Below are 57,671 nucleotides of genomic sequence, written 5' to 3' on the forward strand. Positions count from 1 at the left end.
TTGGCCCCATGAATCAGGGAATGAGCCGTGAAGAAGCAGAGGCTGAAGCAAAAAAAGCGCTTCTTCAGGTTGGATTTAAAGAAAAAAATTTCAGTAAATCGCCTTTTGAACTTTCCGGAGGTCAGAAAAAAAGAGTTGCCATTGCAGGCGTTCTTGCCATGAATCCCAAAATCCTGATCCTGGATGAGCCTACAGCCGGACTTGATCCCAAAGGCCGGGACGAGATCCTGGATCAGATATCAGAGCTTCATAAGGCTCGTGGAATCACCATCATTCTTGTATCCCACAGCATGGAAGACGTGGCAAAATATGTAGAACGTCTGATCGTGGTAAACCGTGGACAGATTGCCTTTGACGATACTCCAAGAGAGGTGTTCAGCCATTATCAGGAGCTGGAGGCTATGGGACTGGCAGCGCCTCAGATTACCTATATTATGCATGCCCTGAAACAGAAAGGGCTGAAAGTAGATCCCAATGCGACAACTGTGGAGGAGGCGAGGGACGATATTCTCAGAGCGCTGAAAGAAGCAGGCTCTCCTCTTTTGAAGGGAGGAAATGAGAAATGATCAGAGACATTACGATTGGCCAGTATTATCCTGCGGATTCCCCTCTTCATAAACTGGATCCCAGGACAAAGCTGATGGGAACCCTTGTTTTTATTATTTCTGTGTTCCTGTTCAATACGATTCCGGGGTATGCAGTGGCAACAGTATTTCTGGCTGCTGTAATAAAAATATCAAAGGTTCCTGTAAAATTTATTTTTAAGGGGCTGAAAGCAATTTTTATTATCCTGATCATCACCATGGTGTTTAATGTATTTCTGACACCAGGTGAGGTGCTCTGGAGTTTTGGCTTCCTTAAAGCCACAAGAGAGGGAATTTCACTGGCCGGAAAGATGGCGATCCGTCTGATCTATCTGGTGATCGGTTCTTCTCTTATGACGCTGACCACGACACCAAATCAGCTTACAGATGGTCTGGAGAGAGGTCTGCGTCCTCTGAATAAGATTCATGTGCCGGTTCATGAAATTGCAATGATGATGTCCATTGCCCTTCGGTTTATTCCCATACTTCTGGAGGAAACAGACAAGATCATGAAGGCGCAGATCGCAAGAGGAGCAGATTTTGAGAATGGAAATCTGATTCAGAAGGTGAAAAATATGGTTCCCCTTCTGGTGCCACTGTTTATCTCTGCATTTCGCCGGGCCAATGATCTTGCTATGGCAATGGAAGCAAGATGCTATCACGGAGGAGACCAGAGAACTCAGATGAAACCTCTTCATTATGAAAAAAGGGATCATGTAACCTATATGATACTGGCTTTGTATCTTGCAGTTGCAATTGGATTTCGGGTGGCAGGAATATGAAAAGAGTAGGACTTGTAGTTGCCTATGACGGCACAAATTACTGCGGCTGGCAGATCCAGCCAAATGGAATCACCATTCAGGGAGTTCTCAATGATACATTGTCAGAGCTTCTGGGCGAAAAAATAGAGACAATAGGAGCAAGTCGCACAGATGCAGGAGTGCATGCCCTGGGGAATGTTGCTGTGTTCGACACAAACACAAAAATTCCCGGAGAAAAAATTTCCTATGCGCTGAATCAGAGGCTTCCGGAGGACATCCGCATACAGCTTTCCGAGGAAGTGGAACCGGATTTTCACCCAAGATACTGTGACAGTGAAAAAACTTATGAGTACAGGATTCTCAACAGGAAATTCCCCGTGCCTACAGAAAGACTTTATTCTTATTTTTATCATTATAAGCTTGATGTGGAAAAAATGAGAGAAGCTACCTCTTATCTGATTGGCCGTCATGATTTTGCCAGCTTCTGCGGTACAGGAGCCCAGGTAAAATCAACGGTCCGGACTGTGACGGGAATTGATGTATGGAGGGACGGAGATATTGTTACTATCCGTGTTTCCGGGGAAGGATTTCTGTACAATATGGTAAGAATTATTGCAGGAACTCTGATACAGGTGGGAAACGGACAGTATCCGCCGGAGAGAGTCCGCGAGATTCTTAATGCCTGCGACCGTTCTGTTTCCGGTCCGACAGCGCCGGCTCACGGACTGACTCTTATGGGAATTGAATTTTTTGATTCATAAAAATGAAAGATCATTTACACTTATATGCAATGATAGTGACAGTTCCCTTTCCGGGATAGCGCTTCATTGCATATTTTTTTGGAAAAGCTTCAATAAGATCAGGAAGCTTCATAAAGCCGTAGGTGCGGGCGTCAAAGTCCGGCTTTGCACGTTTGATATACTGACCGGCAGAGCTGACATTGACATAGCGGTCATCATCCTGATATTTATCCCAGGCAATTTTCAGAAGCTTGTGAATATCTCGCAGCTCATCGGTATTTGACTGCTCTTCAGGATCACTGCCAGCAGTTTCTTTTCGTCCGTTTGTTTTGCTTTCCGATCTGGAAGAAGAGATTTCTGAGGATTTGCTCATGTTTTCCAGGAAAAGAAATTCATCGCAGGCATTGCGAAAAGCAGAGGGAGTTTTCTTCTCGCCTACGCCCATTACATACACACCGGATTCATGGAGCCGGATAGCAAGAGGGGTGTAGTCGCTGTCGCTGGCAACGATCACAAAAGCGTCATAGATTTCTTTGTGGAGCAGATCAAGAGTGTCAATGACCAGCGCCATGTCCGTGGCGTTTTTGCCGGAAACATAGTCAAACTGCTGCTCTGCTTTGATGGCAAGTCTTTTCAGTTCATCTTCCCAGTTTTTCAGAGCTTCTTTTCTCCAGTTTCCGTAAGCTCTTTTTACAACAATACGTCCATAAGCAGAGAGTTCCTGTATTACAGTTTCCAGTTTGGAAAGCTGAGTGTTGTCTGCATCGATCAGCAGAGCGATTTTTTCAAGATTCTTCATAATGGGCTATTCTCCTGTTTAAAATTCTGTCATAAAAGCTGAAATGGATATGTCCTGAAAACAGATAGTTTTCTGTATAGATTTATATATGCAATATAGCATTTTTTCGGTTAAAAGTAAATATTTCTGGAATTTTATCATAGAATGTGTTAGAATCGAGGGAATGAAACAGGAATAGGAGATGGAAATATGATTCAGTTTTTGGCTTCGATTTTTATTAAAAACAGGCAGGATTACAGTTCTCCGGCAGTGAGACAGGCATACGGGACTCTCTGCGGTGCTGTGGGGATCGGGCTAAATATCCTGCTTTTTCTGGGAAAATGGATGGCCGGATTTTTGAGCGGTTCCATAGCCATTACTGCAGATGCATTTAACAACCTTTCTGATGCGGGCTCCTCGATCATAACCCTGATCGGTTTCCGGATCTCCGGACAGAGACCAGATCCGAAACATCCTTTCGGACACGGAAGAATGGAGTATATTTCAGGACTTCTGGTATCAGTTGCCATACTTGTTATGGGATTTGAGCTTGTAAAGTCTTCCATAGAAAAGCTGATCCATCCGGAGCCGGTAGAAAGCAGCCCTGTGATCATTGGTATTCTGGCTGTGTCCATTCTGGTAAAGGTATATATGTTTTATTATAACCGGGCCGTAGGGAAAAAAATAGAAAGCGCTGCAATGAAAGCGACTGCAATGGACAGTTTAAGCGACACCGTTTCCACAGCCCTTGTTCTGGCGGCTACGGTGATCAGCCAGTTTACAGGACTTCTTCTGGATGGATGGTTTGGTATTCTGGTGGGACTGTTTATTCTGTATACAGGGGCCTCTACCATAAAGGAAACCATGGATCTTCTTCTGGGGCAGCCGCCAAAGGAAGAATTTATTGAAGAGATCAGAGATATTGTTACTTCTCATAAACTGGTATATGGAATCCATGACCTGATCGTCCACGATTATGGCCCGGGCCGACTGATGATCTCACTTCATGCGGAAGTAGATGCAGAGGGAGATATCCAGGAAATTCATGAACAGATTGATCATATTGAGCATGAGCTCCAGGAAAAACTTCACTGCTCTGCAACGATCCACATGGATCCCATTGTTACAGATGATAAGGAAATACTGGATATGCAGGAAAAGGTGAGAACAGTTGTGAAGACAACAGACGAATCTTTCAGTATGCATGATTTCCGAATGGTAAAGGGACCTACCAATACAAATCTGATTTTTGATGTGTCTGTGCCAAGCTGCTGCCAGAAGACAGACAATGAGATTATGAATAACCTGAAAGAAAAGATAAAAGAACTGCCCGGAGGACAGTATTCTCCGGTGATTCAGATCGACCATGAGTATTATTGATGGAAAAGGAGCCACCACGAGTTAAAGCGGTGACTCCTTTGATTTTCTATCATCTGAACCGGGATACGGCAGATATGTTTTTATTTTTTCAGATTTTCTCTGTATTCTCTGGGTGACATGCCGGTATACTGTTTAAATACTTTGCTGAAATATCTGGGATTGTCGTATCCGGTTATATCGCAGATTTCAATTATTTTTTTGTCAGAGTTTATAAGAAGTTCTTTCACTTTTTCCATTCGTATTTCTGTAAGATATTCCACAAAATTATGACCGGTTTTTTCTTTAAAAAGTCTGCTCAGATAATTAGGATGTAAGTAAAACTGCTCGGCAAGGGAATTAAGGGTAATGTTTTCTGCATAATTACGGCGTATAAAAATCTGGATCTCCCGTATAACATCTTTTCCGAGAGACTGTTCGTTAAACTGATTTAAAAGGCTGATCAGCCAGTCAAGATATTTTGTCATACAGCCGGTACATCCCTGATAGTTCTGAGAAAGAAGAATACTGCTTAATACCTGATTCAGACTGGAATGAAGTTCCTTTTCCGGAAGGGAAAGATCCTTCAGACAACTGTTCAGTTCAATAAGAAAACTGATACATGCAGTCTGATACTGGGTGAGAGAAATATCCTGACTGAGGACAGATGTCAGTGATGTATTGAGAAGAGAAGGGACTTCATCTCTTGTTTCAGGATTGGTAAGCTTCTGGAAAAGCTGTGGCAGGATATCCTGAAGTGGAAGAGCATTTTTTGAAAACAGTTTTTCAATGTTCTGATAAAGAATGGTTCCCTCTTTGCTTCCGGCACGGTGATAGTGCTGAGCCCGGCAGGCTTCTTCCCATCCCTCATGAAGAGCATCCAGACCGTATTTCTGTTTGCTTGCTCCGGTTGCCCATTCTTCCAGCTCTGGGCACAGTTGTTCCAGAAGCGTGGTGAAAGAATGAAAGTCGTTCTGTGGATCCCACGGAATCAGGCAGAAGAGGGAAAACACCTCATCTTCAAGAAAAATTGCAGACGGCACAAGGGCGGAAATCTGCCCTCGCATCTGTTCTTTTTTGCAGGTGATATCTTCCTCAGAGAGTTTTCTGTCTTTCAGCATCAGAGACAGCCCGTACCAGGATTCCAGGGCGGGAAGATTAAAGCGCACAGCATCCGCTTTTGAGTAGCCTTTGGCAGCAGAAAGGAGCAGTGCTTCCATCCGGTTGCATCGTATACGGTTATCATCCTGTATGGCATCAAAATCATTTTTCAGGCGTTCCAGAAGTGCCTCAATATCTTTCAGTACCACAGGCTTTGTCAGATAATCTACGGCTCCGTTACGGATCGCTTCCTGAGCGTAGGAAAAATCAGAGTACCCGCTCAGGATCACGGATTTTACATCAGGATATTCCTGTCTGATAATACGGAGAAGCTCAAGTCCTGTTTTGCCCGGCATACGAATATCCATAAAAGCTACGTCAATATGGCTTTTTTTCATAACAGAAAGAGCCTCGTCCACACTGGAAGCAGTTGCAGCAACTTCAAATCCGTATTTTTTCCATTTTACAAACTGCGCCAGTCCGCGGCATACAATTTCTTCATCATCTACAATCAGTACCTGATAGATCATAAATATCTGTTCCTCTCATATTTCCTGCCATATTTTCCGAATGATCCCTCAGGGGCAGGAGTATTTTGATTTCTGTACCCTTTCCGGGAGAACTGGAAATGTGGATTCCGTAATCTTCCCCGTAAAAAAGGCGGATTCTCTGATGGACATTCACAAGTCCGATACTTTCATCAGAGACTTCTTCCCTGTTAAGAGACTGTTTAAGAGAAGCAAGCTCTTCCCCGGTCATACCCTTCCCGTTATCTGTTATAAGAATATACAGATTTCCATTTTCAGAAAAAGACCGGAGGCGGATAAAATAACCATGGCTCGCATCTCCGAAAGCATGGACCACTGCATTTTCCATAATAGGCTGCAGCATAAACTGTGGGATATAAACTTCATTTTCATTTACTTCTGTTTTCACAATAAGCTGTATTTTATCGCTGTGGCGGAAATTGATCACATCCATATAGATCGAAGCATGTTCGATTCCTTCTTTTAACGGAATTGTGTTTCCACCGGTTTTCATTCCAAGCCGGCAAAGACGGCTGAATTTTTCAATCATCTCTGTAACAGGACTTTCGCCATTGGTCTCATACATGGCTTCCCAGCGGATGATATCCAGAGTATTATAAAGAAAATGAGGATTGATCTGCATAAGCATGGCATCCAGCTGAGCGTTTTTCCAGCTTAGCAGAGTACGTTGCCGGCGGATTTCTGAAATATATACCTGATCAATAAGATGATTGGTGTTTTCTGCCATTTCGTTGAAACGGTTTCCAAGATCAGTGATCTCGTCATGACCGCTGTTTTCATACCGGGCAGTCCATTTTCCGCTGCCTGTTTTTTTCATTACATAATTCAGTTTTTTCAGAGGGTCGGAAATACTGAAGGTTACATAATAGGAGAGAATAAAGCAGGCGATCACTGTTCCGGCAAGCACCAGGAGACAGAGGTTACGGATATGAAACGGATGTTTCATAAGTGTATTCAGATCAGCAACATAGCAGGTGAAAAGTCCTGTTCCCGGAATCTGTTCATAGGCAAGAAGTACATTCTGTCCGTTGATCAAAGTGCGTTCAACGCTTTTTCCTTTACTCTGCATCTGCTGGTAAAGGACAGGATCATAAGGAAGAGAGGGGGCATTGATACTGGGGTTAAACCAGTGGAGGATCCCGTCTTTTCCAATGAGAAAGGTATTGCCGGTATTGTCGTCATCCATAGTGCCTTCCACAGCGTCGAAAAAAGTATCCGGATCAATATTAAAAAGCAGAACACCAAGAAATTCCCGATCATATGGTCCATAAACGGCGATGCCAAGAGTGATGATATTGGCAAAACCGTATACATTCTGTTCATTCTTATAAAAAATATCTGTCTGTTCCCGACTGTCCATCCATACAGGATATCCCCTTTTTTCCTGTGGAAGAAGATAAAATTCAGACTGATAAAAGGAATCCAGATCCCGGATAGTCCCGCCTCTCTGGAAGCCGTTTTCCTCTACCATATGGTACTGACAGTCCGGAGTGACAAACTGAATATTTACAATATATTTCTGATTCTGTCGCAGATCATAGAGCCTGTTTTCTATCAGGAATGTATTTTTTTGAAACTGCGTTTCTTCTTCCGGGGTCCGGTTCTGAGAAAGAGCAGAATTTTCTGAGACAGCATTGAGGATATGGATATCATCATAAAAATTCAGAGCAGTATTTTCGTAATCTTTCATGGTGTCCTGGATTTTCAGACCTGCATTCTGTACTAACATAGTGGTATATCGGTCAAGGTTCAGGCTGATCTCTCTGGAATACTGAAAGAATGAAAAAAACGTCAGAAAAAAAGCAGAAGTAAGCAAAAGCACCAGAAAAGAAATATTCAGTCGTTTAAAAATGCCTACTTTGCGAAGCCTGCGGATTACCAGAGCATTCCATTTATGTCTGAGGGTGCGGATAAAAGTGAACAGTTTCATACAAAACCTCCGGACGGATATATATGGATACCATACATAAAGTTTTATTTATTATAGCACAGTCAGTGAAAAAAGGCATCATATAAAGAAAGAACTGTTTTCCTGCATGGCTGAAGCAGGAAGAACAGTTCTTTACTTTATATTTTATGCCTGAAAAATAACATAAAAGGAATTCATACTATTATTTTTTATTTGCCTCATTGAACTTTTCAAGAGCTTCTGATTCACACTGTTTCTGTGCGTCTGCAAATTCTTTTTCAGGATCTGCATTAGGATCGGTGAGGATTTTCTGGACAGCACGGTCAACATAGGAACCGAAATCAGCTTTTCCATAAAATTCCAGACGGCCAACAGTTTTTGCTGCTTCCAGTACTTCTTTGTATTCTTCCGGGAACTCGTAGAAATCAGTTACGCTCATATCATCACGTGGAATAATTACCGGGCTTAAAGCGCCTTTTGTTGCAAGATTCTCAAAGTAGGAAGAGAAGTAGTCTTTTGAATTATAAAATTCAATATATTCCCATGCAGCGTCTTTTTTGGCCTGATCAGCTTTTGCGTTAATAACATAGGTGCTTCCTGCAATGGCTGTGGTCTGTTCTCCGGAAGGTCCGGCAGGAGGCAGGCAGAGACCGATATCGTCAGGATCCATTCCGTTGGAAACAGCATCTGATACCCAGTCAGACGCAAATGGCATCATGCCGATCTTGCCCATTGCAAAGTCCATGGTAAGATCTTCAAATTTCAGTGTCAGATCGCTCTGAAGGACGCCTTCGCTTTTTAACTGCTGATAATATTTAGCGGCTTCAATAACAGCCGGGTCAGTAAAGGTAAGCTCTGCGGTTCCGTCTTCATTTTCTTTTGTCAGATCACCGCCTGCCTGCCATACATAGTACTGGAAGAACCATTCTGTCCATTCAGCAGCCAGAGTTGCGTAGCCTGCAACCTGATTTTCAGGGTCATTGATTTTTTTTGCCATATCAAGAGCTTCTTCCCATGTTTTCGGAGGTTCTGTCAGACCTGCTTCCTCAAAGAGCGCTTTGTTGTAACCGAAAAGCATTGGAGAAACAGTGGAAGGAATACCGTAAATCTGTCCGTCTCTTGTGAACATATCTACATACTCTTTGGTAAAGTTTCCCCATTCATCCCAGTTATCTGTATAAGCGTTCAGAGGTTCCAGGATACCTGCCGCAATATAGGAATCCATCATGGTAAAAGAGCAGTTTACAAGATCCGGCGCGGTTCCGGAAGCAACACCCTGATAAAATTCATTTCCAGGATCGCCTTCTTTTACAACTTTGTTTAATGTGATCCAGGGATGCTCTTCCAGAAACTGTTCTTCCATGGAGAGAGACCAGTCATCCTGAGTACGGCTTGTTACCCAGATAGTAAGTTCTACCGGCTCATGTTCTTCCTCTGCTGCAGAAACAACAGTAGCACCTGCAAAAGTAGTTGCTGCCATGGAAAGGCAGAGAAGAGTTGCGAGAAGTTTTTTCTTCATCATAAATATATCCTCCTTTTTACTGACATATTCTATGCCGTTGTTTTGTCCTGTAATTAATCATAACAGATAAATTTACTTATGAAAATAGAATAAAATTAACGAAATTGCATAAAAAAGGTCACTTTTTTTAAGGTGCAGCAGGAACACGGTTCAAGACGTTAAAAAAAGTGACCTGAAAGTAAGGTTAGTATATTTCAGAAAGCATTACGTTTCTTTATACTCTAAGCTAACAGAATCATGCAGAAAAATGGAGGTACGGAAAATGAGTAAGAAAAAGAAAAGATCTCTTGCCGTAAAGCCGGGCAGCTATATGTTCCGGAAAAAAATAACGCCGTGGTGTATCCTGTTTCTTCCCATGGCATTTACTGTGTGGCTGAAATATTATCCTATTTTCAGCGCATTTTATATTTCTCTGTTTCAATATGACCCAATCAATCCTCCGGGAAAATTTGTGGGATTTGAGAATTATATGGAAATGTTTCAGATGCAGTTTTACTGGGATTCCTGGAAAAACACCTTTATTTTCCTGATGCTGCAGCTTTGCATGTGTTTCTTTATCCCGCTGATTCAGGCGCTCCTTCTGAACGAGCTGATCAAATTACAGAAATGCCTGACAACACTTTATATTCTTCCGGCTCTGATCCCTACTTCAGTAAATGTGATCATCTGGAAATGGATCTGGCATCCGGATTATGGCGTGGCAAATCAGATCGTGCAGTTTTTCGGCGGAGAGCCTCAGACTTGGCTCAGTGATCCGAATCTGGTAAAATTCTGTATTATCTTTCCGGGGGTGCTGGGAGGCGGTCTGACCGTACTGCTTTATCTGTCAGCCATACAGGGAGTCTCCACAGATATCATGGAATCGGCAGCTCTGGACGGATGTACAGGATTTAAAAAGATCATACATATTATACTTCCAAACATTTCCTTTATGATCTTTATTCAGCTTATTATGTGTGTGATCACAACTATGCAGATGCTGGATGCTCCTTATATGTATGCATCCGGAGGACCCAGCGGAGCATCTACCACACAGGGTATTTTTATTTACAATGCATTTAATCAGGATCTGAATTATGGACGCGGTTCTGCTGCATCGGTAGTTCTGCTGATCGTGATAGCGGCCCTGACTATGATGCAGATGCATTTTGAAAAGTCAGAAAACAACTAGAGGGGGCAGAGCAATGAAAAGCTTAAGAAATAAAAATAAAATCCATTATGGAAAATCAGAGCGCTGTCTTAAGATCGTGGCAGTTGTGGTATCCCTGTTGTTTGCGGCGCTGATGCTGTATCCCATGATTTTTGCCGTATCCAGCTCCATGAAGGATAACTCGCAGATTTATGAGGTGCCTCCGAAGCTTCTTCCGGGCAGCGCAAACAGTGTGTCTCTTGTGTTTGATTACTCCGGTCAGGAATTTGAAAGTGAAGAGGCCTTAAAGGATCAGATGATGCAGGACAATGTGCTTGCCATGTTCGGAACCAACTTCAAGCTTGCGGATCAGTCTATTATGGAAATTCAGGTATATGGCACAAAGGACGGAAAAACACTGTTTCATTCCAGAGCGCATCAGATGAAGCTGCAGATGGAATGTGACTATGGTATTTATAAGAGAACTGCGATCAAAAAAGAGATTCTTCTGCATGATGACCGCTATATCCGTGCATGTGAGTCTATCGGATATGAATTTGACGCAGACGGGATTGATAAAAAGGTAGAAGAAGGACTTGGAAACAATTTTACTGAACAGGTAAGCTCTGTGCTGAATGAAAAATATCAGACTGTCGGAAAACTGGTAAGTGTAGGTGATAAGACAAAGAATCTTCTGAATCTGGAAAGCTTTAAATATTATCTGGATATGCCTGCCTATATTTATCCTCAGAGCGAACGGATCGTCAAAATGGGATTTATGACTTTTGTGATCAACAGTGTGATTGTTATTGGTTTTGCAATGGTTGCCCAGGTGATCCTCTGTTCCGTATGTGCTTTTGTGATCAGCAGACAACTGTCAAAAAGAACCGGAAAATTTGTACTGATGTTTTTCCTGGGCGGAATGATGGTTCCTTTTGCAAGTATTATGCTTCCTCAGCTGATCATGTATAAGGAAATGGGAGCTTATAATAACTATGCGGCGCTTCTTCTTCCGTTCCTTTATCCGTACGGCTTTTATGTGTATCTGTACAAGGGATTTTTTGATCAGATCCCGGGAAGCTATTTTGAAGCAGCCGCGTTGGACGGAGCCGGAAGCTGGTATCTTTATTCCAGAATATGTATGCCCCTGTCCAAGCCGATTATTTCTCTTATTGCGCTGCAGACATTTATTGGAAACTGGAATGATTTTTTCTGGGCATGGCTGGTAACAGAGGATCAGAATCTGTGGACCTTAAATGTGGCTCTTTATAATATTTCCAATAATGCAGGAACCAAACAGAATGCTCTGATGGGGCTTGCTGTTGTGACCATCACACCAGTGATACTGTTGTCTATTCTGTTTTCCAGACAGCTGAAGCAGAGCATTGTGGCATCAGGAGTCAAAGGCTGACGATGGGTGTAATAATTGAAAAACAGAAGAATCCTGTTGCTGAAAACTGGAAAAAAGGGTATGATAAAATCATAGAGTCAGGAGTGTATTATGGAATTAACAGGTATGGTAACCACAAGAGAAGAATTTCTCTATCCGGACAGTCTGTGCGGCAGACTTCCGGAGGAACTGCAGATCACCATGGCTGGAAATGGCAGACCAGGGATCCAGCTGATACTTGAGACCAGTGGAAAAAAGGTGAATTTTTTCCTGAAGGGAAAGGGGTTTTGTGGAGAATGGTATGAAATGAAAGACATTCCGGTGGAATATAATACCGGAGACGGAGTTTCTCAGGGAGGCGCTATGGTGCTGGAAACACCGCCGGGAGAAAAACCGGATTATGTGACCCGTCTGGCACCTTTTCGTGTTTATGACTGTCTTTGCAGGACAGACAGCGGGGAGATTCCCGTAAAGAACCGGAAGGCCGCAGCGTATCTCTGCCTTGTGCCGGACAAGGATCTGGAGCCGGGAGAATACCACCTGAGTCTTGGGGCAGAAACAGAAGAAGGCTTCTGGGAAGGCGGTGTGTCCGTAAAGGTCTGCAGCGTGCGGATTCCAGAGGATGCGTTTCCCGTTACAAACTGGTTTTCCCTGGAGGCAATAAGCCGGTTCCATCATGTGGAAATGGGAACACCGGAGTATCTGGATATGCTGAGAGTATACATCCGCGCTATGAGGAGACTGCATCAGAAAATTTTTTATATTCAGCTGGACGAGAAATGCGTAAACATCAAAGAACTGCCTGCTTTTGACTTTGAGTACTTAACACCGGTGATTCAATGCTTTTTTGAAGAAGGAATGGAAATCATGGAGATTGGAGCGCTTCTTCACCGTGGATTTCTTCCGGACGGAAGTCCGGATATGTATACGGACAGCTTTACCTGTATGATGGATAAAAATCTGAAGTTTGATACACTGGAAGGTTATGTTCATACAGTGAAGCTGGTACAGGCGCTGGCTTCCTATCTGAAAAAGCACGGATGGGAAAAAAAGATCCTGTTCCATATCCATGATGAGCCGGATATCCATGTAAAGGATCGGGAGGCTCTGGAGGCAAGGCGCCGGCAGTATTATCTGGCTGCAGGTATCCTTCGGAAATATCTTCCTGGTGTACAGATCATAGAAGCGGTTGATACTGCGGAGTTTTATGGAGGAGTGGATATCTGGGTTCCGGGAACAGCCGGATATGAAAAAAAGAAGGCTGAGTTTGATCAGCTTATCCGTCTGGGTGAAACTGTGTGGACTTATGTCTGCTGCGGGCCGGAGGGAGAATGGCTTAATCGTTTTCTGGATTTTCATCTGATACGTGGAAGACTTCTGTTCTGGGGCTGTGCCAGAAACAGGATTTCCGGATTCCTCCACTGGGGATTTAACCAGTTTCCGGGAGGAATGGATCCATTCAAAGGAACCAGCTGTCCGAATGATACAGGAATAGGAACTGCCTTTCCCTGTGGTGATTCTTTTCTGGTGTATCCGGGAAAAGAGGGACCGGAGATCAGTATGCGTCTGGAAGCACAGCGAAGAGGAGCAGAGGATGCGGCACTTTGGGGACTGCTCCTGAAAAAAGATCCGCAGCTTCATGACCGGCTACTAGATCAGATGTTTACGAATAATCATACATACAGCAGGGATCCGGAGAAACTTGACCGGGTTTATGCACAGCTTCTGGAAAGTCTGGAAAAATACAGCTGACCGGAAGACCGGCAGAAAACAGACAGGAGAGAGCATGAGCGGCAGAAAAAAGAAACGGACATTAAAAAGAGAGATCACACTGCTGACGATGGCAACATCTTTTGGCGCGCTGGTTCTTTTTGGAACAGTGATGATCGTGATGTTTTTTGTGTTTTTTCTGGGGAATATCAGGGAGGATATGGAAAATATCCTCCAGAATACCCTTCAGAACTATCAGTCAAAAATGCAGTTTATTCAGGACGGGGCAGTGATGATCCGCCACAATTCCACACTGCAGGATTTTTTTGACGCAGACTGGACAGACCGGGCAGAAATGGAAAAACAGCTTTCCTACAGTATGGAATTATTTTCCAATCGGAATATGACAGAAGGACAGAGTCCTTTTGTGACCAGTGTGTGTCTGTTTAATAAAAAGGATGAGTATGTCAGGGAGCATTACTATCCAATGACTGTTTCGGCAGGACGAAACAAGGAGATTGGTTATCTGGAAATGATGCGCGATTTCCGCCAAACAGAAGAAAGATATCAGATGACGTCAGGGGCTGATGAGATCAACCTCTGTTTTCGTGTTTATGGAGACGGCATGGAAGAGCTGGGGATTTGTGTCCTTGGAATCGCAAAAGAGGGGATGCGGGATATTTTTGCCCAGATCGAAACATACAGTCATGGAAACTGGATTGTCAGCGACCAGCAAAAAAATATCCTGATCTCCGCAGGGGCGGAGCAGACAGCCGGAGAGCTGAACCATCTGGAACTGAATGCCGTGGGAGAAAAAAGGATCGCAGGAATCAGGACTCTTTATGCGTCTATGGGAACAGGGTTTGGTACCTGCGCGGCGGTATCTGTGGGAATGGATAATATTTATGTGATCCTGAAACCTACTATGGTTACTTTTTTTGCAGTGGTCTTTCTGGCTCTTATATTTATTGGAGCCATGATGCTGGGAATCAGTTTTCGGTTTACCAGACCATTAAAGACGCTGGCAGATAATCTGGAGGCATTTGGAAAAAAGGATCTGGATGTTCGTATGGAGGATTCTTCTATTTCCGAGATCCATGAGATCAGTGTGATCTTTAATGAAATGGCAGAAAGGATCCAGTATCTCATCGAGCAGGTCTATGAGAAACAGCTTCTTGCAGCCCGGTCGCAGACCAAGTATCTGCAGGCACAGATCAATCCTCATTTCCAGTTTAATATCCTTGCCATGTTCAGCATCCGTGCCAGACTTGCCGGAGATGAGGAGCTGTACAGAGGACTTCAGGCATTTTCCGGACTGATGCGGGGCAAAATATTCCGGGAAAAGGAAATCCGTATTCCGGTATCTCAGGAAATGGAACTGGTGGATTTTTATCTTTATCTTCAGAAAAGCCGGTTTGAAGACCAGCTTACCTATGAGATCGAATATGGAAGCGAGGATGTGAAGAATTTCAGGATTCCAAGGCTTCTTATTGAAAACCTGGTGGAAAATGCAGTGTCCCACGGGATCGAGCCAAAAAGTGGCGGGGGTATGGTTCGGATCCGTCTTTTTGAGCAGGATGACATGCTCCATATTGTAGTGGAAGACAATGGAGTAGGATATGAGGAACGCGCAGAAGACCTGGAAATCGATCTGGAAGAAGAAACGGAGCATACCCATACAGGTCTTGCCAATATGAAACGACTCCTTGAGATCCTTTATCATGACAGATATTGTATGAATATCACAGGAGAAAAGAATGTAGGAACAAGGGCAGAGATCATTCTGCCTGCAGAAAGGGGAAGCGTATATGTGGAAAGTAGCAGCAGCTGATGATGAGGCATATCTCAGAACCGCTCTGAAAAAACTGATGAACTGGGAAAAAATGGGCTGTGAACTGATCCGTGTGGTAAACAACGGCAGAGAGCTTCTTCAGTGTGTGGAAGAAGAACACCCGGATATTGTGATCACGGACATCCGTATGCCGGAGATCGACGGGCTGGAGGTATGCAGACAGCTTTATGAAAAGTACCCGGAAACCCAGACAATTATCCTGAGCGCCTATACAGACTTTGAATATGCAAGAACAGCCATCCGGTATGATGTAGCGGATTATGTACTGAAGCTTTCCGTTCTGGAAGAGCTTCCTCCTGCAGTGGAAAAGGTAACCCGGAAGCTGCAGAAACAGAAAAAAGAACTGGAGGAGGAGCTGGTAAAACTGCCGGAGAAAAAAGTGGCAGAAAGTCTTTATGACCAGGTTCAGGAATACATTGAAAAGAATTACAGCAAAAAGATCACCCTTAACGATATGGCAGAAGAGCTTCATGCAAACAGCAGTTATTTAAGCAGGCTTTATAAAAAAGAAAGCGGGCAGAATCTTTTTGATGTGATCCTGAAAAAAAGAATCGAAAAAGCCAAGGTATATATGGAAACTACGGACAGAAAGATTTATGAAATCTCTCAGTCGGTAGGGTTTGACGATACCGGATATTTTTCCAGGATCTTTAAAAGATACACGGGGGTTTCCCCCAAGGAGTATCAAAGTGGGAAGAGGGGCGTAAATGAAGAGTAAGAAAAAGCTTCTGAGAATTTCAGGGCTGGCGTTTCTTTCTGTCGTTTTTCTGGCAGGATGTGGAGAAAAAGCGCCGGAACCGGTAGAGATCACTCTGATCCACGGATGGGGGACTACCGAAGAGGATCATGTGGTCATGCGGGATATTTATCAGGATTTTGAAAAGGAAAATCCTGATGTAAAGCTGAACCAGCTTTCCATGCCCTCCGGAAGCGAAATGGTCCGTAAGGTTGAGGATATGCTTGTGGTAGGAGAAATCCCGGATCTGGTATTTCTGGGAGGATCCGGTAAAGATACGGTATATCAGTTTATGACGGAAAATGATCTTGCCCTCGATCTGATGCCATATATCAGAGAAGATCGGGAATTTGCAGGGAATCTTGCTCCTGTAAATATTGATTTCTGGACTACGGGAGAAGAACAGCTTTTTACCATATCGGATGTGCTTCTTTTAAGCGGAGGCTACTGGTATGACCGAGAGATTTTTCAGGCAGCTGGGGTAGAGGAACTTCCGGATACCTGGGAGGAATTTCTTAAGGCATGCGATCAGATCGATAGTTGGGCGAAAGCAGAACAGAACGGTGTAGAATGTCTTCAGATGTCGTCAGAGGCATACCTTTATTTTATGGATCATATTCTTGCGGCCCAGGATTTTACAAATGGAAGTGTGGCTCAGAACCATCGGCTTTATCTGGAGGAAAAGGCTGTGAAGGAAGCTCTTGATACCCTGCGGAAAATCTATCGGTATTCCAGGGCAAATGGAGATTACAGCTATCGGGATGAAACAGATGCGTTTAATGACGGAAAAACAGCTATGTACATTAACGGAATCTGGGGCGCGCCTATGATCTCAGATCAGATAGACGCTGCCTATGCGCTGATCCCTTCCGGGGAAGGAGAAAAAATATCATGCGAGTCGGCATGTCTTGGATATATCCTTGGAAAAACGGGAGATGAAAAAAAGCAGGAGGCAAGCGTCCGGTTTGTGAAATACATGCTCAGTCAGCCGGTACAGGAACGGATTTTGAAAGAAACAGAGCAGGTTCCTGCGAATCCTCATATAGATATCCGGAAATATCAAAAGAAAATGGAGCGCTTTGTACAGGCGGCAGATACGGTAAAGGAAGCCGGAATCAGGATACAGGTTCCCGACAACCTGTGGAGCACCAGGGCCAGAGACAGCTTTATGGAAGGAATCGATGAGGTTCTGAAAGGAGAGCTTTCTGATGAGGATTTTATTCGTTCTCTGAAGTAAAAATAATCCATGTTTTTGTAAAAAAGTAAAAATAATACCGGATTGCAGTCAATATCTTTCATTCAAAACAACCATAAAATGAAATAAAATAAATACAAGTTAAGCAGAAATGCACAAGACGGAAAACGAAAACTATTTCATATTATGGAGGGAAAAGAAATGAAAAAAAGAACCATCAGTATTCTTCTTGCAGGAGCAATGACAATGGCAGCGGTTATGGGATCTACTGTGACTGCATTTGCGGGAGAAGAAGACACTCTGGAGTTTTATCACGGATACTACCATGATGAGAGCGAGTGGCCGGCAGCAAAGGTAATGAGAGATATTTATGACGAGTTTGCAAAAACTCATGCAGACGGAGAAGTAAAGTTTGAGCCGATCGCTGTAGAGAACAGAGATGAGATCGTCAGTGCTGAGGTAGCAGGCGGAAACTTCCCGGATATGGTAGACTGCGGACTTCCTCTTTCACTGGCAGCCATCAGCCAGGGGCTTGTTCTTGACCTGAAACCATATATTGATGAAAACAATCTTCAGGATGCAGTAGGTCTGAACTATACACAGAATGATGTGGACGGTCATATTTATACCGTTCATGACCAGCTGGAAAGCCGCGGACTCTGGTATAACACAGAGGTATTTGAGCAGGCGGGAATTACCGCAGAAGAGGCTTTTAAGGACTGGGAAAGCTTTGGAGCAGCCATGGATAAGGTTCATGAGCTGGGCGGAGATATCTATGGATATGCCGCAGGACAGGGCTCCCGTTATATCATTAATGCAGTTCTTGCATCTACAGAAGAGGGAAGAGCGCTTCTGGAAGGCGAACTGACACCGGAAGGGATTGAATCTGAAGCGTTTGCAGAAGCTTTCAAGACAGCAGCGAAACTTGACCAGGCAAACGGATCCGATCATACTACAGAGGACGTTGGAAATCTTATGGATGACTTTAATAAAAACGGAAAAGCAGCAGTCCTCTTTAACGGCGTATGGAATGCCAGTGGAATTGATGCCGGTCTTGCAGATAAGATTGAATCTCAGATATTCCCGGGCAATGTTTCCGTTGTAACAGCCGGATCCGGTCATTCCATTTCCGCTAATTTAAGTGAGGCAGAAACAGAACTGGCGCTGGAATTCCTGGCATATATGGTAAGCCCTGAAGTACAGGCAAAGATCTTTACCGGCGTACAGGCAAATCCATGTAATACAACACTTGACCTGAAAGCACTTGCAGAAGAAAGCGGTGATCCGATCACTCAGAAACTTGCAGAAGCATGTACACAGGTAAATTCTGCAGAAACTGTAGTGACTGATCTGAACTATGTATGGGGGTCTGACGTAGGAAGCGCTATCATCAATGCACTGATGGAATCAGCAGTTGAAGGGACCGATATTGACGCACGTTTTGAGCAGTTAAAGCAGGAGCTGACAGCCCTTGTTGCATAAAGGCGGTAGTAGGAGGCGGCTTCGGCCGTCTCCTTTTTATCATCATAAAAAGTGGAGGAAACCGATTATGAAAACAAGGAATATGAGCTGGAAGAGAAAAGGCTTTATCCTGGCCTTTCTTGCTCCCACAGTAATTGCATTTGTATTATTTTATCTTTATCCTATTGTAACAGTCTTTGTGACCTCTTTCTGCAAATGGGATTATACCAATATTACCAGCCCGGAGTTTTTTGGATTTGCGGACATGTGGAATAACTACAAATATATTTTTGAGCTGTATCCGTATTTCTGGGAAGCTCTTCGGAATTCTACTATATGGGCGCTTCTGGGAGTGTTTGTGCAGATACCTGTTTCTGCTTTGATCGCTCTTGCATTTTCCCGTAAAGTAAAGGGGGTAAAATTTGCAAGAAATGTATATATCATCCCCAGCATGATTTCATCTGCAGCCATGGGTATGATCTTTCTGCAGTTGTACAGTCCGTTATACGGAGTAGTGAATCCGGTGATCCGTTTATTTAAACAGAATTTTTCCGAAAATATACTTCTTCTCAAGGGACCGGCATTTATCGCCATGACCTGTGCCTATATCTTTTTTACAGGAACCACTACACTGATGATCCTGGGAAATATTATGGCAGTACCGGAAGATGTAAGAGAGGCAGCTATGCTGGACGGAGCCAGCGGTCTGAAACAGGACTGGTATATCACCATCCCTATGATTAAGGATACTCTTCGTACCGTATCGATCCTTTCGGCAACCGCAGGCTTCCTGCTCTATAATGAAGTTTATTTCCTGACAAAGGGAGCAGCAGGAACCTACAGTATCAGCTATGTGATCCGTGAGCTTGCCATTACAAGCACAAGAACACAGTTTGGCCGTGCAAATGCCGTGGCTGTGATTCAGATCCTTGCAGGTATGCTGATCATTGTGTTTGTAAATCTTTTATACAGCCAGCTTTTTAAAGGAAAAAGAATCCGAAGAAACGGAGGTCAGTCATGAGCAGAAAAACAAAATCTCAAACACAGATCCGTACCATGTCCCGGGGAACAAAGATTTTTACCTATATCTGTCTGGTATGGGCAGTTCTGGTGGCTCTGATGCCTCTGGTATGGCTGTTCATCTCCAGTCTGAAAAAAGATCCTCTGGCAAGACCCGGGTTCCAGCTTCCGGATTCCATCTGTCTGGACGGATATATTTCGACCTTCCGTGATCTCCATGTTATGAGATATTTTGGAAACAGTATGATTATTGCCGGTGTGTCTGTAGTCATCAGTATCCTGATGATCTCTATGTCCGCCTATGTAGTGGCAAGAATGGAATTTAAAGGGAAAAAGCTGGTAAACCTGATGCTGTATTCCACCATGTTCATTCCTGCTACAGCCCTTACCTATCCGGTTTATAATCTGGTAAATAAAATGCATATTTATAATACCAGAGGAGCTCTGATCTTTATTTATGCATGCAGCGGGCTGGCAGTCAGCTTTTTTGTCATCAAAAATTATTATGCAAACATACCCCATGAGCTTGAGGAGGCAGCTAGGATCGACGGCTGCGGCTATGCCATGACTTGGTGGAAGGTGATCTTTCCTATTGCAAGACCCGGAATCATGACTGCGGGAGTTCTGGCGTTTCTGAATAACTGGAATGAGTATTACTGGGCTTCTCTGGTGATCGTTGACAGAGAAAAGCTGACGGTTCCGGCGCTTTTGTCCACGTTTACCACATCCTTCCGTACCAATTACAACGGTCTGTTTTCGGCGATGGTGATTATTATCCTGCCGCCTGTGATTCTGTACTGTGTGTTCAGTAAATTCTTTGTGGAAGCTCTTTCCGGTGGTGCGGTAAAAGGTTAAAAAGGAGGAAAAAACATGAAAGTAATAACGGCAGTTTTGATCGGAGCAGGTCTGCGGGGTGGCTGGGTGTATGCCGCCTATGCTCAGAGTCATCCGGAAGATCTGAAGATCGTTGCAGTAGCAGAACCGGATGAAGAAAGAAGAAATCTGATGGCAGAGATTCACGGGATACCGGAGGAACGCTGCTATCAGGATTATAGGGAACTGTTGGAAGAGGAAAAAATGGCAGACTGTGCCCTTGTCTGTACACAGGATACCATGCATTTTGAACCGGTAACAAAGGCTCTGGAAAAAGGATATCATGTACTCTGTGAAAAACCTATGTCTCCGGATGCTTCGGAAATTGTCACGATGGGAAATATGGCAGAAAAATATGGAAGGATCCTGATGATCTGTCATGTTCTGCGGTATTCTTCCTTTTTCTCCAGAATCAAAAATCTTATTGAGGAAAACCGCCTTGGAAGACTGATCAGTATTCAGCATATCGAAGAGGTTGGCTACTGGCACCATGCCCACAGCTTTGTGCGGGGAAACTGGAGACGCAGTGATGAAACAAGTCCTATGATCCTGCAGAAATGCTGCCATGATATGGATATTCTTCTGTGGCTGGCAGGAAGCTCCTGTACGAAGGTCAGCTCTTTTGGAGATCTGACATATTTCAAAGAAGAAAATGCACCGGAAGGAGCGCCTGCTTATTGTTTGGATGGATGTCCTCACAGGGATCAGTGTGCCTTTTATGCGCCGAAATTTTATTTTGAGCATCCAAAGGCAGAAGCGGACGGATTCATCCATGCGGTATCTGCGGATACCGACAGAAAAGCAGTTCTTGAGGCGTTAAGGACAGGTCCTTATGGACGCTGTGTGTTCCATTGTGACAATAATGTGGTGGATCATCAGGTTGTGAATCTGGAATTTGAAAACCATGTAACGGTCAATATGACTATGAGCGCCTTTACGGAAAACTGTGCCAGAAGGATCCATATTATGGGAACCAAAGGAGAACTCAGGGGAAATATGGAGCTTGGCGAGATAGAGCTTTCTGATTTTGCCACAGGGGAAAAGGAAATCATCCGGCTTTATACACCACCTACAGGGCACAGCGGAAGCGATACAAATATGATGAAGGATTTTGTAAGGTATCTGAGAGAGGACAGCACCCAGGTACGCTCCGGAGCTTCCGTGTCTGTGGAAAGCCATCTGATCGCTCTTGCGGCAGAAAGATCCAGAGTGACAGGAGAGACCGTAGATCTCAGGGAATTCCGAAAAGAAGCAGAGGAGCGGTAATATGGATCTGAGAAGGTTTTGCACAGAGATCGGTCTGCCTTCCGGCGCAGTGTGTATTGTGGAAAAAATGAATGAGGAGATCTCTGAAGTCCGATATCAGTATGTCCGTGAACTGTTTTTTACAGACAGAGAGGAAATTTTCCGGGAGATCGCATCTCTTGCCGGATACAGACAGAGATTTCTTTATTATTACTGCAGACTTGCATGTGAAACATATGAGAAGTATCAGAGAGCAGGAATCGGAGACAGGGTGTTTTTTGACACCTTCTCCGATATTGCTGTCTGGTGCCAGGTATGTTTCCGAAGATATGGGGAATACGGGATTCAGGAATATGAATGGCTGTGGCGTCATGTGGAAATGACGCTTTTTCGTCTGGGCAGACTGCAGTTTGAAAAAACAGAATCTTTGTGGGAATTTGAATATAAAGGCAGGAAGACAGCAGTAGGCGATCCAGTGATCAGTATACATATCCCCGAGGGACAGCCGCTGGATCCGGAAGCCTGCAGAGAATCTCTGGATATGGGACGGAAATTCTGGGGTGGAGAGATTCCGTATGTATGCCATTCCTGGCTGCTTTTCCCCGGATTAAAGGAGCTTTTGGATGAAAAATCTAATATTCTCCGCTTTCAGCAGATGTTTGAGATCCAGTCGGTGGACTTTCAGTTCCGGGAAGGGGAAGAAAGGATCTTTGACTGCCTGATGGAGGATCCGGAAAAATATCCGGAAAATACCAGCCTTCAGAGAAATGCCAGGAAATATCTGAAGCAGGGCGGCAGGCTTGGCAGCGGCCTGGGTGTGATAGCTGCAGCTTAGGGAAAATGTTACTGTTCACTCCGTTCACAGAAACGAGCCAAAATTCATTTCAGATTGCCTGCGGCAATGGAATTTTGGCTTGTATGTCTCGGGATTTTGGCATATACATGCCAAAACACCTCGCGGGATAGAGCCATGTGAACAGTAACGGCAAAATTTCATATTTTATAACAACCCTCTGATTGATTTTTGTTATGAGAAATAATATAATAGCAGACGAAACTCTGTAAAAACGGAGAAAGATGCTGATACAGTACAGGACAGGGATCCTGTATAGAACATAACAGAAATCATCAGGGGGTATTTTATGAGTATTTTGAACGTAGAACATCTGTCACATGGATTTGGCGATCGTGCTATTTTTACTGATGTGTCCTTCCGTCTGCTGAAGGGAGAACATATTGGACTGATCGGAGCCAACGGAGAAGGAAAGTCCACTTTTATGAATATTGTGACAGGAAAGCTGATGCCGGATGAGGGCAAGGTGGAATGGGCGAAAAATGTCCATGCAGGTTATCTGGATCAGCATGCGGTCCTGGAAAAAGGAATGACCATCCGTGACGTGCTGAAATCAGCGTTTGATCCTCTTCTTCAGAAGGAGCAGCGCATGAACGAAATCTGCGACATGCTGGGAAGTGCGGATCCGGAGGAAATGGATGCACTGATGGAGGAGCTGGGGAATATTCAGGATGAGCTGATTCTTCATGACTTTTATGTGATCGACGCCAAGGTGGAAGAGGTTGCAAGAGCGCTGGGACTTCTGGATCTGGGGCTGGAGCGTGATGTAACTGATCTAAGCGGCGGACAGAGAACGAAGATTCTTCTGGCTAAGCTTCTTCTGGAAAAACCGGATATCCTTCTTCTGGACGAGCCTACCAACTATCTGGATGAAGAGCATATTGCATGGCTGAAACGATATCTTCTGGATTATGAGAATGCGTTTATTCTGATTTCCCATGATATTCCCTTTTTAAATGAAGTGGTGAATCTTATTTATCATATGGAAAATCAGGAGTTGAACCGTTATGTGGGCGATTACGATCATTTTCAGGAGGTCTATGCGGTGAAAAAAGCCCAGCTGGAGGCAGCTTATCGCCGTCAGCAGCAGGAGATCAGTGAGCTGAAGGATTTTGTGGCAAGGAACAAGGCCCGTGTATCCACCAGAAATATGGCAATGTCCCGTCAGAAAAAGCTGGACAAAATGGATGTGATCGAGCTGGCAGCAGAAAAGCCGAAGCCGGAGTTTAAATTCCGGTATGGACGGACTCCGGGAAAAATGCTGTTTGAGACACACGATCTGGTTATCGGATATGATGAACCTCTGTCAAAACCGTTGAATTTCTTTATGGAGAGAGGTCAGAAGATTGCTCTGGTTGGAACAAACGGTATTGGAAAAACCACTCTTCTGAAAAGTATGCTGGGTCTGATCCCGGCTCTTTCCGGTACCTGCGACCAGGGGGAAAACCTTCAGATCGGGTATTTCGAGCAGGAGGTAAAGGGAGACAATAAAAATACCTGTATCGAAGAGCTGTGGCAGGAATTTCCTTCTTATAGTCAGTATGAGATCCGTTCCGCCCTTGCAAAATGTGGTCTGACAACCAAGCACATTGAAAGTCAGGTGCGTGTTTTAAGCGGCGGCGAGCAGGCAAAGGTACGTCTGTGTAAGCTGGTGAACCGTGATACCAATATTCTTGTTCTGGACGAGCCTACCAATCATCTGGATGTGGATGCCAAGGACGAGCTGAAAAAAGCCCTGAGAGAGTACAGAGGAAGCCTTTTGCTGATCTGCCATGAGCCGGAATTTTATCAGGATGTGGTAAATGAGGTGTGGGATATGAGTAAATGGACAACGAAGGTACTGTAAAGGAGTATAAAGATTACATAAGGATTTTCTTTATTACAGAAATCCCAATGACTTTTCCGGAAAAAGGTGATACAATATCCTGAAAATCGGAAAGCTGTCTGGTGAAGTTAAAGGTAAAATCAGAACAGATTCCGATGAGACAAGGAGGAAATATATGTACAGGAAAAGAAGAGCAGGTTCCGGCAAAAAAGGAAAGCTCCTGGCAGTGCTTGCGGTAATTGTCATAGCTGCTGTGTACTACTATGTGGCAATTCCTGCTGTAAACATTCATTCCAGTGGATTCTGGATGTTTCTGATCGCGCTGGTAGTGCTGGGACTGCTGTTTTATGGAGGCAGAAAGGGCATCCATTCAAGGGAAGAAGTAAAAAGTTCAAAAATCCTGAAGCTGGGCATAGGGCTGGTAGTGGTTCTGGTGCTTGTTTATTTTGCAGGCAGTATCTTGTCTTCACCTATTGTCAATGCAAAAAAATACCGGAATCTGATGGTTCCGGAAACCGGAAATTTTGCAGAGGATATTGAACAGATCAGCTACGATCAGATTCCGCTTCTGGACAAGGAATCTGCAGCGCTTCTGGGAAACCGTAAAATGGGAAGTATGGTGGACATGGTTTCTCAGTTTGAAGTCAGTGACCTTTATTCTCAGATTAATTATCAGGGACGTCCGGTTCGTGTGACTCCTCTGGTATACGCAAGCCCCATCAAATGGCTGACTAATACGAGCGATGGAATTCCGGCTTATATTACTATTGATATGGCAACTCAGAATACAGAGCTTGTAAAGCTGGATGAGGGAATCAAATACTCAGAGGCAGAATATTTTAACCGGAATATTTACAGACACCTGAGATTTAAGTATCCTACTTACATTTTTGATCAGCTCAGCTTTGAGATTGATGAAGAAGGCACTCCTTACTGGGTGTGTCCGGTGAAAAAGTTTAATATCGGACTTTTTGGCGGGCAGACCATTGGAAGGGTAGTTCTCTGTAATGCTGTTACAGGAGAGTGTGTGGACTATAAGGTTGAGGACTGTCCTACCTGGGTAGACCGCGTTTATCCGGCGGATTTGCTTGTACAGCTTTATGACTATCACGGAACTCTGATCCATGGATTTTTAAACAGTGTTCTGGGACAGAAAGGCTGTCTGAAAACAACAGAAGGATACAATTATCTGGCGCTGAATGACGACGTGTGGGTGTATACCGGCGTTACCTCGGTCAGCGGCGACCGCTCCAATGTAGGCTTTGTAATGATGAACCAGAGAACAAAGGAAACAAAGTATTACGAGATCCCGGGAGCAGAGGAGTATTCTGCCATGGCATCTGCAGAGGGACAGGTCCAGAACCTTGGCTATAAGGCAACCTTCCCGCTGCTCCTGAATATTGCGGATGAGCCGACTTACTTTATTGCTCTGAAGGACAATGCAGGTCTGGTGAAAAAATACGCTATGCTGAACATTCAGAAATATCAGAATGTTGCCATTGGAGATACGGTTCAGGAGTGTGAAAAGAAGTATCTGAAAATGATCAAAGGCAGCGGCGCAGCCGTGGCCGGAGAAGATACGAAAAAAATCACCGGAGAGATCAGAAGAATGGCTCAGGGTGTAATAGACGGAAACACCCATTATTATATTGTTCTGGAGGATCATGAGGATTTGATCTTTGATGTGCCCATTACAGATTTCCTTGGAATTGTGAAGTATGATGTAGGAGACAGGATCACAATTTCCTATAATGAAGCACAGCCTGCAAACAGTGTGGTTTCTGTGGAAGGCGATGCGGGAAGCGCTGAGGGAAGTGTGGAAACTGACGGAGATACATCCGGGGATGATACAGCTCCGGGAGAAGAGGAAGCCTGAGTGAAATTATTTTGCTCATGATATACTTTACAGTAGCAGGTATTTCAGGAAAATAGAATAACAAGAACAGAAAACTGCCAGACAGCTTTCAGCAGGAAGTGATAACCTGCTGGAGGTTTGTCTGGCAGTTTTTATTTTGCAGTCAGGAAAAAAGTTAAAGCCACGATATTTTTATGCTTTGTGAGGAACAGGTTTCTGATTGTCTGCGGAACCGAAATTTTGACAGTATGTTATTCAGCAATATAGTACACTGCGGAAAAAGCAGGCAGTTCAGCCTGATATCTGCCGGCTGTAATTTTCCGGGCAGGGCGGCGGCGCTTCAGGCTGCCTCCGTATGCCTCCAGATCACTGTTAAGAAGCTCTTTGATCTTCTGACAGCCGGGAAGTTTCAGTTCATAGGTCTGAGACCGGTCAGAAAAGTTAAAGACTGCAGTAAGGTGTTCTTTTTTGCTGCTCCGTTCCAATACATAGACGCAGGTCTGTTCCTGGTGGCAGTCAATCCACCGGAAACCGTCTGCCTGGTAATCTTTTTCCCAGAGGGCAGAATGGGTCAGGTAGATTTCATTGAGATCTTTCATAAAACGGGCGAATCCACTGTGAATGGGATAATCCAGAAGCATCCAGTCCTGTTCCCGTTTTTCATCCCATTCTCTCAGCTGTCCAAATTCATTTCCCATAAAGTTGAGCTTTTTGCCCGGGTGGGCATACATGTACATATAAAGCGCTCTTGCCTGAGGGAATTTGTTGTCGTAATCTCCGTTCATTTTCTGGAGAATCGTAGCTTTTCCATGCACTACCTCATCATGAGAAAGAGGGAGAAGGAATCTTGCATCATAGTAATACATCATGGAAAACGTCAGTTTATGGTAATTACTGCTTCGATATTCCGGTCCAGTGCGAAAATAGTCAAGGGTGTCGTTCATCCATCCCATATCCCATTTATAGTCAAAGCCCAGACCGCCCTGGGAAACCGGGTCTGTAACCTTCGGAAAGGCTGTGGAATCTTCGGCAGCCAGAATCACAGAGGGGTGCATTTCTTTCAGTCCTTTGTTCATGTACTGGAGGAATTCCACTGCATTTCCGTTTACACCCCTGGCCGGATCCCCCTGCCAGTAAATGGCCCTGCTGATGGCATCCATACGAAGCCCGTCTATATGAAATTCTTTTATCCAGTAGTTTGCAGAAGACTGCAGGAAGCTCCGTACTTCTCCACGGGAATGCATAAAGTTGCAGCTTCCCCATTCGCTGACACCTACGGCAGAATGAGGATACTCGTACAGAGCTGTCCCGTCATACTGAGCCAGACCATAGCTGTCCAGTGCAAAATGTACCGGTACAAAGTCCATGATCACGCCAATGCCATTCTGATGACAGCAGTCAACAAAATATTTCAGCTGATCCGCAGTGCCGTATCTGGAAGTGGGGCTGAAAAAGCCTGTGGCCTGATAACCCCAGGATTCATCGCAGGGATATTCGTTCAGAGGCATGATCTCCAGATAATTGTAGCCGTTGTTTTTTACATAGGGAATCAGGATTTTTGCCATTTCTTCATAGGTATACCAGGAATCTGCTTTTTCGGATGGCTTTTTAAAAGAACCGAAATGCAGTTCATAAATATTCAGCGGCTTCTGGCGGCAGTCCGTGCGGGCTGCCATCCATTCTTCATCGTGGAAAGAATAGCCCTGCTGGTTCCTTATAACAGAGGCTGAGCCTGGACGCAGCTCCATTCCAAAGCCATAGGGATCGCAGTGCTCCACCCGGTTTCCGGATCTGTCATAAATACAGTATTTATACATCATTCCTTCCTTTGTTCCCGGAACAGAAAGCTCCCAGAAATTGCCGTCAGAAACCTTGTGCATGTCCCATTCCTGCCAGTGGTTAAAATCTCCGAATACAGTGATTCGGGAAGCGGCAGGCGCAAAGGTGCGGAATATGGTTGTTCCGTTGTTTATATGAGCGCCCAGATAGTCATAGGCATCAAAAATTTTTCCTGTATAGAATCCATAAAAATCCATGCTCTTCTCCTTATAGATAATAGACATCAGTTGTGCTTTTGACTATAATATAAAAAACAGTACAGAGAATGTCCACCAACAAAACATTCTGTAAGACGGATAAGCAACCTTTTGACAAAAATGTCGCGTAATATACGAAAGGCAGCTATGAAAAGAGGACAGGCTGGGACATTTGGAAAAAACGGAAAACGAGGGAGAGTATGGATATCAGAATAGAAAAAACAGAAAAAGCCATTAAAAATACATTTCTGGAGCTGAGGGCAAAAAAGCCTCTGGAAAAGATCACAGTTAAGGAACTGTGCGCTCTTGCATGTATCAATAAATCTACATTTTACAGCCATTACGAGGATATTTTTGCCCTGTCAGAGCTGATGGAGGCAGAAACCATTACCGCTGTAGTAAAAAATATTTCCGCGCAGCAGCAGGATCCTTTCCGGGAGCCTGAGATTTTTACCAGAAATCTTTACATGGCTCTTTTGTCCAGTAATTCCCTGATTGGTATTCTGTTTTCCGGGAAAGAAAAAGCGCGGCTGGGCGACTGTCTGGAAATGGAGCTGAAAAAGCTGATCTGGCAGAGATATCCGGAATATCAGCATGATACAGAGCGGAATATCCTTTTATCTTTTTGTATACAGGGATGCTTTCACGCATATCTGAACCACAGGGATGAGGATCTGGATGCAGTGGTCCGCGTCAGCGAAAATGTGGTGAGAAACCTCAGACCGCTGTATTTCCGGGAGTAAACATGGAAGAAATTTCAGTGGAAATATTTCGCAGTTCCGGGAAAAGCGATCAGTTTCAGAAAAACGGAACAGATGAAACAGGAAAAGGAGAAAAACATGAGCAGAATATTGCTTTTAGAAGATGATCTGAGCCTGATTAACGGGCTTTCTTTTGCATTCAGGAAACAGGGCTTTGAACTGGCCGTAGCCAGAACGCTCAAAGAAGCAGACAGTCTGTGGGCGGATGGAAAATATGATCTTCTGGTACTGGACGTATCGCTGCCGGACGGCACGGGATTTGAATTTTGCAAAAAAGTGCGGCAGGTTTCCAAAGTGCCTATTATTTTTTTGACAGCGGCTGATGAGGAAATGGACATTATCATGGGATTGGATATTGGCGGAGACGATTATATTACAAAACCGTTTAAGCTGGGAGTGTTAGTTTCCAGAGTAAATGCGCTGCTCCGCCGGGCAAAAGATTTCAGCTCATCAGATACGCAGCTGGAATCAAATGGAATAAAAGTACTTTTACTGCAGGGGCAGGTCTTTAAAAACGGGGAACTGCTGGAACTGACTGCTGCGGAATACAAGCTTCTGTGCCTGTTTATGAGAAATCCCAATATGGTACTTACCAAGGAAAAAATTTTGGGCCAGCTGTGGGACTGCGATGGAAATTACATTGACAGCAGTACCCTTACTGTATATATGAGACGGCTTCGTATGAAGATTGAGGATAATCCCGGAGATCCGCAGATGCTTCTGACAGTCCGGGGAATGGGGTACAAATGGAATGTGACAGGGTGAGGAGCTTTATGAAAATATTTGTAAATAAAGAGATCAGAAAATTGTTTCTTGCATTATCATTTATCTGGATGGCAGCCCTTTTGCTGACCCAGGGATTCTTATATCGGTACTTCCAGAGGATTTCTTTGTTCCTGTTACTTGTTTTTGCATTGGCAGGAGGATTGATACTGTCAGCGTGTTATTCCTGTTTCCGGAAACAGGATCAGCTTATGGAACAGGCAGTGTCACAGATCAACGGGTATCTTGACGGCAATCGCAATGCGCGTATTGAGTGTGATGACGAGGGGGAACTGTACCGGCTGTTTCACGCGGTCAATTCTCTGGCAGCGGTCTTAAATGCACATGCAGATAACCGGCTTCGGGAAAAGGAATTTCTGAAAAATACAATTTCGGATATTTCTCATCAGCTGAAAACACCGCTGGCAGCCCTGAATATCTATAACGGGCTGCTTCAGGATGAGGATGTGGATCCGTCTCTGGTAAAAGAGTTTGCAGATTTATCAGAACAGGAGCTTGACCGCATCGAAACACTGGTGCAGAATCTGCTTAAAATCACAAAACTGGATGCCGGTTCCATTATGATTGAAAAGGAAACGGAAAATGTGGCGGATATGATGGGGGACATTGAGCTGCATTTTGCATACAGGGCCAGACAGGAGCAGAAAGAAATCCTTCTGTCCGGCTCAGATAAGGTGATTCTTTTCTGCGATCGTGACTGGCTGTCCGAAGCAATCGGCAACATTGTAAAAAATGCTCTGGATCATACAGAAAAAGGAGATAAGATTCATATCGAATGGAGAGCCTTGCCTTCTGTCGTTCAAATTGTGGTAAAAGACAATGGATGCGGCATTCACCCGGAGGACCTGCACCATATTTTCAAACGGTTTTATCGCAGCCGTTTTTCTAAGGACAGACAGGGGATCGGTCTTGGACTTCCCCTTGCAAAAGCGATCATTGAGGCACATGACGGCAGTATTGAGGTGGACAGTGAGCCGGGAAGGGGTACGGTCTTTACCATGAATTTTTTAATTCCTACAAAATTGTAGGCTGGCTGTAGGCTGACTGTAATGTTTCAGTGTTATCCTCTGTATTGCAGACAAAAAAGAACATTATCTGTCTGCAGAGCAAAGTTATTGAGAAAGAGGTGTTGCATAATGAATTTATTAGAGGTCAGAAATATCTGTAAGACCTATGGCAGCGGAGAAACTTCTGTAAAGGCGCTGAAAGACGTCAGCTTTTCTGTTCCAAGGGGTGAATATGTGGCGGTTGTGGGAGAATCCGGTTCCGGAAAAAGTACCCTTTTGAATATGATCGGTGCTTTGGACATTCCTACTTCGGGAAAGGTGCTGATCGACGGCAAGGATATTTTTTCCATGAATGACCGGAAGCTGACCGTATTCCGGCGCAGGAATATCGGCTTTATCTTTCAGGCGTTTAACCTGATCCCGGAGCTGACAGTGGAACAGAACATGATTTTCCCAATGCTGTTGGATTATCAGAAGCCGGACAGAAAATATCTGGAAGAGCTTCTGACTGTACTGAATTTAAAAGATCGCCGGAATTATCTGCCAAGCCAGCTTTCCGGCGGCCAGCAGCAGAGAGTGGCCATTGGACGCGCGCTGATTACCCGTCCGGCTTTGATCCTTGCAGACGAGCCAACAGGAAATCTGGATACTCAGAACAGCAGCGAGGTGATCGCTCTGTTAAAAGAGGCGTCAAAAAAATATGAGCAGACTATTATTATGATCACCCACAATCGCAGCATCGCCCAGACCGCAGACCGGGTGCTTCAGGTGTCGGACGGAGTGCTGACTGATTTCGGGAGGTGCTGTCAATGAAAAGCTATTTAAGCCTTATTCCGATTTCTGCAAAGGTGCGCAGGAGACAGAACCGCATGACGATGCTGTGTATTATTATTTCGGTACTGCTGGTTACCGCGATTTTCAGTATGGCAGATATGGGAATCCGTATGGAAAAAAAGCGCGTGACAGAAGAGCATGGCAGCTGGCATATTATGCTGAAGGAGCCGACTGAGAAGCAGATTGATCAGATTGCACAGAGGACAGATGTTGCAGCTGTCTCTCATTATGACGCACTGAATGTTGATTTGTCTGATGACTATACGATTCAGGGAAAAACATGCGTTATTGCAGGCGGCGATCATTCGATTCTCACGGAAATCTATGATGATGTGATGGAGGGACAGTATCCTGCAAAAGAGAATGAAATTATGCTTTCCAATGGAGCGAAAGAGTTACTTTCTGTAAATATCGGAGATGTGATTACCATGCATACACCGGCCGGGGATTTTGACTATAGGATTTCCGGTTTTGGAGGAGATGTTACCATTACTACAGATGCCGATGTGGTGGGGACTTTTCTGAGCTGGGATTCCTTTCAGAGTCTGGCAAAAGCAGAAGGAAGCAGGCTTGAGCCGGTATGTTTTGTACGCTTTAATGAAAATATTAATATTCGCAGGGCGATTTCAGAGCTGCGGCAGACCTATGGATTTACTGATGAAATATTATCGGAAAATACGGCTTTGCTGGGAATAACAGGATCCAGCAGCGATTCTTATATTATGGGGAATTATCTTATAGCAGTCATCCTGTTTGTTCTGGTTCTGGCAGCAGGAGTCTTTATGATCGCGGGAAGTCTGAACAGCAGAACCGCAGAGAGAACACAGTTTTTTGGAATGCTCCGCTGTATTGGGGCGAGTAGGACCCAGGTTATGCACATAGTCAGACTGGAAGCTCTTTACTGGTGTAAAACAGCAGTTCCGGTTGGTGTGGCAGCAGGCATTGCAGGCACTTGGATACTTTGCGCGCTGCTGCGGTTTGGCGCAGGAACTGAGTTTGTACAGATTCCTCTGTTTGAAATCAGCGGTGTGGGAATCATCAGCGGAATCATTGTTGGAGTTTTGACAGTATTTTTATCTTCCATTTCTCCTGCAAGGCGGGCTGCAGGTGTTTCTCCGGTTGCGGCTGTTACCGGAAATTTTTATGAAAACGGAAGTACGTCCCGGCCGGTCAGGAAGAATTTCCTGAAAATTGAGACGGCCCTGGGGATTCATCATGCGGTATCCTCCCGAAAAAATCTGCTGCTTATGACCGGATCCTTTGCGCTTAGTATCATTATGATTTTAAGCTTTTCTGTTCTTGTACAATGGGTGAATATGGCCCTTACCCCCTTAAGAGCCTGGGCGCCGGACGTTTTTTACATTAGTTCTGATAATTCGTGCGAGATTGACAAAAGCTTTGCCGGAGAGGTGGAAAGCAGACCTTATGTAGAGAGGGCATTTGGCAGGATGTATCAAAGCCTTCCGGCAGAATATGAAGGGAAATCAGGACAGATTGATTTGATCTCATATGAAGAAGATCAGTTCCGATGGGCGGCAGAAGACCTGATCGCAGGTGATATATCGGATGTTGCTGAGGGAAACGGCGTACTGACAGTCTATGATAAAAGCAACTCTCTGAAGGTTGGAGACACCATCCGGCTGGAGCAGACAGAGCTTACAGTAGCCGGAGTTCTGGAAGACAGTCCCTTTGATACAACGGATCAGCCAATTGTTATCTGTTCGGAGAGAATGTTTACGGATATTACAGGTGAAGATGCCTATGCTGTTCTTGATGTGCAGCTTTCCTCAAAAGCCTCAGAACAGAATGTGAATGAGCTTCACGCACTGTCAGACGGACATTATGATTTTTATGACAGGATGGCGCAGAATAAGGACACGCAAAACACGTATTTTATGTTCTGTTTATTTGTTTATGGATTCCTGGCAGTGATCACACTGATTACTGTTATTCACACTGTAAACAGTATTTCCATGAGTGTATCTGCAAGAACAAAACAATACGGAGCCATGCGCGCGGTGGGAATGGATGATTTACAGATAAAGAAGATGATCAGTATGGAAACAGCTACCTACACAATATTCGGACTTTTTGCAGGCTGCGGTCTGGGTCTGCCCCTGCATTATTTTTTTTATACTCAGATGATTACAGATTATTGGGGAACCCAATGGCAGCTTCCTTCAGCATCCGTTGCAGGAATACTGGCGCTGCTTGTGATCGTTTCATTTCTTGCACCGTTTCTTCCGGCAAAGCGCATCTGTAATATGCCCATTACAGCAACGATCAATGAATTGTGATCCTTCCGGCGGCATCTCGACTATCGCCTCCTTTTGTGTTATAATTCACTATTATGTGACCACAGAAGGAGGCATTTTTTATGGGCGGACAAAAGCCTGAAAAAACAAAAAAACGTATATGCATCGGTATTCTTGCCCATGTATGAGCCGACAGACGGTAACAACCCATCAAAACTCTGTAAAAATGTTATATTACTACACCGAAAGGTGTCATTTATTAAGCTATAAGTGTGATTTATCCTGGGTGTATTTCCCGTATTTTTATTACAGAATCGCTATCGATTATAGTTCACAATCGTTTTAAGATCGTAGAGATAGACAGTATCTGAGTTTTCGGCTTCTATTTGGATTTTCTTATCAAAACCAGATTCAGAAAATAAGGCGTAATAGAATGTTGCTTTTGCTTTTTGTGGAGTTAATTTTGCTAAGGTGTCGAGATATTCAGAGTAATTAAATGGGCTGTGTTTGAATTTACATTCTCCCACTAAATATTCTTTTGCATCCCTTCCGATGCCCAGTAAGTCGATCTCTGTTTCTGCTATTCTCAATCCGCTTTCCATATTTTTATCACGAACAGTCGTTTTCCCTGTCCAACGCCCCATTTTGATATAACGAAATGGCAAGGCGTTTTTCCTTTGCAGTTCACGCACAAATTCTTTGCAAACATCTTCAAACGATAAGGAAGCAAACTCGTGTAATGCGGGCTCTACGAGATATTCATAAACACCGTCCACATCCCCATCTTCAAGCTGTGACAGATTCGCAAAACCAAAAGCATACCAGAAACGGAAAAAACTATCAGTTAAACGGTAAGTTCCCCGATTTGTATTTGCCTTTTCTTTCGTCCCGGTATCAACAGAAAATTCGCGCTCAACAATGCCAAGTTCTATCAGGTTTTTTAGATAGACGCTTGTTTTTGAAGTGTCTTCCACAAGGGATTTTTGGCTAATGTCGTTCAACTTTGTGCTGCCCAGAGCAACTGCTTCAATAATGGAATTGTAGATGGGAGTTTCTCTGAGTTCCTGATGGAGCAAAAAGTCTGTTTCGCTATAAAGTACCGAGCCTTTGGTAAGAATATTGCGTTTGATGTTTTCAGCAAGGTCAAGGTCCGGGTTGAACTGGTTGAGATAGTGCGGAATACCGCCAAGTATGGCATAAGCGAGTATTTTATCTTTTTCTGAGTAATTTGGGAAAAAACGGGCAGCATCGTAAAAGCCCATTTTATTCATTTTGTAAATACCGGTTGCTCTGCCATACAGCGGATTTTTTTCTGCAAGCAATTCTTTTTCAATAAAACTCATTGCACTGCCACAGAGAATGATCATCACATTACTGTCTTTTAGAACTGTATCCCAGAGGTTTTGCAGAATAGAGGGGATACTCGGATTCCCTTTGCACATATATGGAAACTCGTCGATTACAATCAGCTTTTTCTTTTCTCCATATGGCAGATCGAGGATCGAGCGAAACGCTTTCTCCCAATCAGTAAATTCAGATATATATTGTTTGGCTGGAATATCCTCTCGCAAAATTTGCTTTGAAAATTTTGCAAGCTGCACTCGGTCCGTACTTTGTGTACAGGAGTAGAAAATATGCGGCTTATGTTTGCAAAATTCTTTGAGAGTTTCCGTTTTGCCTACACGCCTTCTGCCGTATAAAACAATCAGATGCCCTTTTTTTTCGTCGTATTTATCTTGCAGGAATTTTAGTTCTTTTTCTCTGCCGATGAACATAAAACTACCTCCTAAAAAATATCTAATCGTGATTTACTAAATCGTGATTAGATACTATTATATGCATAAAAGAAGAAAAAAACAAGGGGGTGCATGAAGAATAAGGAACAGGATTACGCCAAAAGCAGGAATGTGCTTGGCGTGATCCTTCCGGCGGCATCTCGACTATCGCCTCCTTTTGTGCTATAATTCACTATTATGTGACCACAGAAGGAGGCATTTTTTATGGGCGGACAAAAGCCTGAAAAAACAAAAAAACGTATATGCATCGGTATTCTTGCCCATGTAGATGCCGGAAAAACGACCTTATCCGAAGGGCTTCTTTATCTTTGCGGAGAAATACGAAAGCTGGGAAGAGTGGATCATGGAGATGCCTTTCTGGATACTTATGAGCTGGAGAGGGAACGGGGAATTACTATATTTTCCAAGCAGGCGCGGCTGAAAACAGAAGAGATGGAGATCACGCTTCTGGATACTCCGGGCCATGTGGATTTTTCTGCGGAAATGGAGCGTACCCTTCAGGTGCTTGACTATGCGATACTGGTAATAAACGGCATGGACGGCGTACAGAGCCATACCATGACTTTGTGGCGGCTTCTGGAAAGATATGAGATTCCGGTGTTTCTTTTTGTAAATAAAATGGATCAGCAGGGAACAGATCATGATGCTCTTCTCAGGGACCTCAGAAAACGTCTCAACGAAAACTGCATGGATTTTGCCTGTCTGACAGAGGATAACAGTGAAAGAACTGTCGGTGACGATAAAACAGAGAGTATGAAATCCGGAACAGGCACATCAGAAGACCTGGAAGACCTTATGGAAAATCTTGCCATGTGTGAGGAAGAGCTTCTGGAAACCTATCTGGAAACAGGAGAGGTTGCTCACAGAGAAATCTGCCGTCTGATCGTGCAACGGAAGGTATTCCCCTGCTGGTTTGGTTCTGCTCTTAAAATGCAGGGAGTTCAGGAATTTCTTCAGGGACTGGAAAGCTATACTATGGAGCGGGCTTATTCCCGGGAATTTGGGGCAAGAGTATTTAAGATCGCCAGAGATCCTCAGGGAGTGCGGCTTACCTATCTGAAGATCACAGGAGGAAATCTGAAGGTCAAAACGATTTTGGATGAGGAAAAGATCGATCAGATCCGTATTTATTCCGGTTCTAAATATGAACTGGTCCAGGAGGTTTCGGCAGGAGATATCTGTACAGTGACCGGACTTACAAAAACTCATCCGGGTCAGGGGCTTGGCACAGAGCAGGAGTCGGTTCTTCCTGTTCTGGAGCCTGTTCTCAATTATCAGATCATACTTCCTGAGGGATGTGATGTTCATGAGATGCTGAAAAAACTGAAACAGCTGGAGGAGGAAGAGCCGCAGCTTCATATAGTGTGGGACAGTGTTCTGGGAGAAATCCATGCCCAGTTAATGGGAGAGGTTCAGATCGAAATCCTGAAAAGTATGATCTGGGAACGCTTTCATGTGGCAGTGGAATTTGGCGCAGGAAGTATTGTATACAAAGAGACCATTGCAGAGCCTGTGATCGGTGTGGGACATTTTGAGCCTCTGCGCCATTATGCGGAAGTACAGCTGCTTATTGAACCGGGAGAGCCGGGAAGCGGCTGTCAGTTTTTTACTGCCTGCAGTGAGGATGTTCTTGCCCGTAACTGGCAGAGACTGATCCTTACCCATCTGGAGGAAAAGGAGCATCTGGGAGTTCTGACAGGCTCTGCCCTGACAGATGTGCAGATCACTCTTCTGACCGGACGGGCTCATGCGAAGCATACAGAAGGCGGAGATTTCCGTCAGGCAACCTACCGGGCAGTGCGTCAGGGACTGAAAAAGGCCAAAAGTATTCTTCTGGAGCCTTACTATGAATTTCGGCTGGAGGTTCCCGCAGAGATGATCGGCAGGGCAATGTCCGATGTTCAGAAAATGCAGGGGAAATTCAATCCGCCGGAAACAGACGGTGATATGGCTGTTCTTACAGGTATGGCAGCAGTTTCATCCATGAGGGATTATCAGAAAGAGGTCATTTCCTACACAGGAGGAAGAGGAAGGCTTTTCTGCAATCTGAAGGGATATGCGCCCTGCAGAAATCAGGAGGAGCTGGTAATGGCTTCCGGCTATGAGTCCGAGCGTGACCTGGAAAATCCTACCGGTTCGGTGTTCTGCGCCCACGGGGCAGGCTTTGTGGTTCCCTGGGATCAGGTGGAGAATTATAAGCATCTGGACTGCGGCGCGGATGCAGAGGAGCTGGCACAGGATACAGAAAACTGGTATGAGATTCCGGAACAGGAGACATCAACGGAGAGTTTTACCGGGATGCCCGCAGGCGGTCAGAACAGGACAGGCAGCGGAAAAGGGCGAAAAGGCCAGAAGGGCTTTTCCTACAGCGGAAGCTATGAGGAGGAGCAGGAGCTTCAGGCGATTTTTGAGAGAACCTTCGGGGCCGTAAAAAAGGAACGGTTTACTCCATCCAGAACAGTGGGAAGAACTTCTGAGAGTACGGTCCGCTATCGGGCAGGAAAGCCCCGCAGGGAAGAATATCTTCTTGTGGACGGATACAATATTATTTTTGCCTGGGAGGAACTTCGGGAGCTTGCAAAGGAAAATATTCATGCTGCCTGCGATAAGCTGATGGATATTCTCAGCAATTATCAGGGCTACCGGAAATGTACTCTGATCCTTGTGTTTGACGCCTATAAGGTGGAGGGCCATGCAGAGGAAGTGATTCCCTATCACAATATTTTTGTGGTATATACAAAAGAGGCGGAAACTGCGGATCAGTATATTGAAAAAACAGTTCACAGAATCGGCCGTCAGTATCAGGTGACAGTGGCAACCTCTGACGGGCTGGAGCAGGTGATCATTATGGGACAGGGCGCTCACCGGATTTCTGCCATGGGATTAAAAAAAGAGATCGAGGATGCGGAAAAGGCTGGAAAACAGGAATGGAAAGCCCGACGCCAGAGCAGCAAAACTTATCTGTTTGATCAGGTATCCGAGGAGCTTTCCGCTCGTCTGGAAAAGGTACGGATGGGACAGGAAGAGCTGTAAAATAAGACAGATGAAGGTTGGGAAACAGGCATATGGAAAACAACAGTATGGAACAGACAAACACGGAAAACCGCCTGCTTCAGCTTCTTCTGGAAACAGGAGAGCGGCTTATGGCCTCCGGAGCGGAGGTAAAAAGAGTAGAAGATACGCTGGAACGTATTGGAGTGGCATACGGAGCCGAGAGGATGAATGTATTTGTGATTACATCCAGTATTGTAATCACTCTGGAAAGAAGCGACGGAACTCTTTTGACTCACACAAGACGGATCACAAAATCAGGCACAGACTTCCTGGCACTGGAACGTATTAATGCACTGAGCAGAGAATGCTGCAGGGAGCCGCTGCCTCTGGATTTGTTTGAGCAGCGTTTACGGGAATGCGTTCCTCCTAAAAAACAGTGGCAGATGTATCTGGGAAGTGTTCTTGCTGCGGGAAGCTTTGCTGTGTTTTTTGCAGGAAGCTTTGCAGACGGGCTGGCAGCAGCCGTTTTTGCAGTCATCATCTGTCTTTTTCAGGAAAAAGGCGCACAGCTTCTGGCGAATAATGTAATGTTTAACCTGGTGTGTTCCTTTTTTACAGGTACATTGATCTGCCTGACGGTAAAGTTTCTGCCGTTTTTTCACGCAGATAAGATTATGATCGGGGATATTATGCTGCTGATACCCGGAATTGCTATCACAAATTCAATCCGCGATATGCTGATGGGAGATACGATTGCAGGAATTATGCGGCTGATTGAAAGTATTTTGTGGGCCGGAGCCCTTGCCAGTGGCTTTATGGCTTCTATATGGATGGTGGGAATATGAAAGAAGTGATTTTGCAGCTTGCTATGGCGTTTATGGGATCTCTGGGATTTTCCATGATCTTCCGGCTTCGAAGAAGCCTCTGGATGGCCGGTTCTCTTGGCGGAGCCCTGTGCTGGGGATGTTATCTTCTGATGTTTGATGTGACACAGCATATTTTTGCTTCAGGCCTTGTGGCATCTGCTTTTGCGGCAGTTTACGCAGAGATATTTGCGCGGAAAAAAATGGCGCCAACGCTTTTGTTTGTAATACCTTCAGTGGTGCCTCTGATTCCGGGAAGCTCTCTGTATTATACAATGAGCGCTGCTGTCAGCGGAAATACCAGAGAGATTTCTGAATACGGAAGTCTGACGCTTCAGTACGCTCTTTCCATTGCGGCGGGAATCAGCATTGTCTGGACGTTCTGTTCTATCTGGAGACGGTATCAGACAATGAACTATATAAAAAAACATTCTGATTAGGAGCTTCGGCTCCTTTTTTTTATTTATTAGGAAATTAGTACATTTTGTACTAGTTTCTGAATAAACAAAAAACGCTCCACGAGGATGCGACCAGATGCATGCGGAATATGACTGCCCATGGCAGTCTGCATCTGGCGCGCAAAGCGGAACAAGTCCCTCAAGGATTGAGAAATTTAGGAAGTTCGAAGCGGATCTTTTCTCTTTTGTTCTTTGAAAATTATCAGAAAAATATTGACTTTTTACAGGAAAAGATATATTATGATGATATCAAAAAGATATCAAATTAATTCTGTTTCCGAAAAGAGGGAACGGAGAGGAAACGTAAATACAGGAGGGCCTGTATTTGCGAAAAGCAGGGAGGAAAGAGATTATGGCAGAAGTAAAATTTACGGAAGAAAAGAAGCTTAAGGCTGCGCCGGGATTTCCCATGGCAGTTGTGTCACTGCTGGTGACCCTGGCGGGAATTCCCATGTATGTTCTGGGCGCTACCTGGTTTGGGGCAGATAAGCCGGCTGGCGGAGTGGTTCTTGCAGTTTGTATTGTGCTGGGCGTACTTTTGAATGTTGGCGGAATTATTATGTTCTGTGGACTGAAGGTAATCCATCCAAATGAGGCTTTTGTGCTGACTTTGTTCGGAAGCTACTATGGAACACTTTATAACGAGGGATTTTACTGGATCAATCCTTTCTGTGAAACAGTAGGCCCGGCAGCGCAGACTATTGATAATGAGGAAAAGCAGAGTAATGCAAAATCCGGTTCCATTAACATTAATTTAAGCGGCGGAGGCGGGAAGGCAGCCACTAAGGCAGTTTCTCTTAAAACCATGACTCTGGACAATAAACGCCAGAAGGTCAATGATGAGCTGGGCAATCCGGTAGAGATCGGGACCATTGTGATCTGGAAGGTTGCAAATGCAACCAAGGCAGTTCTGAATGTAGAGCAGTATGCAGAATTTCTTTCTATCCAGTGTGATGCAGTTACCAGAAATGCTGCAAGAAATTATCCTTATGACAATGGCGACTGCGGCGAAAAGACTCTTCGGGGAAGCTGTCAGGAAATTGCGGATATCATGCAGGCAGAGCTTCAGTCCAAGGTTGAGGAAGCCGGACTTGAGATTCTGGACGTAAGGATCACCCATCTAGCATATGCTCCGGAAATCGCTGCTGCAATGCTTCAGAGACAGCAGGCTGCTGCAATCATAGATGCCCGTCAGAAAATCGTGGAAGGAGCTGTAGGCATGGTGGAGATGGCTCTGAACCAGCTCAGCGAAAACAATGTGGTGGAGCTTGATGAGGAACGCAAGGCGGCTATGGTGAGCAATCTTCTTGTAGTACTTTGCGGAAATAAAGATGCGCAGCCTATTGTCAACAGCGGCTCAATCTATTAATATAGAAATAATATAGAAAGCAAATAAGTAAAGGAGGCGGAAGCCATGCCGGCTGCATCAAAAGAAAAAACAAAAAAGCAGATACCACTGAGGGTTTCCGCCTCTCTTTATAATGAACTGGCTCAGTGGGCGGAGGACGACTTCCGTTCCATTAACGGTCAGATTGAATTTCTGCTGACAGAGTGCGTAAAGCACCGTAAGAAAAAAAACAGAGACATTCCGGAGAAATGAAATACCGGACAAAATAACAGGATACCTTCTTGCAGACAGGGAAAACCCCGGAAACTGTCAGAGGGTATTTTTTTGTGCAAATTCAACCAAAAATAATCCTGAATTCTGTGAATTAGTTTGATTGACTTTGAGCGATTATAACTGTATACTATGAAATATAAAGAGAAATAACTGAAATAACTTCAAACTCAGTCATACATTAAATGAAAATTATTGTAAGGAGAGGTGAAAAAATGATCTGTACAGTTACTTTTAATCCGTCTCTGGATTACATTGTAGATGTGGAAGATTTTAAGCTGGGGCTTACCAACAGGACAAGCTCAGAGTTGATTCTTCCCGGGGGAAAGGGAATCAATGTGTCCATAGTTCTCAGGAATCTTGGAATCTGCAACAGAGCTTTGGGATTTACCGCAGGCTTTACCGGAGATGAGATTATCCGCAGACTTCAGAAAATGGGAGTGGAATCGGATTTTATCAGGATTGAAAGGGGAATTTCCCGAATTAACCTGAAGCTGAAATCCATAGACGGAACAGAGATCAACGGAGCAGGACCGGATATCAGCCCGGAGAGAGTGGAGGAGCTGATGGAAAAACTTGACAGCCTGAAGGAAGGAGATGTTCTGTTTCTCGCAGGAAGTATACCGGCTTCCATGCCTGATGACATGTATGAGCGGATTATGAAAAGGCTGGAGGGAAGAGGCGTGATGACTGTGGTGGATGCCACAAAAGATCTTCTGGTAAAGGTTCTGAAATATCATCCTTTTCTTGTAAAGCCCAATAACCATGAGCTTGGTGAGATCTTTGGCGTGGAGTTAAAGACGAGAGAGGACGTTGTTCCATATGGAAAGAAACTGCAGGAGATGGGAGCGGAAAATGTTCTGATCTCCATGGCAGGGGAGGGAGCAGTTCTCATCGCTGCAAACGGACAGGTTTATAAGAAACCGGTTCCCACAGGTACGCTTGTAAACGGCGTTGGCGCAGGAGATTCCATGGTGGCAGGCTTTATGGCAGGCTGGATGGAAAAAAGAGATTACCGCCATGCTTTTTACATGGGAATCGCAGCAGGCAGCGCCAGTGCCTTTTCAGAAAATCTGGCCACAGGCAAAGAGGTAGAAGCGGTTTACCGTCAGGTAGCCGGACAAAAACAGGAGGGGGAAAACATATGAGGATCACAGATCTGCTTGACAGAAGAAGCGTATCGCTGAGTGCAGCACCAAAGAGTAAATCAGAGGCTCTTGATATGGCTGTAGACCTTATGGTAAAGAGTGAAAAAATCAGCGACAGGGAAGCCTACCGGAAACAGGTATATGCAAGAGAACAGGAAAGTACAACAGGAATCGGAGAAGGAATTGCCATTCCACATGGTAAATGTGACGCAGTACAGAAGCCCGGTCTTGCTGCAATGGTAGTAAAGAACGGAGTGGAGTTTGAAGCCCTTGATGACGAGCCTGTGACTCTTCTGTTCCTGATCGCAGCTCCAAACACAGAAGATAATATCCATCTGGATGTGCTCAGTAAACTTTCTGTTATGCTGATGGATGAGGAATTTACCGCCTCTCTGAGAAACGCACAGTCTGTAGATGAGTTTATGGAAATTATTGACAAAGCTGACGATGAGAAAAAAGATATTGATGAGAGACTGGCTGATACGGGAAGCGCAGATGAGGGACAGGTAAAAATCCTGGCAGTTACCTCCTGTCCTACCGGAATTGCCCACACCTATATGGCGGCAGAAGGAATTGAAAAAGCGGCAAAGGCCAGAAACTGTTTTATCAAGGTGGAGACAAGAGGCTCCGGCGGAGCCAAAAACGTTCTTACAGATCAGGAGATCCAGGAGGCTGACTGCATTATCGTGGCGGCGGATGCACAGGTTCCCATGGAACGTTTTGATGGAAAGAAGCTGATCGAATGTCAGGTTTCTGACGGAATCAGCAAGGCGGATGCCCTGGTGGAAAGAGCCATTGCAGGGGATGCTCCTGTATATCACGCAGCAGCGGGAGCATCGAATTCTTCGGCGGCAGCAAAGGCAGGCGGAGGCGCCGGCCACAAAATATATACGCAGCTCATGAACGGCGTTTCCCATATGCTTCCTTTAGTAGTGGGCGGCGGCATTCTGATTGCCCTTGCTTTTTTGATTGACGGTCTCAGTGTGGATCTGAATTCTCTCCCTGCGGACCAGAGAGCAAACTTCGGTACCATTACTCCGGTGGCCGCTGTTCTCAAGAACATCGGCGGAACAGCGTTTGGCTTTATGCTTCCGATACTGGCAGGCTTTATTGCCATGGCCATCGGCGACAGACCGGCTCTTGCAGTAGGTCTTGTAGGCGGAATGATCGCAGCAAACGGAAAATCCGGTTTTCTGGGAGCTCTTTTTGCAGGCTTTCTTGCAGGCTATCTGATCCTCGGGCTTCGCAAAATCTGCGATAAGCTACCGGAAGCCCTGGAAAAGATCGCCCCTGTTCTGATCTATCCGGTTGTGGGAATTCTCGTAATGGGACTTTGTATGACTTTTGTTGTGGAACCCTTAATGGGCGGATTGAACACCGGATTAAATAATGCCTTGACAGGCATGGGAAATACAAGTAAAGTAATTTTAGGACTTATTCTTGGCGGTATGATGGCTATTGATATGGGCGGTCCTTTTAACAAGGCAGCTTATGTGTTTGGCACAGCGTCCATTGCAGCAGGCAATTATGATATTATGGCAGCTGTTATGATCGGAGGAATGACACCTCCATGTGCCATTGCCCTGGCAAGCCTGCTTTTCAAAAACAAATTTACTAAAGAAGAGAGAGAGGCGGCGCCTACTAACTTTATTATGGGTCTGGCATTTATCACAGAGGGAGCGATTCCTTTTGCGGCATCTGATCCTCTCCATGTACTTCCGTCCTGTATCATCGGTTCAGCAGTGGCAGGCGCTGTTTCCATGATGTTTGACTGTACACTGATGGCTCCTCACGGAGGAATTTTCGTATTCCCGGTTGTGGGAAACACAATGGCATATGTGGCTGCTCTTGTGGCAGGTACGTTGATCTCAGCCGTCCTTCTGGGAGTGTTAAAAAAGAAAACAGCATAAAAAATAAAACAGCATAAAAAATAAATAAACTGGAGGATAAAACCATGAAAGAATTCAAGTATGTAGTAACTGACAATGAGGGAATCCACGCACGTCCGGCAGGCGAGCTTGTAAAGCTTGTGAAGCAGTTTGAGTCTGTGGTCACCATTGAAAAAGAAGGCAAGAAAGCAGACTGCAGAAAACTTCTGGCTCTGATGGGACTTGGCGTAAAAAAAGGTCATGAAGTAACCTTTACTTTCGAGGGTGCGGATGAGGATGCTGCCTGCGAGGCAGTAAGCAAATTCATGCAGGAGAAGCTGTAATCAGGAGAGAAACCATGCTGACAGAGCAAAGATATGAGATCATCCTGGAACTTCTGGAAACAAGGAAAAGTGTCACAGTCACGGAGCTGAAGGAGATTCTGGACACATCGGAGTCCACTGTCAGAAGAGATATTACGGCTCTTGACAAAATGGGACGTCTGACAAAGGTTTTTGGCGGAGCAGTTTCTCTGGAAAATGCAGTATCTGCCTATGAGCCTACTGTTGCTCAGAAATCAGATCTTAATATCGAAGAAAAAAAGAAAATTGCCAGATACGCCGCAGGCCTGATCGAACCCACGGATTTTGTATTTCTGGATGCGGGAACCACCACAGGTTATATGCTGGATTATCTGGAGAATACCCGGGCAGCCTTTGTGACAAATGGTGTATCACATGCAAGAATGCTGGCTCAGAGAGGCGTTCATGTTACGCTTATAGGCGGTGAACTGAAAGGCTCCACAGAGGCAGTGATCGGAAGCTTTGCTTTACAGATGCTTCAGATGTATCATTTTACAAGAGGATTTTTCGGGACAAACGGAGTGACGAAGCATGAGGGCTTTACAACACCGGATACCAGCGAGGCTCTGGTAAAAAGGAAAGCCATGGAGCAGTGCAGAAAAGCCTATGTACTCAGTGATGCTTCAAAATTCGGTCAGATCAGTTCTGTGACCTTTCGGGATTTTAAGGAAGCGGAAGTGATTACGGATCGTTGTCCGAAGGAGTTTGAAGGAAATAAAAATATTGTGGTTGTGCGGTGACAGGCACAGATGGCCGGAGCGGTTCATTCATTGTGGATGAATCCGCTCCGGCTTTTTGGTACTGTTTATGAACTTCCCGGGAACTGTGATGGAAGACAGGACAGATTAGTCTGCAATCAGGTATTAATTATGAATAAAACTGTAGGTGGGGCTGCTGTGGACGGAGCGTATCGGATCATTTACTGTCCTGAAGATCAGATACCCAGCTGTTTTCTCAGACTGCGCAGCGTGCGGCGGAAAACGGCGTAAATGATAAGGGCGATCACGGCAGCTACTTCCAGGCACATGGCAAAACCGAGAATTTCGGATTTTGTCAGAAGTCCGTCATTGGCAAGCAAAATCATAAAATAAAGCAGGATCATCAGCGACATTCCGCTGATGGCAGGAATTTTGAATACCGGACCAGCCTGCCTCTGAAGCTCTCTGCCAAGAAAGGAGGGAGAAGCGCCAAGACGCATCAGATCTGAAAACACATAGGCATTGTTCAGGGCAATGGTCTGACAGCGGGTATAGGCAATGACCAGGGCTGCGGTAATGCAGATAATGGCAATGAACAAAAAGGTCATCATAAATACTCCAAAGGTTTTCAGCTGATCCTGAGCATCCATAATACGGAACTGAGGAATATAATTCCAGTACATCCGGAAGTCAGAACTGTTGATGTTGGTACGGTCCACCTGCCGCTCCTCCGGACTGACAGTATAGGAGGAACCGTAGTAATTATTTGTATAGCCTTCTGTCATAACATACTGAACCGGATCATAATAGCTGTTGCTGAAGTGCTGGTCATCATAGGAATTTACAATTTTCACAAAGAGCTCCTGTGCAAAGGCGTAACTGTCTTTTCCTTCTGAATTAAACCAGATCATGGAACCGGTCCATTCAGGAGCAAGTCCCTGAGAGATTTTTTCGTAGTCGCTGTCATCCAGAACAGCAGTGCCGTGAGATGCCATATCTTCAAAATGTACAAAGCCTTTACAGGTAACCGGAAGCTCTTCTCTTGTAGTCATGTTTGTAAAAAGTGTTGCATTTTCCACTGTATCGTAAGCGGTTTCTTCTTCATTTGTAACTGCGTAGAAGAAGCCGGGATCCAGTGAAATGTTCTGTCCGGTGATCTGATTATAGGTGGACTCTGACAGGGCATGACATTCATCGGCAATGTCAAAATGCTGATAGGAAAGGGTGTTGTCCGGGTTCAGAATCTGCATGTTATTATCACAGGCAAGGGCAAGATAGGAACACTGTACCCAGTCTTTGATCTGAAAATCATGTTTTTCTGCCAGAGAATAAATCTCTTCTTCAGAAGGGAGAGACTGGTCGGAGGGCCAGAACCAGGAATAGTCATAGGCGCGGCTTTCGGAGCCCATGGAAAGTCCGGTATGAAGCATCGGCAGATAAAAAATCCCGAAGCAGCCGCCTGCAACCAGCACAGTAGTAACAAGGAGACTGTTTACCGTCTGTTTTCCCTGGAATTTCATCATACTTCTGGCAATGATGTTTTTCCAGGGATTTTTGCGTCTGGAGGTCCAGCCGTTGACAACTGTGTGAAGCATGACCATGTAAAGACCTGCAAAAGCAGGAGCGTACAAAAGGTTGAGAAAAGGGGAGGGATATCTGTGAAACACATTCATGTATACAGTTGGGCCTTCGTATCCTGCAACTGCGCCTGCCAGAATCAGGACAATACCCACAGGGCCGCACCAGCGTCCAAGCTCTTTTACAGGCTCGTTCTGATGCTCTTCCTGGATCACGTCCAGAATATTGGTGCGTTTCATATAAAGAAAAGCAAGAACGCATGCGCAGATCACAACCAGGGCTGTGAAGCCTGCAGATACCCAGAGACACCGGAAATCCACGTTCAGAACCATTTCTTCTGAATTTACAATAAAAATCCGGAAGGCAGTCCACAGAAGAAACAGGAAGGGAAAACCTGCCAGAGTTCCCAGAACAGCAGAGCTGCCGCTTAAAAGCAGCACCTCACGGAAAAGACCGGGCGCCAGTGTTTTTCTGGAAGCTCCGAGAGCCATAAGGATGCCAAGCTGCCGTGATTTTTTGCGGAAAAAAAGGCTGGCAGCATAAATCGTAAATATAACGCAGCCGAACAGGGCCAGAACGAAGATGGCGTATAACTGTTTCCGGCTGTCGCCTCCCGGAGGAAAAATATCCTGTACAGTGGGAGAAAACATCAGTCCCGAATAAGCTGTCATCAGCATAAGAGAAATAAAATTGCAGAACAGGTAAAGAGCTGCCTGCTTCTGGTTGGTACGGCGAAGGCGGCTTTCCAGTTCCGCCATAGTTTTGATCGATCTTCTTTTTCTGTTATCCATTACATATCACCACTCATTTCTTTGATCGCATTTAACAGTGTGTCATGAAAAGCACTTCTTGTCTGAATATTTTTTTCAAGCTGACGGTAGATATTTCCGTCCTTCAGCAGGATCACCCGGTCACAGAAGGAAGCGGAAAAGCTGTCGTGTGTCACCATAAAAATGGTAGCGTCCAGATTCTGTCTTGCATTTTCAAAAGATTCAATAACGATCCTGCTTGATTTGCTGTCCAGATTTCCCGTAGGTTCGTCAGCAAGGAGCATCAGAGGATGGTTGATCAGACTTCTTGCAACTGCGGTTCTCTGACGTTCTCCGCCGGAAATCTCTGCCGGATATTTGTTTCGGATATGGCTGATACCAAAAAGCTCCATAAGCTGATCTGCGTAGCGCTCCCCTTCTTTGTCCACATTCTGTCGGATGATTCTGGGAACAAGAATGTTTTCACGGACAGAAAGGCCGTCAAGAAGCATAAAGTCCTGAAAAACAAAACCAAGCTTTTCGTTGCGGACAGAGGCAAGCTGTTCAGGTGTCAGGGAGCTTAATTCCTGCCCGCCCAGGGTGATCCTGCCTTTTTCAAAGGGGATATAGCAGGAAATACAGTTAAGAAGCGTACTTTTTCCGGAACCGGAGGGTCCCATTACAGCTACAAATTCCCCTTTGGCAACAGAAAAGCTGATTCCTTTCAGCACTGTATAGGTACGATTGCCGGTAGTATAGGATTTTTCCAGATTTTTTACAGATAACATAAAATTCCTCCTCGTCTTATGTTAAAAATTTACAGATGTTCTGCTGTTGTGATTTTACCATATCACAGAAAAAAACAGCCGGAATCCAGGCTGTAAAGTTTGGCATTTTTCAGGTAAAGTTTTGCAGGTCTCTGCGAAAAATGTAAAGAATAGAAGGATTTTTGTAAAGTTTGGCATGCGCCGGAAGCTGTGGTTGTGGTATGATAAAAGAAATCTGAAGCGAGGAGCATCAGTAAAGGATATAAAAGCAGCAGGAGGAGATATTATGCTGAGAATCGCTTTGTGCGACGATGAACAGGAGGCCAGGGATCAGCTGCGGTTTCAGCTTGAAAAATCCATATATGAAACGGATGAGGAAATTGTATATGAATTCAGTTCAGGAGAAACTGCGGTCCGTTGGCTGAAAAAACATCCGGGAGAGATCGATCTTCTTTTTCTGGATGTGGAAATGAAAGAAATGACAGGCATGGAGGCTGCGGAAAGGATACGGGAGTTTGACAGAAATATCCTTCTTGTATTTGTGACAGGATATTCTGAGTACGTATTTGACGGATATCGCACAGGGGCGCTGGATTATGTGATGAAACCTGCCGGAGAAGAACGGATCAGGCAGATTCTTGCCAGGGCCAGAGAAACTTTTTATTCCAGACGGGAAAAAGATTTTGTGTTTCAGAATCAGGAGGGAACCTTTCGGATGGCTCTGGACCGGATCCTGTATTTTTACAGCGACAGAAGACAGGTGTATCTGGTAACGGAAAACAGAGAATACGCTTTTTACGGAAAGCTTTCTGAGGTACAGTCTCAGGTGGATGCACGGTTTGTGAGGATTCACCAAAGATATCTGGTAAACGGAGATCATGTGGAGTATATTGGTCATGATGAAATCCTTACAGGCGGAAAAAATCTTCCGGTAAGCCGGGGGATGAAGGAAGAGGCGCTGAAAAGACTTGCGGAGCTTATGCTGAAGGGGGCAGGCCTATGAGAAAAAATGCGGAGCTTTTGTTTTTGACTATTGCCTGGCTTTCGGTTATGGGAATCTGTCTGTTTATGGCAGTGGGACGCCTGCTGAAGGTGAAAAACAGTAAATTCCTCAGAATGATTCTTGTGACTGCCTGCGGATTTTTAGGCGGTATGGTGATCTATCTGGCAGACTGGGGAAATATTGTTCCCACGTTTGTATTTTTTATTGCAGCTATTATGATCTGCTGTGAGGGAAGTATCATAAAAAGGCTGACCGTGGGGCTGATGACCGCCAGTACGGTATTTTCATTTAATGCGCTGGTAGATAACTGGTCGTGGCATTATCAGGTGTATCAGATTGTGGTAAAGATACTTTTTTGCGCAGGATTGTGGCTTCTGATCTGGAGGTTCGGGCCGGACAGAGATTTTGAATTGTCATCTTCCATGTGGAGGCTTCTTTTTATACTGACCCTTCCTCCTATGGGAATTGTATTCAGTCTGGTGCTGTTAAGCGATTATGATACTGCAGGGATCTCTGTCCAGTATCTGTTTCTCCTGCTTTTGTCCCTTTCGGCTTTTGCAGGGCTTTTATGGACCATGGTGGTTCTGGCCCGGCAGCAGAAACTGGAAGAGGAGGCTCTTCTGGCAGAGCAGAACAGACGGTACTATGAAGCTATGGAAAATCAGCATTTTGAGATCAGGCGTTTAAAGCATGATATGACAAATCACCTTCAGACAGCGCTGGCTCTTCCGGACGACCAGAGAGAGGGATATCTCAGGGAGCTTCTGGAACAGACAGGGGCTTCCCGCACTCTGAAATACTGTGGAGATACCACTGTGAATATTATTCTCAGCGCCAAGGCTGCTCTGATGGAACAGAATCATATTGACTTTCATGTTTCCGCAGATATTTCGGAACCTTTGCCCATGGAAAAAACAGATATCAGCGCTGTTTTTGGAAATGCCCTGGACAATGCGCTGGAGGCAGTAAAAAAACTTCCTGAAAACCAGCGGAGAGTTTCCCTGGAAGTAAGGCAGGGAAAGGGGATTCTGGCAGTAAGTGTGCGAAATCCGGGCAGACTTCCCTGTGCAGAAAAAACGGAAGAGAAGTATTGCCGTAAGAAAAATACGGGAATTTTATCTTCCCTGCCCTCTACCACGAAAAATGACACAAAAAATCACGGGCTGGGTCTTCCGAGCATTCAGGCTGCGCTGAAAAAGTATGACGGAATGCTGGAGCTGAGGCAGGAGGGAGAAGAGGTATGTCTTCTGATCTGCTGTTATATCAGCAAGTCCGCGTAAGGGTTATTGAGTTTCCGTTCATTATCCTGTATACTTTATAGTCATACGATACTTATAATGAAGCGGGGAGAGTGAGCACATGCGTGAAAAACTGACAGAGCGTGACGTACAGAAAATCCAGCAGGAGATCGAGCACCGGAAGCTGGTGGTGCGTAAAGAGGCCATTGAAGCGGTAAAGGAAGCCAGAGCCCAGGGGGATCTCAGTGAAAATTTTGAATACTATGCGGCAAAGCGACACAAAAACCAGAATGAAAGCCGCATCCGGTACCTGGAGAGAATGCTGAAAACAGCGGATATTGTTACAGATACTTCCCGAGAAGACGAAGTCGGCATGGATGACATTGTGGAAGTAGAATTTGAAGAAGACGGAGAAATTGAGAAGTATAAGCTTGTAACCTCTATCAGAGGAAATTCCATGGAGAACAGAGTGAGCATCGAGTCACCTGTCGGACGGGCTCTGAAAGGCCATAAGGTTGGGGACCGGGTTCAGGTGAAGGTGAATGAAACCATGAGTTACTATCTGAAAATCCGTTCTATTGACAAAACGGGCGATGAGGGAGAAGACATCAGAAGCTTCTGAGAATTTTACATAAATTTAACATTGCGCTGGGGACAACTTTACAATTGTTTCTTAAAATGAAAATATATTAAATTTTCGTAAAGGAGAAATACAATGGATTTTTTTAGTATACTGACGATGCTGGGCGGTCTTGCTCTGTTCCTGTATGGTATGCAGGTTATGGGCGATGGCCTTGCGAAGATTTCCGGAGGAAAGCTGGAGAAAATTCTTGAAAACCTTACATCCAGCAAATTAAAAGCAGTGCTTCTGGGTCTGGGTGTGACTGCGGTGATCCAGTCCTCATCTGCCACAACGGTTATGGTCGTAGGTTTCGTAAACTCCGGTATTATGAAGCTGACACAGGCTGTTGGTATTATTATGGGTGCCAATATCGGTACTACAGTAACCGCCTGGATCTTAAGTCTTGCAGGTATTGAGAGCAACAATTTCTTTATGAGCCTTCTTAAGCCAAGTTCCTTTGCTCCGATCCTGGCGCTGATCGGAATTGTGCTTCTGATGTTCACAAAGAACTCCCGCAAAAAAGACATTGGCGCTATTCTGGTTGGATTTGCAGTGCTGATGTTCGGTATGGATACCATGAGCGCTGCTGTGAAGCCTCTGGCTGATGTTCCGGAGTTTACCAATCTTCTTCTGGCATTTTCCAATCCGATAGCAGGTGTTCTGGCAGGTACGGTTCTTACAGCCATCATCCAGTCCTCATCTGCATCCGTGGGTATTCTGCAGGCTCTGTGCGTTACAGGAGCTGTGCCGTACAGCGCGGCCTTCCCGATCATTATGGGACAGAATATCGGTACCTGCGTGACAGCGCTTCTGTCTGCTATCGGCGCAAACAAAAACGCAAAACGTGCAGCCATGATCCATCTGTATTTCAACATTATCGGTACAGTAGTGTTCCTGAGTGTATTCTATATTCTGAATGCAGCTGTTCAGTTCCCGTTTATGGACGCTATGGCAACACCGGCAGCAATCGCAGTGACCCACAGTGTGTTTAATGTTACAGCAACCTTACTGCTTCTTCCGTTCTCCAATCTTCTTGTGAAGCTTGCATGTATGACGATCCGTGACTCTTCTGAGGATGTTGAGGCGGCAAAGGAAGATCAGGAATTCCTTATTCTGGAATCCCGTTTCCTGGAAAAACCTGCATTTGCAGTAGAGCAGGGAAGAACCGCAGCAAGACGTATGGCAGAGGATTCCTGGAAGGCGCTGAAGGCTTCTTTTGAGGTGCTTCATGATTACAGTGAGGAAAAGGCTCAGAAGATCACAAAGATGGAAAGCAAGGTAGACAGGTACGAGGATGAACTGGGAACCTATCTTGTTCAGCTGAACAATAAGGATCTTTCTGAGACAGACAGTCACAGCGTTTCCATGATGCTTCACTGCATCGGCGATTTCGAGCGTATTTCCGACCATGCAGTAAATATTAAAGAGTCAGCAGACGAGCTTCATGCAAAAGGCCTGAGCTTCTCCGTTTATGCAAAGGCAGAACTCAGAGTACTGACTGCAGCAGTGACCAAAATCGTAGAAACAGCATTTTCTGTATTTGACGAACAGGATATTACCAAGGCTTCAGAGATCGAGGCGCTTGAAGAACTGATCGATGAGCTGACAAAAGAAATGAAACGCCGTCACATCAATCGTCTCCGCTCCGGCGAGTGTACCATTGAAATGGGCTTCATTCTTTCTGACCTGATCACCAGTATGGAAAGAATTGCAGATCACTGTTCCAATATCGGTGTCTGCGTAACTCAGGTGCGTGAGAATCTTTATGATACACACAGACATCTGAACGCAATGAAAAACGATCAGGATGATGAATTTAATAAATGTCTGGAAGCAGTACGCAAAGAATATCTGCTTCCGTAAGCGCCAGTAAAAACTGAACGCAGATCATACAAGGCTGTTGTGGGAATTTCCGGAGGGAAATTCCTCAGCAGCTTTTATGGCATATATGAAGATAAGGAGGACAGTTCATGATCTACTGTGTAGAAGATGAAAAAAATATCAGGGAGCTTCTGGTATATACCCTTGAAACCACCGGATTTACAGCAAAGGGGCTGGCAGATGGAAAAGAGCTTTGCGCAGCCATGAAAAAAGAACTTCCGTCCCTGATCCTTCTGGATATCATGCTTCCGGGTGAGGACGGATACGGCATTCTGACCAGGCTGAAGTCCTCTCCTGATACAAAAAACATTCCTGTGATCATGGTTACGGCAAAGGATGCGGAATTTGACAAGGTACGGGGACTGGAAGCCGGAGCGGACGACTATATCACAAAGCCTTTTGGTATGATGGAGTTTGTTGCAAGAGTAAAAGCAGTGCTTCGCCGGTGCAGCAGGAAAGAGGAAAACAGAGAGCTTCACTGCGGAGAACTGAGAATATCGGTGGGACGTCATGAAGTACATCTTGGAGATCAGAAGGTGGAGCTTACCAGGAAGGAATTTGAGCTTTTGCAGTATCTGATTGAGAACAAAGGACTTGTTATGAGCAGAAATCAGATCCTCTGTCATGTGTGGGGATATGATTTTGACGGAGAGACAAGAACTGTGGACGTACATGTGAGAACACTTCGCCAGAAACTGAGAGAAGCAGGAAACATGGTGGAAACCATACGGGGAGTAGGATACAGGATCGGAGAATAAAATGAGACAGAGAATTTTAAATCACGGAAGCTTTCTTGTAATCCTGTCTGTTCTTCTGACCTTTCTGGCTGCAAGCTTTGTCATGTATGACAAGTTTGACGTATTTATGAAACAGAGTGTGCGGGATGAAGTGGAATATATCCGGGCCGGTATCGAAGCAGCTGGACTGGATTATCTGAAAAGCAATGTAAAAGAGATTAATGCTACAAGGATCACAGTTACAGACAATGAGGGCAATGTTCTGTATGATTCGGAGACAGAGGCGGACCAGCTGGAAAATCATGGGGAACGCCCGGAATTTGTGAAGGCAAAGGAAGAAGGCTATGGAGAGATCGTAAGATTTTCGGAAACCTTTTCCGAACAGACCTTTTACTGCGCCATGAAGCTGGATAATGGAAATATCCTTAGGGTGGCAAGAACAACTGACAGTGTGTTCCTCACTTTATTTTCCAGCTTTACGCTGCTGGGGATTCTTATGCTGGGGATTCTGGCCCTGGAATTTTTCCTGGTTCAGAGACAGACAAAGGAGCTGATCGCGCCCATTAATGAGCTGGATCTGGAGCACCCTCTGAAAGATGTAAGATATGAGGAGCTGCGTCCCCTTCTTGTACGAGTAGACCAGCAGAACAAACAGATCGCGTCTCAGCTGGAGGAGCTGAAGGAGGCTGAGGCAATGCGAAGAGAATTTTCTGCCAATGTTTCTCACGAGCTGAAAACCCCTCTGATGTCTATTTCCGGTTATGCGGAGCTGATGATGAACGGAATGGTGGGAGAAGACAAGGTTCCTGAATTTTCCGGAAGGATTTACCATGAGGCAAGCCGTTTAAGTTCTCTTGTGTCAGATATCATCCAGCTTTCAAGGCTTGATGAGAAAAACAGCGACATGCCATTTGAGGCAGTAGATATTTATGAGCTGGCAGAGGACATTGTGTATCATCTCCAGCCTTCGGCAGAGAAAAAGCAGATCAGTCTTGTTCTGGAAGGGGAGCATGTAGCGGTGAGAGGAATCCGGCAGGTCCTTTATGAAATGTTCTATAATATTGCGGACAATGCCATCCGCTATACCGATGCAGGAGGAACCGTCCGGGTGTTTGCAGGGCAGGAAGGACATCATCCCTGCTATTTTGTGGAGGATAATGGGATCGGTATTCCGAAGAATGAACAGAGACGTATTTTTGAGAGGTTTTACCGGGTGGATAAAAGTCATTCCCGCCAGACCGGAGGAACAGGACTGGGGCTTTCTATTGTAAAGCACGGGGCTGCGCTCCATAAAGCAAAGATAAATCTTGACAGTGAGCCCGGAAAGGGGACAAAAATGGAGCTGATGTTTTAGGCATCGGCTCCATTTTTTATGTCTTTTTCAGAATTCTGAGGACGTTCGGAGATGGCTTTAATAGAAAGCGCGTACTCTGTAGGCGTCATTCCGCAGAGTTTTTTAAACTGTCTGGAAAAATAATGAATGGAGGAATAGCCCAGAAATTCTGAGATCTGTGTGAAATTCATGTCATTTTCCCGGATTAGCTGTCTGGCAAAATTGATCTTCATATGAGAAAAAAAGTCGATCACTCCGCAGCCGTATTCCTCACGGAAGATTTTCTGAAGCTGGGATCTTCCGATGAGATTGTCATGGCAGATTGCTTCAAGGGAAAGGGATTCACAGATATGATCCTCCAGATAACGGGTGATCCTCCGGCAGGCAGAAGATTCAAATGAGGGGTCGCCAATGTTTCTGACACAGTGCGGTACCTGTGTAGTATATCTTCGGAGCATATGTATCAGAAGCTGTTCCAGATAAAGAACAAGAAGCTGCTGGGAACCCACAGGGCTGTCTTTTCTTAATTCCATTTTATGAAGATAGGGGTCGTCAAGAGGAGAGGCAATGCACCGCCGGGCCTCAGCGATGATTTTTCCGATCAGGGTTCGCTCTGTATCCGAAAGGGTCAGAATCTGTTTTTCAAAAAAACTCATACAGGGAGAATTACAGGCAAAGGAAACAACTACAATATTAGGGGCATGATTTCCGGTTGCCGACAGGTTGTGAAATTCGTTGGGACGGTGAAAAATTATCTGACCGTGAGTAAGAACATGAACTTCTTCATCTGCCTGAATCCGGGCAGTTCCTTTATCTACACATTGAAATTCCCAGAAATCATGCTGTTCACCCGGATAGGAAAAGTCATTGCAGTATTCAAAGTAATGGATGGTATAAATTTTTTCTACAGAAAGATCTTTGGCAAGAGGTATACTTTCATATATCATAACACGGCTGCTCCATAGAAAGTGATAAGGTTTTCGGTTTCGTTTTTCTTGGAAACATACAGATCAGAATATGTTCAGGAGAATGTTACAGTAACTACAGTCTAACAGATGCCGGTGCTCTGAACAATCAAAATATGAGAAAAATATCAATTAGAAGTAATATTGTCGTTGAATCTGTAACTCATAGCAATATTTCTAAAGTATACAGCAATATATAAATTGAAAAAGTAATTTTAATGAGTTATTATTAAGAAAACAAAAAGTTTTTGTATCTTATGTACAAAATCTAAAGGAGGATATGAGATGAAAGCAAAAAAAATTACCAGTCTTGCACTCTCAGCAGTTATGGCAGCAGGCGCAATGTCAGGAATGGCAACAACTGTTATGGCAGATGAAGAGCAGACTCTGAAACTGGCTGTTGTAGAAACCGCATATGGACAGGATATGTGGAAAAATGTTTGCGCAAAATTTGAAGAGGCAAATCCGGGAGTAAAGGTAGAACTCACAATCGACAAGAAACTGGAAGATATTATCACACCGGCTATGAAATCCGGCGATTATCCGGATGTTATCATGAGAGCAGTTGGTTCTGAATCCGCTCTTACAGAAACATTTATCAAAGACAACAATGTAGAAGAGCTGACAGACGTACTGGAAATGACAGTTCCGGGCGAAGATGTTAAAGTAAAAGATAAAATCCTTCCGGGATTTGTGGATAACTCTATTACAAATCCTTACGGAGATGGAAAAACATATCTGATGCCGATGTTCTACGGCCCATGCGGACTTTTCTATAATAAAGGACTGTTCGAGGAAAAAGGCTGGGAAGTTCCGGAAACATGGGATGAAATGTGGGAACTTGGAGACAAGGCAAAAGAAGAAGACATTGCAT

Annotated in this window: 47 protein-coding genes (1 of these 47 running past the window's edge); 38 read left to right on the forward strand and 9 right to left on the reverse strand. The window is 44.8% G+C overall.

The features are described 5' to 3' along the window. From QVP40_RS08910 to truA, 3 genes are all read left to right on the forward strand, one after another. On the forward strand, nucleotides 1-566 hold a 566-nt coding region (locus tag QVP40_RS08910), incomplete at its 5' end, for an ATP-binding cassette domain-containing protein (RefSeq protein ID WP_288200431.1). Further along, nucleotides 563-1,366 carry an energy-coupling factor transporter transmembrane component T family protein gene (locus tag QVP40_RS08915; protein ID WP_022068106.1) on the forward strand — a complete coding sequence of 268 codons (804 nt, stop codon included), beginning with the start codon at nucleotides 563-565 and terminating at the stop codon, nucleotides 1,364-1,366. The genes QVP40_RS08910 and QVP40_RS08915, both read left to right, overlap by 4 nt. Next, nucleotides 1,363-2,106 carry a tRNA pseudouridine(38-40) synthase TruA gene (gene truA / locus QVP40_RS08920; protein ID WP_022068107.1) on the forward strand — a complete coding sequence of 248 codons (744 nt, stop codon included), beginning with the start codon at nucleotides 1,363-1,365 and terminating at the stop codon, nucleotides 2,104-2,106. Before QVP40_RS08915 ends, truA begins: the two co-directional genes overlap by 4 nt. 10 nt (nucleotides 2,107-2,116) lie before the next feature. On the opposite strand, the gene QVP40_RS08925 is transcribed toward truA, so the two are convergent. Beyond that, nucleotides 2,117-2,884, reverse strand: a complete 768-nt coding sequence (locus QVP40_RS08925; protein ID WP_022068108.1) for an NYN domain-containing protein — start codon at nucleotides 2,882-2,884, stop codon at nucleotides 2,117-2,119. A gap of 189 nt (nucleotides 2,885-3,073) precedes the next feature. Between QVP40_RS08925 and QVP40_RS08930 the strand changes: the two genes are divergently transcribed. Further along, nucleotides 3,074-4,243, forward strand: coding sequence for a cation diffusion facilitator family transporter (locus QVP40_RS08930; RefSeq protein WP_022068109.1), 1,170 nt, complete (start codon nucleotides 3,074-3,076; stop codon nucleotides 4,241-4,243). A gap of 80 nt (nucleotides 4,244-4,323) precedes the next feature. On the opposite strand, the gene QVP40_RS08935 is transcribed toward QVP40_RS08930, so the two are convergent. The 3 genes from QVP40_RS08935 to QVP40_RS08945 form a co-directional block, all read right to left on the reverse strand. Further along, entirely contained in the window at nucleotides 4,324-5,850 is a 1,527-nt protein-coding gene (locus QVP40_RS08935) for a response regulator transcription factor (protein ID WP_022068110.1), read from the reverse strand. Then, nucleotides 5,822-7,798 (reverse strand): cache domain-containing sensor histidine kinase, encoded by a 1,977-nt coding sequence (locus QVP40_RS08940; RefSeq protein WP_022068111.1) that lies wholly within the window; start codon nucleotides 7,796-7,798, stop codon nucleotides 5,822-5,824. The genes QVP40_RS08935 and QVP40_RS08940 overlap by 29 nt, the downstream gene beginning before the upstream one ends. 181 nt (nucleotides 7,799-7,979) lie before the next feature. Then, on the reverse strand, nucleotides 7,980-9,299 hold the full coding sequence (locus QVP40_RS08945) for an extracellular solute-binding protein (protein ID WP_022068112.1): 1,320 nt from the start codon (nucleotides 9,297-9,299) through the stop codon (nucleotides 7,980-7,982). A gap of 262 nt (nucleotides 9,300-9,561) precedes the next feature. On the opposite strand from QVP40_RS08945, the gene QVP40_RS08950 reads away from it, so the two are divergent. From QVP40_RS08950 to QVP40_RS09010, 13 genes are all read left to right on the forward strand, one after another. Beyond that, nucleotides 9,562-10,470, forward strand: a complete 909-nt coding sequence (locus QVP40_RS08950; protein WP_022068113.1) for a carbohydrate ABC transporter permease — start codon at nucleotides 9,562-9,564, stop codon at nucleotides 10,468-10,470. A 13-nt stretch (nucleotides 10,471-10,483) separates the two neighbouring features. Beyond that, entirely contained in the window at nucleotides 10,484-11,839 is a 1,356-nt protein-coding gene (locus tag QVP40_RS08955; protein WP_022068114.1) for a carbohydrate ABC transporter permease, read from the forward strand. 90 nt (nucleotides 11,840-11,929) lie between these two features. Next, on the forward strand, nucleotides 11,930-13,570 hold the full coding sequence (locus QVP40_RS08960) for a DUF4091 domain-containing protein (protein ID WP_022068115.1): 1,641 nt from the start codon (nucleotides 11,930-11,932) through the stop codon (nucleotides 13,568-13,570). Nucleotides 13,571-13,604: 34 nt separating this feature from the next. Continuing rightward, a complete protein-coding gene (locus QVP40_RS08965; RefSeq protein WP_022068116.1) occupies nucleotides 13,605-15,359 on the forward strand; it encodes a sensor histidine kinase in 1,755 nt (584 codons plus the stop codon). Then, nucleotides 15,337-16,098, forward strand: coding sequence for a response regulator transcription factor (locus QVP40_RS08970; RefSeq protein ID WP_022068117.1), 762 nt, complete (start codon nucleotides 15,337-15,339; stop codon nucleotides 16,096-16,098). The genes QVP40_RS08965 and QVP40_RS08970 overlap by 23 nt, the downstream gene beginning before the upstream one ends. Next, nucleotides 16,088-17,353 (forward strand): ABC transporter substrate-binding protein, encoded by a 1,266-nt coding sequence (locus QVP40_RS08975; RefSeq protein ID WP_022068118.1) that lies wholly within the window; start codon nucleotides 16,088-16,090, stop codon nucleotides 17,351-17,353. The genes QVP40_RS08970 and QVP40_RS08975 overlap by 11 nt, the downstream gene beginning before the upstream one ends. Before the next feature lie 159 nt (nucleotides 17,354-17,512). Further along, the gene (locus QVP40_RS08980) at nucleotides 17,513-18,793 is read left to right on the forward strand and encodes an ABC transporter substrate-binding protein (RefSeq protein ID WP_022068119.1); all 1,281 of its coding nucleotides are present in this window, start codon (nucleotides 17,513-17,515) and stop codon (nucleotides 18,791-18,793) included. 67 nt (nucleotides 18,794-18,860) lie between these two features. Next, the gene (locus QVP40_RS08985; protein ID WP_022068120.1) at nucleotides 18,861-19,793 is read left to right on the forward strand and encodes a carbohydrate ABC transporter permease; all 933 of its coding nucleotides are present in this window, start codon (nucleotides 18,861-18,863) and stop codon (nucleotides 19,791-19,793) included. Further along, entirely contained in the window at nucleotides 19,790-20,647 is an 858-nt protein-coding gene (locus QVP40_RS08990; protein WP_022068121.1) for a carbohydrate ABC transporter permease, read from the forward strand. The genes QVP40_RS08985 and QVP40_RS08990 overlap by 4 nt, the downstream gene beginning before the upstream one ends. 15 nt (nucleotides 20,648-20,662) lie before the next feature. After that, nucleotides 20,663-21,931, forward strand: a complete 1,269-nt coding sequence (locus tag QVP40_RS08995) for a Gfo/Idh/MocA family protein (protein ID WP_022068122.1) — start codon at nucleotides 20,663-20,665, stop codon at nucleotides 21,929-21,931. A gap of 1 nt (nucleotide 21,932) precedes the next feature. Further along, nucleotides 21,933-22,745, forward strand: a complete 813-nt coding sequence (locus QVP40_RS09000; protein ID WP_022068123.1) for an acyltransferase domain-containing protein — start codon at nucleotides 21,933-21,935, stop codon at nucleotides 22,743-22,745. 307 nt (nucleotides 22,746-23,052) lie between these two features. After that, complete coding sequence (locus QVP40_RS09005; RefSeq protein WP_022068124.1) at nucleotides 23,053-24,609, forward strand: ABC-F family ATP-binding cassette domain-containing protein; 1,557 nt, start codon at nucleotides 23,053-23,055, stop codon at nucleotides 24,607-24,609. A gap of 154 nt (nucleotides 24,610-24,763) precedes the next feature. Next, a complete protein-coding gene (locus QVP40_RS09010) occupies nucleotides 24,764-26,464 on the forward strand; it encodes a hypothetical protein (protein ID WP_022068125.1) in 1,701 nt (566 codons plus the stop codon). A gap of 230 nt (nucleotides 26,465-26,694) precedes the next feature. On the opposite strand, the gene glgB is transcribed toward QVP40_RS09010, so the two are convergent. Continuing rightward, the gene (glgB, locus tag QVP40_RS09015; RefSeq protein WP_022068126.1) at nucleotides 26,695-28,479 is read right to left on the reverse strand and encodes a 1,4-alpha-glucan branching protein GlgB; all 1,785 of its coding nucleotides are present in this window, start codon (nucleotides 28,477-28,479) and stop codon (nucleotides 26,695-26,697) included. 200 nt (nucleotides 28,480-28,679) lie between these two features. Here glgB and QVP40_RS09020 point away from each other — a divergent pair, with 200 nt between their 5' ends. From QVP40_RS09020 to QVP40_RS09040, 5 genes are all read left to right on the forward strand, one after another. Further along, complete coding sequence (locus tag QVP40_RS09020; protein WP_022068127.1) at nucleotides 28,680-29,222, forward strand: TetR/AcrR family transcriptional regulator; 543 nt, start codon at nucleotides 28,680-28,682, stop codon at nucleotides 29,220-29,222. A 96-nt stretch (nucleotides 29,223-29,318) separates the two neighbouring features. Next, on the forward strand, nucleotides 29,319-30,005 hold the full coding sequence (locus tag QVP40_RS09025) for a response regulator transcription factor (protein WP_022068129.1): 687 nt from the start codon (nucleotides 29,319-29,321) through the stop codon (nucleotides 30,003-30,005). 8 nt (nucleotides 30,006-30,013) lie between these two features. Beyond that, on the forward strand, nucleotides 30,014-31,051 hold the full coding sequence (locus QVP40_RS09030) for a sensor histidine kinase (RefSeq protein ID WP_022068130.1): 1,038 nt from the start codon (nucleotides 30,014-30,016) through the stop codon (nucleotides 31,049-31,051). Nucleotides 31,052-31,159: 108 nt separating this feature from the next. After that, the gene (locus QVP40_RS09035; protein WP_022068131.1) at nucleotides 31,160-31,843 is read left to right on the forward strand and encodes an ABC transporter ATP-binding protein; all 684 of its coding nucleotides are present in this window, start codon (nucleotides 31,160-31,162) and stop codon (nucleotides 31,841-31,843) included. Beyond that, nucleotides 31,840-34,161, forward strand: a complete 2,322-nt coding sequence (locus QVP40_RS09040) for an ABC transporter permease (RefSeq protein WP_022068132.1) — start codon at nucleotides 31,840-31,842, stop codon at nucleotides 34,159-34,161. The genes QVP40_RS09035 and QVP40_RS09040 overlap by 4 nt, the downstream gene beginning before the upstream one ends. 275 nt (nucleotides 34,162-34,436) lie before the next feature. On the opposite strand, the gene QVP40_RS09045 is transcribed toward QVP40_RS09040, so the two are convergent. Next, nucleotides 34,437-35,894 carry an ATP-binding protein gene (locus tag QVP40_RS09045; protein ID WP_022068133.1) on the reverse strand — a complete coding sequence of 486 codons (1,458 nt, stop codon included), beginning with the start codon at nucleotides 35,892-35,894 and terminating at the stop codon, nucleotides 34,437-34,439. Between the two features lie 225 nt (nucleotides 35,895-36,119). Here QVP40_RS09045 and QVP40_RS09050 point away from each other — a divergent pair, with 225 nt between their 5' ends. From QVP40_RS09050 to QVP40_RS09090, 9 genes are all read left to right on the forward strand, one after another. After that, on the forward strand, nucleotides 36,120-38,948 hold the full coding sequence (locus QVP40_RS09050) for a translation factor GTPase family protein (RefSeq protein WP_022068134.1): 2,829 nt from the start codon (nucleotides 36,120-36,122) through the stop codon (nucleotides 38,946-38,948). A gap of 32 nt (nucleotides 38,949-38,980) precedes the next feature. Beyond that, complete coding sequence (locus QVP40_RS09055) at nucleotides 38,981-39,754, forward strand: threonine/serine ThrE exporter family protein (RefSeq protein ID WP_022068135.1); 774 nt, start codon at nucleotides 38,981-38,983, stop codon at nucleotides 39,752-39,754. Next, entirely contained in the window at nucleotides 39,751-40,212 is a 462-nt protein-coding gene (locus tag QVP40_RS09060; protein ID WP_022068136.1) for a threonine/serine exporter family protein, read from the forward strand. Before QVP40_RS09055 ends, QVP40_RS09060 begins: the two co-directional genes overlap by 4 nt. Before the next feature lie 370 nt (nucleotides 40,213-40,582). Continuing rightward, nucleotides 40,583-41,599, forward strand: a complete 1,017-nt coding sequence (locus QVP40_RS09065) for an SPFH domain-containing protein (RefSeq protein ID WP_138271232.1) — start codon at nucleotides 40,583-40,585, stop codon at nucleotides 41,597-41,599. A gap of 45 nt (nucleotides 41,600-41,644) precedes the next feature. Further along, nucleotides 41,645-41,830, forward strand: a complete 186-nt coding sequence (locus tag QVP40_RS09070; protein ID WP_022068138.1) for a hypothetical protein — start codon at nucleotides 41,645-41,647, stop codon at nucleotides 41,828-41,830. Between the two features lie 233 nt (nucleotides 41,831-42,063). Next, nucleotides 42,064-42,996 (forward strand): 1-phosphofructokinase, encoded by a 933-nt coding sequence (gene pfkB, locus QVP40_RS09075; RefSeq protein WP_022068139.1) that lies wholly within the window; start codon nucleotides 42,064-42,066, stop codon nucleotides 42,994-42,996. After that, entirely contained in the window at nucleotides 42,993-44,906 is a 1,914-nt protein-coding gene (locus QVP40_RS09080; protein WP_022068140.1) for a PTS fructose transporter subunit IIABC, read from the forward strand. Before pfkB ends, QVP40_RS09080 begins: the two co-directional genes overlap by 4 nt. Before the next feature lie 44 nt (nucleotides 44,907-44,950). Beyond that, nucleotides 44,951-45,208: an HPr family phosphocarrier protein gene (locus QVP40_RS09085; protein ID WP_022068141.1), complete on the forward strand. Its 258-nt coding sequence runs from the start codon at nucleotides 44,951-44,953 to the stop codon at nucleotides 45,206-45,208. 14 nt (nucleotides 45,209-45,222) lie between these two features. Next, nucleotides 45,223-45,966: a DeoR/GlpR family DNA-binding transcription regulator gene (locus QVP40_RS09090; RefSeq protein ID WP_022068142.1), complete on the forward strand. Its 744-nt coding sequence runs from the start codon at nucleotides 45,223-45,225 to the stop codon at nucleotides 45,964-45,966. Nucleotides 45,967-46,160: 194 nt separating this feature from the next. Here QVP40_RS09090 and QVP40_RS09095 read toward each other — a convergent pair whose 3' ends face one another. Then, nucleotides 46,161-48,293 carry an ABC transporter permease gene (locus QVP40_RS09095; protein WP_022068143.1) on the reverse strand — a complete coding sequence of 711 codons (2,133 nt, stop codon included), beginning with the start codon at nucleotides 48,291-48,293 and terminating at the stop codon, nucleotides 46,161-46,163. Then, the gene (locus tag QVP40_RS09100) at nucleotides 48,293-49,039 is read right to left on the reverse strand and encodes an ABC transporter ATP-binding protein (RefSeq protein WP_022068144.1); all 747 of its coding nucleotides are present in this window, start codon (nucleotides 49,037-49,039) and stop codon (nucleotides 48,293-48,295) included. Before QVP40_RS09100 ends, QVP40_RS09095 begins: the two co-directional genes overlap by 1 nt. A gap of 265 nt (nucleotides 49,040-49,304) precedes the next feature. Here QVP40_RS09100 and QVP40_RS09105 point away from each other — a divergent pair, with 265 nt between their 5' ends. The 6 genes from QVP40_RS09105 to QVP40_RS09130 all read left to right on the forward strand — a co-directional run bounded on the left by QVP40_RS09105 (nucleotide 49,305) and on the right by QVP40_RS09130 (nucleotide 55,853). Beyond that, on the forward strand, nucleotides 49,305-50,021 hold the full coding sequence (locus tag QVP40_RS09105) for a LytR/AlgR family response regulator transcription factor (protein ID WP_022068145.1): 717 nt from the start codon (nucleotides 49,305-49,307) through the stop codon (nucleotides 50,019-50,021). Further along, the gene (locus QVP40_RS09110) at nucleotides 50,018-51,301 is read left to right on the forward strand and encodes a sensor histidine kinase (protein ID WP_022068146.1); all 1,284 of its coding nucleotides are present in this window, start codon (nucleotides 50,018-50,020) and stop codon (nucleotides 51,299-51,301) included. Before QVP40_RS09105 ends, QVP40_RS09110 begins: the two co-directional genes overlap by 4 nt. Nucleotides 51,302-51,380: 79 nt before the next feature. Then, the gene (greA, locus tag QVP40_RS09115) at nucleotides 51,381-51,881 is read left to right on the forward strand and encodes a transcription elongation factor GreA (protein WP_022068147.1); all 501 of its coding nucleotides are present in this window, start codon (nucleotides 51,381-51,383) and stop codon (nucleotides 51,879-51,881) included. Between the two features lie 93 nt (nucleotides 51,882-51,974). Next, nucleotides 51,975-53,744, forward strand: coding sequence for a Na/Pi cotransporter family protein (locus QVP40_RS09120; protein WP_022068148.1), 1,770 nt, complete (start codon nucleotides 51,975-51,977; stop codon nucleotides 53,742-53,744). Between the two features lie 107 nt (nucleotides 53,745-53,851). After that, complete coding sequence (locus tag QVP40_RS09125) at nucleotides 53,852-54,520, forward strand: winged helix-turn-helix domain-containing protein (RefSeq protein ID WP_022068149.1); 669 nt, start codon at nucleotides 53,852-53,854, stop codon at nucleotides 54,518-54,520. Between the two features lies 1 nt (nucleotide 54,521). Then, nucleotides 54,522-55,853 carry a sensor histidine kinase gene (locus tag QVP40_RS09130; RefSeq protein ID WP_022068150.1) on the forward strand — a complete coding sequence of 444 codons (1,332 nt, stop codon included), beginning with the start codon at nucleotides 54,522-54,524 and terminating at the stop codon, nucleotides 55,851-55,853. Here QVP40_RS09130 and QVP40_RS09135 read toward each other — a convergent pair. Then, complete coding sequence (locus QVP40_RS09135; protein WP_022068151.1) at nucleotides 55,850-56,779, reverse strand: helix-turn-helix transcriptional regulator; 930 nt, start codon at nucleotides 56,777-56,779, stop codon at nucleotides 55,850-55,852. The genes QVP40_RS09130 and QVP40_RS09135 overlap by 4 nt on opposite strands. 303 nt (nucleotides 56,780-57,082) lie before the next feature. Here QVP40_RS09135 and QVP40_RS09140 point away from each other — a divergent pair, with 303 nt between their 5' ends. After that, nucleotides 57,083-57,671, forward strand: the beginning of a protein-coding gene (locus tag QVP40_RS09140) for a carbohydrate ABC transporter substrate-binding protein (protein WP_022068152.1). Its footprint extends 734 nt past the window's final position; 589 of the gene's 1,323 nt are visible here — the first part of the coding sequence; the start codon lies at nucleotides 57,083-57,085; the stop codon falls past the right edge of the window.

Source organism: Blautia sp. CAG:257, assembly GCF_000433815.1.
GTDB classification, from domain to species: Bacteria; Bacillota; Clostridia; order Lachnospirales; family Lachnospiraceae; genus Blautia_A; species Blautia_A caecimuris.

Excerpts from the sequence above, each read along its gene's own strand:
- glgB (WP_022068126.1), bottom strand. The coding sequence starts at position 28,479 with ATGGATTTTTATGGATTCTATACAGGAAAAATTTTTGATGCCTATGAC.
- QVP40_RS09010 (WP_022068125.1), top strand. The coding sequence starts at position 24,764 with ATGTACAGGAAAAGAAGAGCAGGTTCCGGCAAAAAAGGAAAGCTCCTG.
- QVP40_RS08925 (WP_022068108.1), bottom strand. The coding sequence starts at position 2,884 with ATGAAGAATCTTGAAAAAATCGCTCTGCTGATCGATGCAGACAACACT.
- QVP40_RS08955 (WP_022068114.1), top strand. The coding sequence starts at position 10,484 with ATGAAAAGCTTAAGAAATAAAAATAAAATCCATTATGGAAAATCAGAG.
- QVP40_RS09040 (WP_022068132.1), top strand. The coding sequence starts at position 31,840 with ATGAAAAGCTATTTAAGCCTTATTCCGATTTCTGCAAAGGTGCGCAGG.
- QVP40_RS09135 (WP_022068151.1), bottom strand. The coding sequence starts at position 56,779 with ATGATATATGAAAGTATACCTCTTGCCAAAGATCTTTCTGTAGAAAAA.
- QVP40_RS09030 (WP_022068130.1), top strand. The coding sequence starts at position 30,014 with ATGAAAATATTTGTAAATAAAGAGATCAGAAAATTGTTTCTTGCATTA.
- QVP40_RS09070 (WP_022068138.1), top strand. The coding sequence starts at position 41,645 with ATGCCGGCTGCATCAAAAGAAAAAACAAAAAAGCAGATACCACTGAGG.
- QVP40_RS09100 (WP_022068144.1), bottom strand. The coding sequence starts at position 49,039 with ATGTTATCTGTAAAAAATCTGGAAAAATCCTATACTACCGGCAATCGT.
- QVP40_RS08960 (WP_022068115.1), top strand. The coding sequence starts at position 11,930 with ATGGAATTAACAGGTATGGTAACCACAAGAGAAGAATTTCTCTATCCG.
- QVP40_RS09055 (WP_022068135.1), top strand. The coding sequence starts at position 38,981 with ATGGAAAACAACAGTATGGAACAGACAAACACGGAAAACCGCCTGCTT.
- QVP40_RS09125 (WP_022068149.1), top strand. The coding sequence starts at position 53,852 with ATGATCTACTGTGTAGAAGATGAAAAAAATATCAGGGAGCTTCTGGTA.
- truA (WP_022068107.1), top strand. The coding sequence starts at position 1,363 with ATGAAAAGAGTAGGACTTGTAGTTGCCTATGACGGCACAAATTACTGC.
- QVP40_RS08995 (WP_022068122.1), top strand. The coding sequence starts at position 20,663 with ATGAAAGTAATAACGGCAGTTTTGATCGGAGCAGGTCTGCGGGGTGGC.
- greA (WP_022068147.1), top strand. The coding sequence starts at position 51,381 with ATGCGTGAAAAACTGACAGAGCGTGACGTACAGAAAATCCAGCAGGAG.
- QVP40_RS09105 (WP_022068145.1), top strand. The coding sequence starts at position 49,305 with ATGCTGAGAATCGCTTTGTGCGACGATGAACAGGAGGCCAGGGATCAG.
- QVP40_RS09080 (WP_022068140.1), top strand. The coding sequence starts at position 42,993 with ATGAGGATCACAGATCTGCTTGACAGAAGAAGCGTATCGCTGAGTGCA.
- QVP40_RS08950 (WP_022068113.1), top strand. The coding sequence starts at position 9,562 with ATGAGTAAGAAAAAGAAAAGATCTCTTGCCGTAAAGCCGGGCAGCTAT.
- QVP40_RS08970 (WP_022068117.1), top strand. The coding sequence starts at position 15,337 with ATGTGGAAAGTAGCAGCAGCTGATGATGAGGCATATCTCAGAACCGCT.
- QVP40_RS09025 (WP_022068129.1), top strand. The coding sequence starts at position 29,319 with ATGAGCAGAATATTGCTTTTAGAAGATGATCTGAGCCTGATTAACGGG.
- QVP40_RS09000 (WP_022068123.1), top strand. The coding sequence starts at position 21,933 with ATGGATCTGAGAAGGTTTTGCACAGAGATCGGTCTGCCTTCCGGCGCA.
- QVP40_RS08935 (WP_022068110.1), bottom strand. The coding sequence starts at position 5,850 with ATGATCTATCAGGTACTGATTGTAGATGATGAAGAAATTGTATGCCGC.
- QVP40_RS09005 (WP_022068124.1), top strand. The coding sequence starts at position 23,053 with ATGAGTATTTTGAACGTAGAACATCTGTCACATGGATTTGGCGATCGT.
- QVP40_RS09120 (WP_022068148.1), top strand. The coding sequence starts at position 51,975 with ATGGATTTTTTTAGTATACTGACGATGCTGGGCGGTCTTGCTCTGTTC.
- pfkB (WP_022068139.1), top strand. The coding sequence starts at position 42,064 with ATGATCTGTACAGTTACTTTTAATCCGTCTCTGGATTACATTGTAGAT.
- QVP40_RS09065 (WP_138271232.1), top strand. The coding sequence starts at position 40,583 with ATGGCAGAAGTAAAATTTACGGAAGAAAAGAAGCTTAAGGCTGCGCCG.
- QVP40_RS09090 (WP_022068142.1), top strand. The coding sequence starts at position 45,223 with ATGCTGACAGAGCAAAGATATGAGATCATCCTGGAACTTCTGGAAACA.
- QVP40_RS08985 (WP_022068120.1), top strand. The coding sequence starts at position 18,861 with ATGAAAACAAGGAATATGAGCTGGAAGAGAAAAGGCTTTATCCTGGCC.
- QVP40_RS09085 (WP_022068141.1), top strand. The coding sequence starts at position 44,951 with ATGAAAGAATTCAAGTATGTAGTAACTGACAATGAGGGAATCCACGCA.
- QVP40_RS09045 (WP_022068133.1), bottom strand. The coding sequence starts at position 35,894 with ATGTTCATCGGCAGAGAAAAAGAACTAAAATTCCTGCAAGATAAATAC.
- QVP40_RS08990 (WP_022068121.1), top strand. The coding sequence starts at position 19,790 with ATGAGCAGAAAAACAAAATCTCAAACACAGATCCGTACCATGTCCCGG.
- QVP40_RS09020 (WP_022068127.1), top strand. The coding sequence starts at position 28,680 with ATGGATATCAGAATAGAAAAAACAGAAAAAGCCATTAAAAATACATTT.
- QVP40_RS08975 (WP_022068118.1), top strand. The coding sequence starts at position 16,088 with ATGAAGAGTAAGAAAAAGCTTCTGAGAATTTCAGGGCTGGCGTTTCTT.
- QVP40_RS08915 (WP_022068106.1), top strand. The coding sequence starts at position 563 with ATGATCAGAGACATTACGATTGGCCAGTATTATCCTGCGGATTCCCCT.
- QVP40_RS08940 (WP_022068111.1), bottom strand. The coding sequence starts at position 7,798 with ATGAAACTGTTCACTTTTATCCGCACCCTCAGACATAAATGGAATGCT.
- QVP40_RS09050 (WP_022068134.1), top strand. The coding sequence starts at position 36,120 with ATGGGCGGACAAAAGCCTGAAAAAACAAAAAAACGTATATGCATCGGT.
- QVP40_RS08965 (WP_022068116.1), top strand. The coding sequence starts at position 13,605 with ATGAGCGGCAGAAAAAAGAAACGGACATTAAAAAGAGAGATCACACTG.
- QVP40_RS09130 (WP_022068150.1), top strand. The coding sequence starts at position 54,522 with ATGAGACAGAGAATTTTAAATCACGGAAGCTTTCTTGTAATCCTGTCT.
- QVP40_RS09095 (WP_022068143.1), bottom strand. The coding sequence starts at position 48,293 with ATGGATAACAGAAAAAGAAGATCGATCAAAACTATGGCGGAACTGGAA.
- QVP40_RS08930 (WP_022068109.1), top strand. The coding sequence starts at position 3,074 with ATGATTCAGTTTTTGGCTTCGATTTTTATTAAAAACAGGCAGGATTAC.
- QVP40_RS08945 (WP_022068112.1), bottom strand. The coding sequence starts at position 9,299 with ATGATGAAGAAAAAACTTCTCGCAACTCTTCTCTGCCTTTCCATGGCA.
- QVP40_RS09060 (WP_022068136.1), top strand. The coding sequence starts at position 39,751 with ATGAAAGAAGTGATTTTGCAGCTTGCTATGGCGTTTATGGGATCTCTG.
- QVP40_RS09035 (WP_022068131.1), top strand. The coding sequence starts at position 31,160 with ATGAATTTATTAGAGGTCAGAAATATCTGTAAGACCTATGGCAGCGGA.
- QVP40_RS09110 (WP_022068146.1), top strand. The coding sequence starts at position 50,018 with ATGAGAAAAAATGCGGAGCTTTTGTTTTTGACTATTGCCTGGCTTTCG.
- QVP40_RS08980 (WP_022068119.1), top strand. The coding sequence starts at position 17,513 with ATGAAAAAAAGAACCATCAGTATTCTTCTTGCAGGAGCAATGACAATG.